This is a genomic window from Tepidicaulis marinus, assembly GCF_000739695.1.
In the GTDB taxonomy this organism is placed as follows: Bacteria; Pseudomonadota; Alphaproteobacteria; order Parvibaculales; family Parvibaculaceae; genus Tepidicaulis; species Tepidicaulis marinus.
This window is the reverse complement of the sequence record NZ_BBIO01000011.1, coordinates 1-53,825: the sequence shown is the minus strand read 5'-3', so window position 1 is coordinate 53,825 and position 53,825 is coordinate 1. Positions and strand designations below refer to the sequence as shown.

General features: G+C 61.4%; 60 protein-coding genes. 35 read left to right on the top strand and 25 right to left on the bottom strand.

Annotation, left to right across the window (positions count from 1 at the left end; genetic code table 11):
• Positions 1-128 precede the first annotated feature (128 nt).
• From M2A_RS10955 to bfr, 3 genes are all read left to right on the top strand, one after another.
• Complete coding sequence (locus M2A_RS10955) at positions 129-761, top strand: pyridoxamine 5'-phosphate oxidase family protein (protein WP_045447177.1); 633 nt, start codon at positions 129-131, stop codon at positions 759-761.
• Between the two features lie 120 nt (positions 762-881).
• Positions 882-1,082: a (2Fe-2S)-binding protein gene (locus tag M2A_RS10950; protein WP_045447175.1), complete on the top strand. Its 201-nt coding sequence runs from the start codon at positions 882-884 to the stop codon at positions 1,080-1,082.
• Positions 1,083-1,191: 109 nt separating this feature from the next.
• Entirely contained in the window at positions 1,192-1,668 is a 477-nt protein-coding gene (bfr, locus tag M2A_RS10945) for a bacterioferritin (protein ID WP_045447172.1), read from the top strand.
• 63 nt (positions 1,669-1,731) lie between these two features.
• On the opposite strand, the gene M2A_RS10940 is transcribed toward bfr, so the two are convergent.
• The 8 genes from M2A_RS10940 to M2A_RS10905 form a co-directional block, all read right to left on the bottom strand.
• Positions 1,732-2,160, bottom strand: a complete 429-nt coding sequence (locus M2A_RS10940; RefSeq protein ID WP_045447169.1) for a DoxX family protein — start codon at positions 2,158-2,160, stop codon at positions 1,732-1,734.
• A 93-nt stretch (positions 2,161-2,253) separates the two neighbouring features.
• Entirely contained in the window at positions 2,254-3,036 is a 783-nt protein-coding gene (locus M2A_RS10935; RefSeq protein ID WP_045447166.1) for an SDR family oxidoreductase, read from the bottom strand.
• A gap of 101 nt (positions 3,037-3,137) precedes the next feature.
• Positions 3,138-4,361, bottom strand: coding sequence for a hypothetical protein (locus tag M2A_RS10930; protein ID WP_052379407.1), 1,224 nt, complete (start codon positions 4,359-4,361; stop codon positions 3,138-3,140).
• A 121-nt stretch (positions 4,362-4,482) separates the two neighbouring features.
• The gene (locus M2A_RS10925; protein ID WP_244444432.1) at positions 4,483-5,343 is read right to left on the bottom strand and encodes an outer membrane lipoprotein-sorting protein; all 861 of its coding nucleotides are present in this window, start codon (positions 5,341-5,343) and stop codon (positions 4,483-4,485) included.
• 77 nt (positions 5,344-5,420) lie between these two features.
• Positions 5,421-7,763, bottom strand: a complete 2,343-nt coding sequence (locus M2A_RS10920; protein WP_045447164.1) for an efflux RND transporter permease subunit — start codon at positions 7,761-7,763, stop codon at positions 5,421-5,423.
• Between the two features lie 26 nt (positions 7,764-7,789).
• Complete coding sequence (locus tag M2A_RS10915; protein ID WP_158597191.1) at positions 7,790-8,443, bottom strand: TetR family transcriptional regulator C-terminal domain-containing protein; 654 nt, start codon at positions 8,441-8,443, stop codon at positions 7,790-7,792.
• 245 nt (positions 8,444-8,688) lie between these two features.
• Positions 8,689-9,534: a TauD/TfdA dioxygenase family protein gene (locus M2A_RS10910; RefSeq protein WP_045447162.1), complete on the bottom strand. Its 846-nt coding sequence runs from the start codon at positions 9,532-9,534 to the stop codon at positions 8,689-8,691.
• Positions 9,535-9,630: 96 nt separating this feature from the next.
• Entirely contained in the window at positions 9,631-10,242 is a 612-nt protein-coding gene (locus M2A_RS10905) for a glutathione S-transferase family protein (RefSeq protein ID WP_045447160.1), read from the bottom strand.
• A gap of 170 nt (positions 10,243-10,412) precedes the next feature.
• Here M2A_RS10905 and M2A_RS10900 point away from each other — a divergent pair, with 170 nt between their 5' ends.
• A complete protein-coding gene (locus M2A_RS10900) occupies positions 10,413-10,727 on the top strand; it encodes a hypothetical protein (RefSeq protein WP_045447158.1) in 315 nt (104 codons plus the stop codon).
• On the opposite strand, the gene M2A_RS10895 is transcribed toward M2A_RS10900, so the two are convergent.
• Positions 10,707-11,408: a nitroreductase gene (locus M2A_RS10895; RefSeq protein ID WP_045447156.1), complete on the bottom strand. Its 702-nt coding sequence runs from the start codon at positions 11,406-11,408 to the stop codon at positions 10,707-10,709. The two genes, M2A_RS10900 and M2A_RS10895, sit on opposite strands and share 21 nt — an antisense overlap.
• A gap of 79 nt (positions 11,409-11,487) precedes the next feature.
• On the bottom strand, positions 11,488-11,958 hold the full coding sequence (locus M2A_RS10890; protein WP_244444431.1) for a DoxX family protein: 471 nt from the start codon (positions 11,956-11,958) through the stop codon (positions 11,488-11,490).
• Positions 11,959-12,035: 77 nt separating this feature from the next.
• Here M2A_RS10890 and M2A_RS10885 point away from each other — a divergent pair, with 77 nt between their 5' ends.
• On the top strand, positions 12,036-12,704 hold the full coding sequence (locus M2A_RS10885; protein WP_045447154.1) for a TetR/AcrR family transcriptional regulator: 669 nt from the start codon (positions 12,036-12,038) through the stop codon (positions 12,702-12,704).
• 123 nt (positions 12,705-12,827) lie between these two features.
• Here M2A_RS10885 and M2A_RS10880 read toward each other — a convergent pair whose 3' ends face one another.
• Entirely contained in the window at positions 12,828-14,057 is a 1,230-nt protein-coding gene (locus M2A_RS10880; RefSeq protein ID WP_045447152.1) for an acyl-CoA dehydrogenase family protein, read from the bottom strand.
• Between the two features lie 284 nt (positions 14,058-14,341).
• Here M2A_RS10880 and M2A_RS17420 point away from each other — a divergent pair, with 284 nt between their 5' ends.
• Positions 14,342-15,922, top strand: a complete 1,581-nt coding sequence (locus M2A_RS17420; protein WP_197052911.1) for an MFS transporter — start codon at positions 14,342-14,344, stop codon at positions 15,920-15,922.
• A 24-nt stretch (positions 15,923-15,946) separates the two neighbouring features.
• On the opposite strand, the gene M2A_RS10870 is transcribed toward M2A_RS17420, so the two are convergent.
• The gene (locus M2A_RS10870; RefSeq protein ID WP_045447150.1) at positions 15,947-16,717 is read right to left on the bottom strand and encodes a CPBP family intramembrane glutamic endopeptidase; all 771 of its coding nucleotides are present in this window, start codon (positions 16,715-16,717) and stop codon (positions 15,947-15,949) included.
• A gap of 252 nt (positions 16,718-16,969) precedes the next feature.
• Between M2A_RS10870 and M2A_RS10865 the strand changes: the two genes are divergently transcribed.
• On the top strand, positions 16,970-17,332 hold the full coding sequence (locus tag M2A_RS10865; RefSeq protein ID WP_045447147.1) for a DUF4345 family protein: 363 nt from the start codon (positions 16,970-16,972) through the stop codon (positions 17,330-17,332).
• A gap of 16 nt (positions 17,333-17,348) precedes the next feature.
• Here the strand turns inward: M2A_RS10865 and M2A_RS10860 are convergent, their stop codons facing one another.
• Positions 17,349-18,371, bottom strand: coding sequence for an alpha/beta fold hydrolase (locus M2A_RS10860; RefSeq protein ID WP_052379404.1), 1,023 nt, complete (start codon positions 18,369-18,371; stop codon positions 17,349-17,351).
• Positions 18,372-18,652: 281 nt separating this feature from the next.
• Between M2A_RS10860 and ykgO the strand changes: the two genes are divergently transcribed.
• The 6 genes from ykgO (at position 18,653) to M2A_RS10830 (ending at position 23,171) form a co-directional block, all read left to right on the top strand.
• Entirely contained in the window at positions 18,653-18,778 is a 126-nt protein-coding gene (gene ykgO, locus M2A_RS10855; protein ID WP_045447145.1) for a type B 50S ribosomal protein L36, read from the top strand.
• 125 nt (positions 18,779-18,903) lie between these two features.
• On the top strand, positions 18,904-19,521 hold the full coding sequence (locus M2A_RS10850; protein ID WP_045447144.1) for an HAD family hydrolase: 618 nt from the start codon (positions 18,904-18,906) through the stop codon (positions 19,519-19,521).
• Entirely contained in the window at positions 19,518-20,171 is a 654-nt protein-coding gene (locus M2A_RS10845; RefSeq protein WP_045447142.1) for an HAD family hydrolase, read from the top strand. Before M2A_RS10850 ends, M2A_RS10845 begins: the two co-directional genes overlap by 4 nt.
• Before the next feature lie 69 nt (positions 20,172-20,240).
• On the top strand, positions 20,241-21,299 hold the full coding sequence (locus M2A_RS10840) for a saccharopine dehydrogenase family protein (protein WP_045447140.1): 1,059 nt from the start codon (positions 20,241-20,243) through the stop codon (positions 21,297-21,299).
• Between the two features lie 60 nt (positions 21,300-21,359).
• Complete coding sequence (locus tag M2A_RS10835; protein ID WP_052379403.1) at positions 21,360-22,085, top strand: tetratricopeptide repeat protein; 726 nt, start codon at positions 21,360-21,362, stop codon at positions 22,083-22,085.
• Positions 22,086-22,169: 84 nt separating this feature from the next.
• Positions 22,170-23,171 (top strand): alpha/beta fold hydrolase, encoded by a 1,002-nt coding sequence (locus tag M2A_RS10830; RefSeq protein ID WP_052379402.1) that lies wholly within the window; start codon positions 22,170-22,172, stop codon positions 23,169-23,171.
• A 38-nt stretch (positions 23,172-23,209) separates the two neighbouring features.
• On the opposite strand, the gene pyk is transcribed toward M2A_RS10830, so the two are convergent.
• The 3 genes from pyk to M2A_RS10815 are packed head-to-tail and all read right to left on the bottom strand — an operon-like array spanning position 23,210 to position 26,424.
• A complete protein-coding gene (pyk, locus tag M2A_RS10825; RefSeq protein WP_045447137.1) occupies positions 23,210-24,643 on the bottom strand; it encodes a pyruvate kinase in 1,434 nt (477 codons plus the stop codon).
• Between the two features lie 4 nt (positions 24,644-24,647).
• Entirely contained in the window at positions 24,648-25,118 is a 471-nt protein-coding gene (locus M2A_RS10820; RefSeq protein ID WP_081875565.1) for a DUF1036 domain-containing protein, read from the bottom strand.
• Between the two features lie 25 nt (positions 25,119-25,143).
• Positions 25,144-26,424, bottom strand: coding sequence for a glycerate kinase type-2 family protein (locus M2A_RS10815; protein ID WP_045447134.1), 1,281 nt, complete (start codon positions 26,422-26,424; stop codon positions 25,144-25,146).
• Between the two features lie 43 nt (positions 26,425-26,467).
• On the opposite strand from M2A_RS10815, the gene M2A_RS10810 reads away from it, so the two are divergent.
• From M2A_RS10810 to M2A_RS10790, 5 genes are all read left to right on the top strand, one after another.
• Entirely contained in the window at positions 26,468-27,334 is an 867-nt protein-coding gene (locus M2A_RS10810) for an N-formylglutamate amidohydrolase (RefSeq protein ID WP_081875564.1), read from the top strand.
• A 23-nt stretch (positions 27,335-27,357) separates the two neighbouring features.
• Positions 27,358-27,672: a DUF1244 domain-containing protein gene (locus M2A_RS10805; RefSeq protein ID WP_045447131.1), complete on the top strand. Its 315-nt coding sequence runs from the start codon at positions 27,358-27,360 to the stop codon at positions 27,670-27,672.
• 118 nt (positions 27,673-27,790) lie between these two features.
• Positions 27,791-28,057 carry a DUF2312 domain-containing protein gene (locus M2A_RS10800; protein WP_045447128.1) on the top strand — a complete coding sequence of 89 codons (267 nt, stop codon included), beginning with the start codon at positions 27,791-27,793 and terminating at the stop codon, positions 28,055-28,057.
• Between the two features lie 164 nt (positions 28,058-28,221).
• Entirely contained in the window at positions 28,222-29,979 is a 1,758-nt protein-coding gene (locus tag M2A_RS10795) for a bifunctional helix-turn-helix transcriptional regulator/alpha/beta hydrolase (protein WP_045447125.1), read from the top strand.
• Positions 29,980-30,097: 118 nt separating this feature from the next.
• Entirely contained in the window at positions 30,098-30,538 is a 441-nt protein-coding gene (locus tag M2A_RS10790; protein WP_156101736.1) for a hypothetical protein, read from the top strand.
• A gap of 106 nt (positions 30,539-30,644) precedes the next feature.
• On the opposite strand, the gene M2A_RS10785 is transcribed toward M2A_RS10790, so the two are convergent.
• Positions 30,645-32,135 (bottom strand): sigma-54-dependent transcriptional regulator, encoded by a 1,491-nt coding sequence (locus tag M2A_RS10785; protein WP_045447119.1) that lies wholly within the window; start codon positions 32,133-32,135, stop codon positions 30,645-30,647.
• A 425-nt stretch (positions 32,136-32,560) separates the two neighbouring features.
• Between M2A_RS10785 and M2A_RS10780 the strand changes: the two genes are divergently transcribed.
• From M2A_RS10780 to M2A_RS10735, 11 genes are all read left to right on the top strand, one after another.
• A complete protein-coding gene (locus M2A_RS10780) occupies positions 32,561-33,403 on the top strand; it encodes an OmpA family protein (protein WP_158597189.1) in 843 nt (280 codons plus the stop codon).
• A gap of 191 nt (positions 33,404-33,594) precedes the next feature.
• Complete coding sequence (locus M2A_RS10775; protein ID WP_045447113.1) at positions 33,595-35,433, top strand: M3 family oligoendopeptidase; 1,839 nt, start codon at positions 33,595-33,597, stop codon at positions 35,431-35,433.
• Positions 35,434-35,525: 92 nt separating this feature from the next.
• Positions 35,526-36,839 (top strand): ABC1 kinase family protein, encoded by a 1,314-nt coding sequence (locus tag M2A_RS10770; protein ID WP_045447325.1) that lies wholly within the window; start codon positions 35,526-35,528, stop codon positions 36,837-36,839.
• 64 nt (positions 36,840-36,903) lie between these two features.
• Entirely contained in the window at positions 36,904-37,341 is a 438-nt protein-coding gene (locus tag M2A_RS10765; protein ID WP_045447110.1) for a PaaI family thioesterase, read from the top strand.
• Entirely contained in the window at positions 37,341-38,333 is a 993-nt protein-coding gene (locus tag M2A_RS10760; RefSeq protein ID WP_081875562.1) for an alpha/beta fold hydrolase, read from the top strand. Before M2A_RS10765 ends, M2A_RS10760 begins: the two co-directional genes overlap by 1 nt.
• A 148-nt stretch (positions 38,334-38,481) precedes the next feature.
• Complete coding sequence (locus M2A_RS17790; protein WP_081875561.1) at positions 38,482-38,631, top strand: aa3-type cytochrome c oxidase subunit IV; 150 nt, start codon at positions 38,482-38,484, stop codon at positions 38,629-38,631.
• 162 nt (positions 38,632-38,793) lie between these two features.
• A complete protein-coding gene (locus tag M2A_RS10755; RefSeq protein ID WP_045447107.1) occupies positions 38,794-39,933 on the top strand; it encodes a Re/Si-specific NAD(P)(+) transhydrogenase subunit alpha in 1,140 nt (379 codons plus the stop codon).
• Positions 39,933-40,247: a proton-translocating transhydrogenase family protein gene (locus M2A_RS10750; protein ID WP_045447105.1), complete on the top strand. Its 315-nt coding sequence runs from the start codon at positions 39,933-39,935 to the stop codon at positions 40,245-40,247. Before M2A_RS10755 ends, M2A_RS10750 begins: the two co-directional genes overlap by 1 nt.
• Positions 40,248-40,259: 12 nt before the next feature.
• Positions 40,260-41,666, top strand: a complete 1,407-nt coding sequence (locus tag M2A_RS10745) for an NAD(P)(+) transhydrogenase (Re/Si-specific) subunit beta (protein ID WP_045447319.1) — start codon at positions 40,260-40,262, stop codon at positions 41,664-41,666.
• 100 nt (positions 41,667-41,766) lie between these two features.
• Positions 41,767-42,117, top strand: a complete 351-nt coding sequence (locus M2A_RS10740; RefSeq protein WP_045447102.1) for a DUF6614 family protein — start codon at positions 41,767-41,769, stop codon at positions 42,115-42,117.
• Positions 42,117-42,596 (top strand): GNAT family N-acetyltransferase, encoded by a 480-nt coding sequence (locus tag M2A_RS10735; RefSeq protein ID WP_045447098.1) that lies wholly within the window; start codon positions 42,117-42,119, stop codon positions 42,594-42,596. Before M2A_RS10740 ends, M2A_RS10735 begins: the two co-directional genes overlap by 1 nt.
• A 112-nt stretch (positions 42,597-42,708) precedes the next feature.
• Here M2A_RS10735 and rpsU read toward each other — a convergent pair whose 3' ends face one another.
• Positions 42,709-42,975, bottom strand: coding sequence for a 30S ribosomal protein S21 (gene rpsU, locus M2A_RS10730; protein WP_244444437.1), 267 nt, complete (start codon positions 42,973-42,975; stop codon positions 42,709-42,711).
• Positions 42,976-43,225: 250 nt separating this feature from the next.
• On the opposite strand from rpsU, the gene def reads away from it, so the two are divergent.
• Positions 43,226-43,783 (top strand): peptide deformylase, encoded by a 558-nt coding sequence (gene def / locus M2A_RS10725; RefSeq protein WP_045447096.1) that lies wholly within the window; start codon positions 43,226-43,228, stop codon positions 43,781-43,783.
• Positions 43,784-43,842: 59 nt separating this feature from the next.
• Positions 43,843-44,499 carry a COQ9 family protein gene (locus M2A_RS10720; protein ID WP_045447094.1) on the top strand — a complete coding sequence of 219 codons (657 nt, stop codon included), beginning with the start codon at positions 43,843-43,845 and terminating at the stop codon, positions 44,497-44,499.
• Positions 44,500-44,524: 25 nt separating this feature from the next.
• On the opposite strand, the gene M2A_RS10715 is transcribed toward M2A_RS10720, so the two are convergent.
• The 3 genes from M2A_RS10715 to purE form a co-directional block, all read right to left on the bottom strand.
• Positions 44,525-45,124 carry a PAS domain-containing protein gene (locus tag M2A_RS10715; RefSeq protein WP_197052910.1) on the bottom strand — a complete coding sequence of 200 codons (600 nt, stop codon included), beginning with the start codon at positions 45,122-45,124 and terminating at the stop codon, positions 44,525-44,527.
• Between the two features lie 133 nt (positions 45,125-45,257).
• Positions 45,258-46,358, bottom strand: coding sequence for a 5-(carboxyamino)imidazole ribonucleotide synthase (locus M2A_RS10710; RefSeq protein WP_045447088.1), 1,101 nt, complete (start codon positions 46,356-46,358; stop codon positions 45,258-45,260).
• Positions 46,359-46,376: 18 nt separating this feature from the next.
• Positions 46,377-46,880: a 5-(carboxyamino)imidazole ribonucleotide mutase gene (purE, locus tag M2A_RS10705; protein ID WP_045447314.1), complete on the bottom strand. Its 504-nt coding sequence runs from the start codon at positions 46,878-46,880 to the stop codon at positions 46,377-46,379.
• 254 nt (positions 46,881-47,134) lie between these two features.
• Between purE and M2A_RS10700 the strand changes: the two genes are divergently transcribed.
• Positions 47,135-47,878 carry a GGDEF domain-containing protein gene (locus M2A_RS10700; RefSeq protein WP_045447085.1) on the top strand — a complete coding sequence of 248 codons (744 nt, stop codon included), beginning with the start codon at positions 47,135-47,137 and terminating at the stop codon, positions 47,876-47,878.
• Positions 47,879-47,918: 40 nt separating this feature from the next.
• On the opposite strand, the gene M2A_RS10695 is transcribed toward M2A_RS10700, so the two are convergent.
• Positions 47,919-48,125, bottom strand: a complete 207-nt coding sequence (locus tag M2A_RS10695) for a YdcH family protein (protein ID WP_045447082.1) — start codon at positions 48,123-48,125, stop codon at positions 47,919-47,921.
• A gap of 268 nt (positions 48,126-48,393) precedes the next feature.
• Here M2A_RS10695 and M2A_RS10690 point away from each other — a divergent pair, with 268 nt between their 5' ends.
• On the top strand, positions 48,394-48,576 hold the full coding sequence (locus M2A_RS10690; RefSeq protein WP_045447079.1) for a YdcH family protein: 183 nt from the start codon (positions 48,394-48,396) through the stop codon (positions 48,574-48,576).
• A gap of 119 nt (positions 48,577-48,695) precedes the next feature.
• Here the strand turns inward: M2A_RS10690 and M2A_RS10685 are convergent, their stop codons facing one another.
• Positions 48,696-49,274, bottom strand: coding sequence for an NAD(P)H-dependent oxidoreductase (locus M2A_RS10685; protein WP_045447312.1), 579 nt, complete (start codon positions 49,272-49,274; stop codon positions 48,696-48,698).
• Positions 49,275-49,359: 85 nt separating this feature from the next.
• Complete coding sequence (locus tag M2A_RS10680; RefSeq protein WP_045447076.1) at positions 49,360-50,982, bottom strand: acyl-CoA synthetase; 1,623 nt, start codon at positions 50,980-50,982, stop codon at positions 49,360-49,362.
• A gap of 151 nt (positions 50,983-51,133) precedes the next feature.
• Between M2A_RS10680 and M2A_RS10675 the strand changes: the two genes are divergently transcribed.
• Entirely contained in the window at positions 51,134-51,409 is a 276-nt protein-coding gene (locus M2A_RS10675; protein WP_045447072.1) for a hypothetical protein, read from the top strand.
• 7 nt (positions 51,410-51,416) lie between these two features.
• Here the strand turns inward: M2A_RS10675 and M2A_RS10670 are convergent, their stop codons facing one another.
• On the bottom strand, positions 51,417-52,178 hold the full coding sequence (locus M2A_RS10670) for a sulfite exporter TauE/SafE family protein (RefSeq protein ID WP_045447069.1): 762 nt from the start codon (positions 52,176-52,178) through the stop codon (positions 51,417-51,419).
• 109 nt (positions 52,179-52,287) lie between these two features.
• Here M2A_RS10670 and M2A_RS10665 point away from each other — a divergent pair.
• Positions 52,288-53,825, top strand: a 1,538-nt coding sequence (locus M2A_RS10665; RefSeq protein WP_045447066.1) for an AMP-binding protein, incomplete at its 3' end; no start/stop codon positions are given.

Sequence of the window (53,825 nt, the reverse complement as noted above, 5' to 3'; positions counted from 1 at the left end):
CAAGCAAATGTGTTGGGGCGATTGGTTGGCAGGAACGGCCGGGCGAGCGGCTTTGGCTCCCGCTGCCAAACTTGCGGCAGCGGGGGCTTTCGCTTAAGACTTGAGAATAATTCTCAAGGGAGGCGGTAATGGCGAAGGCTGGGACGGATCATTTCATTCAGGACGAAGGCAAGCTGCGCGAGGTTTATGCCGAGCCTTCGCATGGCGCGGTGGCCAAAGAGCTTTCCCGCCTTGATCCGCATTGCAAACGCTTCATCGAGCTCTCGCCGTTCTTCTGTCTCGGCTCCTCGCGGGCCGATGGGCTCGGCGATGTCTCCCCGCGCGGCGGTGAGCCGGGCTTCGTGCATGTGCTCGATGACACGACGCTCGCCATTCCCGACCGGCCGGGAAATAACCGGCTCGATTCGCTGACCAATCTTTTGCACAACCCGGCGGTCGGGCTGCTCTTCTTCCTGCCCGGTGTGAATGAGATGCTGCGCATCAACGGTATGGCCAAGCTTTCCGTGGAGCCCGCGCTGATGCAGCGCTTTGAGATGAACGGCAAGCCGCCCCGCTCGGTCATGCTGGTGGAAGTGAAGGAAGCCTATCTGCACTGCGCCAAGGCGGTGGCCCGCTCCGAGCTTTGGAAGGCGGAAACGCAGATCGAGCGCTCGTCCTTCCCGACGGCGGGGGAAATTTTCCGCGATCAGATGAAGCTCGATGTGCCTGCCAAGGCCGTGGACGAGGCGCTGGACGAAAACACCCGCACCGAACTTTACTAACCGGGGCCGGGCAGAAGGGTTTTGCCGCTGCCTGCGACATTCTAGCATTTGACAATCATTCGCATTATCGCTACATATGTCTTGAGATTAGCTCGCAAGAGCAAGGGTCAGGAGAGATCCATGTATGTATGCAGCTGCAATGCCTTGACCGTCCGCCAGGTCAAATCGGTCGCCCCGGAAGCGGGAGGCTCGGTTTCCGCCGCCTACCGCGCGCTTGGCTGCCGGCCGCGCTGCGGCAAATGCATCTGCTTTGCCCGTGAAGTGCTGGATGAAGGCACGCCCCGCCCCGCCGCCTCGCTGATGCCCATGGCTGCGGATTGAGACTCTCCAAGAATCTCTGCAACTCATTCTTATTGTTGACCTTTTTCCGGGAAGCGCCGCCTTGCCCATGCTAGGGTGCCTGTCAGAATCGCAGTGACAGGAGGCCCCGATGAAAGGCGATGCGAAGGTCATCGAATATCTCAACCTTGCGCTCAAGCAGGAACTGACCGCCGTCAATCAGTACTTCCTCCATGCCCGGATGCTGCATGACTGGGGGCTCGATGAGCTTGGCGACAAGGTCTATGAAGAATCCATCGACGAGATGAAACATGCGGACAAGCTGATAAAGAGGATTCTTTTCCTTGAGGGCTTGCCCAATCTTCAGGATCTCGACCGGCTGATGATCGGCGAAAATGTCAAAGAGATCCTGGAATGCGACCTGAAAAGCGAGATGCGCGCCCATCCGCTCTATAAGGACGCGGCGACCTATTGCGAATCCGTGCGCGATTATGTGTCTCGGGAACTCTTTGTGGATCTGATCGATTCCGAAGAAGAGCATATCGACTGGCTGGAAACTCAGCTCAGCCTCTTGGAGAAGGTCGGCGAACAGAATTACCTGCAATCGCAGATGAAATCCGGCAGCTAGGTGTAAGACTTGCGCCGATAAGGATAAAGAAGCCGGGAAGCGTTGCCGCTTCCCGGTTTTTCTTTAGGCACCTTTCGTGCGTTCTCCCTCGCGCCCGGCCATCAGTACGGAGACGAGAATGAGCGCGCCGATCATGGAGATATGTTCCGTGGCGGTGTGAAAGCTCATTATTTTCTGCGGCCCATCCGGCATGGCCCAGAAATGGTGCACGAGCGGAATGGTCAGGAAGGTAAAGATGCCAAGCGCGCCGGCCCCGAGCCAGACATAGCGCCCCCAGATGATCAGCGCCGAGCCGGTGAGCTGCGTCAGCGCCGTTGCGGCGGCAACCGCCTCGCCATTGCTGAAGCCCAGTGCCTCGGCCTCTCGGGCAAAGCCGGAAAAATCGGCAAGAATGCTGAGGCCGCTGCCCCAGAACATGAAGGTGAGCACGATACGCCCGATGAGGTGAACGGCGCGTGCGCCGAGCAGTTTGTCGATCCAGACCGGTGTCATGATGGTATCCCCTAAAAAACCGGGGAAAGATTTCCCCGGCTTCCAGGTTTTGTCCAGCCTCTTTCGTGCGTTCGCGAAATTTCCCGGCGCAGCTTACGTGCGCTGAATGGAAACGCCGCCATCGGCCAGCATTGCCGTTCCCGTCACGAAGCTTGAAGCGGGGGAAAGAAGGAAGAGCGCGGCCTCGGCGATTTCTTCGGGCCGCGCGATGCGTTTGAGCCCGTGCAGGCCCCTCACGAAATTCATCGCCTCTTCCGTATCGTTCATTGCATGGGCCATGGGCGTGTCGGTGCCGCCGGGCAGCAGGGCGTTGACGCGCAGGCCCTGCGGTCCGTATTCGGCGGCGAGCGAGCGTGTCAGTCCGGCGATCCCCGCCTTGGCGGCGGCATAAGCGGCGGTGCCCGGCATGCCTGCGGTGTTGCCCACAAAGGACGAGGTAAAGAGCAGCGAGCCGCCCGTGTTACCGCCATCCTTGGCGCTTTCCAGCAAAGCGGGGATCTGGTGTTTGGCGGCCAGGAAAGCGCCCGTCAGATTGACGCCAAGTGCCTCGTTCCAATCGGTGAGCGCCAGATCGGTGACGGGGCCGAGCGTGCCGAGTGTGCCGGCATTGTTGAAGGCACCGTCCAGTCCGCCGAATTCCAGGCATGCAAAAGCAACGAGCTCTGCGGCGCAGGTCTCATCGCTTACGTCGCCGGGCAAATAGCGTGCTGTGCCGCCGCCCGCTTCAATTGCGCGGCTCAGTTCGGCAAGCGGTTCTTCCCGGCGGGAGGAGAGGACGAGCTGCGCGCCCGCGCGCGCGAAGCGCTTTGCCGCGGCCGCGCCGATGCCCGAGCTTGCGCCGGTGATGATGATGGTTTTGCCGGTGAGTGAATGCATGATCCATGAGTCCTTATCTTCTGCCGGGCGGCGGCCCGGCTTCTTGAAGGACTCATGACGGAGTGACGCGCATGCCTCACTCCGTATTTGGCGGGGTATTTTTAGAAATACCGCGCGATGCGCAGCTGGATGAGATCGTCGTCCTCGAAAGAATAGCCGGGATCCGAGCGGGGAATATTCTCGAAGAAACGCCCTTCCAGCGAGACGAAGTAGTCCGCGCCGAAACGCCGTTCCGCTTCGATGGAAAAGCCGAGTGCCTGGGTGTCGAGATCGACGGTCGTGCCGGCCAGAATGGCGGTGGAGGAGACGTCGTTCGCCGTCCAGCGGAAAGCAAGGAAGGCGTCATTGGCAAAATTGTTCTGCCGGTTCGCGCCCCGGTCATCCCAGACATATTCGGCGACAAGGCCGAGATCGGCGGGGCTGTCGAAAATGCCGTAGAGCGTATATTCGATGCCGCCCGTTGCCTGCAGGTTGCCTTCGTCCAGCTGTTCCTGCCAGAAGCCTTCGAACTTATAAAGCCAGGCGCCGGAGGTGGCCTGAATATCCGTGCTCACCCGGTCGAGCTGCGCATAGAAGGGAATGAGCACGGGCTCACCGCCGGCATTGAGGCCGGGCTGGAGGATAGGCGTGCGGTTCGTGCCGCGGAAATAGCTCACCCCCACATCCCAGATGTCGAATGTGTTGGAATAGCGCAGGGCAAAGTCGAGATGCTGGCGCTTGGCGCCGCTTTCATAGCGGGTCTGCGTTTCATCGACCGGAATGTCGAAGGCGGGCCGGCCCGACAGGCTCGGGAAGGTGCGCTCGCGGAAATAGGGAAGAAGATAGCCCGTCACCGTGCCGAAATCCCAGAAGGAGGACACCATGATCATGGGCTGGCCGAGTTTCTCTTCCCCGTCGATGCTTTCAACGAGATCGGTCTGGTTGATGATGTCGACGAGATGCACCGCTTCCGTCACACCCCAAAAAACTTTGTCGATGCCGGCGCGGAATTCCCAATTGTCCACGACGCGCGCATATTTCGCCTCGCGCAGATCGACATGGGTGCGGTTGCCGTCGCGCCGGTCCCAGCGGGCGAAAGGTTTGACGACGACCCATTGATTGGAATTGTCCCAGAAGCTCTCGAACGTCACCTCGGCGGCGACGGAGGCGTTGACGCGGCGCTGCTCGTTGCCGCTCGGGCTTTGCGGGAAAAGCTGGAATTCAGGCTCGATGTAACCGGTTACTTCCAGATCGGCTGCGTGAGCCGCACTGGCAAGCAGGGCTGCAAGTGAAAAGGCGGCGAGCGAAGCGCGGGCCGTTTTTTTGGCGACAGTACCGATTGCCATTCTATCCCCCGAGAACCAGATGCGGTCTTGCGGCGCTTTCTTCCCGCATGATGCTCACATGCGGCGGGCGCCGGCCTGCCGCGCGTTTCTATCACGGCAGGCCTCACACTCCGTTAACGCCTTAACGGGCGCGTTTGAGCGCGTTGGTGTTGAAATCGTCTTCCGTCAGGCCCGTGTTGAAGGCGTAATCTTCCCAGGTCAGGCGGGTGGATTTACCCGTCACATGGTTTTCCATGTAAAGGTCGTGGGCGCGCCAGTATTTGTCCTGATAGAGCTTGTATTCCGTCAGGGTCAGCGTTTTCAGCAGCTTGTCTTTGCGGTCGTAGAACTCGATCTTGCGCGGCTGATAATCCTGCGTGTCTGTCCACACAACCTGGCGCGTATAGCCGGAATGCTCGTAAAGCGGATAACGCTCGGTCACATGGCAGGTGCGCTCTGCCACGGGGTCCGGGCAGGCTTCGTCGCGCAGCCACTTGTAGCTGTATTTGCCCACTTCCTGGGAAGAGAAATCCTCGAACGCGAATTCGGAACCCATGAAAGGGCCGGACTTATTGACCGAGGAGATGCGCTTGACGCGTTTCACGGCCGGCAGATACATCCACTGATCGTCCGGGTCGAGAATTTTCGAATAGGTCAGAAGCGCGGTGCCGTCCACGTCGCGCGGACGGTCGAAGACGTTCAAGGTCCAGTCGCCTTCATTTTCCTCTTCGTTTTCCAGCGTCATGGAGCGCAGCTCCCGCTCGCTGGTTTCCCCATAGGCGTTTTCCAGGATCATTTTCATGGAGGCTTGGGTGTCGCCGAACCCCTGATTGCGCCGGTCCGTTTCCTCCGCGATCGCCAGACCCTTGGCAACCGGGTCTTCGGGCAGCGCGGGCGCATCGGCGGCAAAGGCGGCGCTGATCCCGGCGGGCAGGGCCAGCATCAGGGCGGCGATCATGATGCCCTGTTTGATCTGGCAATGGGTGGCTTGCCGAATGGTCATTAAATCCTCCTTGTTCGGTTTTCCGTTCCCGAAAAATGCGAAACGGTTATACCTGTTTGTCAGCATCTTTGCCTCCCTCATTCTGCCGGCGCCGAGGACGCAGCCTCGAGCTTGGGATTGGCCGCCTTCTTGCGCCGGTCGAGCGCGATCAGAAGAGAAGGCAGCAGCAGGAAGTCGATAATGAGCGCGCAGGCGACGGTCAGCGCAACCATGAGACCCAGCATCGCATTCACCTTGAAGGGCGAGAGCGCGAGGATCGCAAAGCCGATCACCAGCACGAAGGTCGAGACCCAAAGCGCGGTGCCCACCGTGGAGAAGGCATAGCGCACGCTGTCTTCGGCGTCCTTGCCGTGCTCGAAACGGGCGCGGCGGTACTTGGACAGGAAGTGCACCGTCGCATCCACGATGAGCCCGAGCGCCGTTGCGATGACGAAGGTGGACCAGAAGCCGACTTCCGCCGTGAAGAGCGCCAGGATGCCGAAGGCGACGATGGGCGGGGTCAGGTTCGGGATCAGACTGATCAGGCCGAGTTTCAGGTTGCGCAGGGCAAGCATCAGACAGCCGGAAATCAGAATGAGCGCGATGGCCGTGCCGCTGGTCATGGCGTCGAAATTGTTGCGCCCGATAAAGGCGAACATCACGGCCTGACCTGCCGGGTAAGAATACATGTGCTCCGGCGCGTTCTCCCGCAGCCATGTATCGGCCCGGTTGATCAGGTCCTGCATTTCCACGGTGGAAATGTCGGTCAGCGTCAGCGTCAGCTTGGTGGCGGATTTGTCCACATTGATCTGGTCGTTGAGATCGAGCCCGTAGGGCAGGGACATTTCATAAAGCAGCAGGAACTGGGCGGCCATTTCCCGCTCGTCCGGCACCCGGTAATAGCTTTCCTTATCTCCATGCATGCTCTTGTTGATGCGCTTCATCACGTCGGAGAAGGTGGAGACATGCACGACTTCGGGCTGCTGGCGGAACCAGTCGGCGAATTCTTCGAGCTTGGCGACATATTCCGGATTGGAAACGCCGCCCGGTTCGCCCGCCGAAAGCGAATAGCTGATCTGGTAGATGCCCGTCAGGTGCTCGGCGGCCCAGTCCGAGGCGACGCGGAATTCCATCCGGTCGTCGAAATAGGTCACGAAACGGTCGTTGAAGACGAAACGCGGCAAGAGCGTTGCAAAGGCGATGATGACGATGGTCATGATTACGAGCAGCTTACGCCAATTGCCGATCACGGTTTCCGCAAAACGCTCCATGAACTCGCTTTGCCGCACGATGGCGCCTTTGGCGTTGACCGGCAGGATGGCGATAAGCGCGGGCAGGAAGCTGATGGACAGCACCCAGGCGATCAGCGCCCCGGCGGCTGCCGTGTTGCCGAGATCGCGGAAGGGCGGGGCATCGGAGAAATTCAGCGAAGCAAAGCCGATGGCGGTGGTCACGGAGGTCAGGAAGACCGGGCCCCAGTTGACACGCAGGCTTTCCACGATGGCTTCATGCTTGGTGCGGCCTTTGCGCATTTCCACCAGCATCGTTACGAGCACATGGATGGAATCGGCCACCGCGATAGTCAAAATGATTGTCGGCGCGCCGGCGGAGGGCGGGGTCAGCTTGACGCCGAGCCAGCCCATGACAAGGCCCATCGCCCCGAAGGCGGAGAGCGTGACGACGAGAATGGTCGCCAGCGTGCCGGAGAAGGAACGGGTGAGCAGGAAGACCGTCAGCGCCAGCACGATATACATGGCCGGGGTCAGGATTTTCAGATCGTTCTGAGCCGCTTCCGAGAAGGAGTTGGACAGCGCGACGGAGCCCGTCAGCTCGAAGCGGATGTCGGGATGTTTTTCCCGCATGTCGGCCAGAAGGGTGCGCGCATATTCCATGACCTTGGACGTGGCGACCTGATCGTCCCGCGGCATGCGCAGCGTGGCGACGACGGCGCTTGTCGTTTCATCTTCCGAGATCAGGCGCTTGGCGATGACAGGCTCGCCAAGGGCGATGTCGCCGACTTCATTGGCGTCTTCTTTATCGAGCGCTTCAGGATCGGGCACGAGATCGCGCACGGTCAGATCGTCGTTTTCAGCCGTCGTGTGCTGATAGTTCGTCAGGCTGTCGACGCGGATCGAATAAGGCGTCTGCCAGGCGCGCTCGGTAATTTCCTTGATGATGGCAAGGCGCTCGGGCGTCGTCATCGTGCCTTCGTTGGGGCGCATGACCCAGAGCAGCGTGTCCGGGCTCGTATAGGTGCGCTCCAGCCGTTCGAAGGCTTGCAGGTTGGGGTTCTGTTCGGTGAAGAAATAGCGGTAGTCGTTGGAGAATTCGATAAAACGCCCGCCGCTTGCCAGGAACATCACCCCGGCAATCGATGCCAGAACGATGATCCAGCGCAGTTTGACGACTGCCTTGGCGTAAGCCACAACCCAGTTGTTCATGTTGCCTCACTTGGCTTGCGGTGCCTTTAAGGGCGCAAGCTGTCCAGATAATCGAAAAATGCAGAAGTTGCGGTGTGTCCCACGCCTTCGTCCTGCGTGGCCTTGATCATGCTCGCCACGCCCTGATGGCTGGCGATGATCAAGGTGGCGACACTTTCCGCGTCAATGCCTTTGCGCACCGTGCCGTTGCGCTCGCCCCTTTTGAGCGCATCGACCAGCGCGTCGCGCCAGGCTTCGAAAAGGTTCTTGAAATAATTCTGAAAGTCCTCGTCGATGCCCGCCATTTCCTGTGTCAGGTTCTGAAAAGGGCAGCCGAGACGGGGATCGTGACCGACATCGCCAAAGGCATAATGCCCGATGATGGTCCGGATCGAGGTGAGGGGGTCCGCCGTCTCGGCCAGGGGGTCTATCCAAAGCTCCTTGATATGCGCGCCCATGAACTCCGCCGTGGCGGCCAGCCCCAGCGCGTGCTTGTCGGCAAAATGGTGGTAGAGGGAGCCTTTCGTGCAGCCGGCTTTTTTGATGATGTCGTTCAGGCTCGCGGCGCGGAAGCCGTGCATGTAAATCTCTTCAAAGGCCGATTCCACCAGCGCCTGACGGGTCCGGTCGCCGCGTATTTGACGGCCATCCTTGTCAGGATTGAGGGGAAACGAGGCGTTTGAGGGAATTTTTTCCTGCATATCCGTCATCAAAGTTAAACAAACCGACCAGTTGGTATGGTTTATGTAGGGGGCTGTGCAAGCTGCGTCAAGCCGCCGCATCAACTTTTGTTGAGGGCGAGCCTGCCGCGGGCGCGTATCCCGGGCATGTCCGCTCTGTTGCAAATTGTTTCAGCAGCATAAGCCCCGGCAATAACCCCGGGGATAAATTGGCCGCTAAGTGAAGGCGGTGATGCAGGTACAGGCAGGCAAGCGGGTGCCGCGTCTCAGCGCGGCAGATCGCCGTTCACCGTCACGCGGCGCATATGGCGGCGGTGGCCGTGATAATCGTTGAGCGCGAAATGCTGGACGCAGCGATTGTCCCAGAAGGCGAGCGAGCCTTTCTGCCAGCGGAAGCGGCAGGTGAATTCCTCCCGCGTTGCATGGGCATAGAGAAATTCGAGCAGCGGTTTGCTTTCCGCCCGCGTCATGCCCGAAAAGCGCTCGGTGAAGGCGGGGTTTACGTAAAGCGCCTTGCGGCCCGTCTCCGGATGCGTGCGCACCACAGGGTGCTCGTAAGCGGGGACATCTTCTTCGGCGTTTTTCACATCCATGGCGCTGCGCTTTTGAGCTGAATTGCCCGCGCGGCCATATTCGGCCTTGGCAGTGTGCAGCGCCGTCAGCCCGTCCAGGAGTTTTTTCATGCCGTCCGAGAGCGTCTCATAGGCGCGGTACTGGCTCGCAAAAAGCGTGTCGCCGCCATAAGGGGGAATGTCGATCCCGTAGAGAATGGAGCCGAGGGCAGGTTCTTTCTGAAACGACATGTCTGAATGCCAGCCGCCGCCGAAATTCAATTTGTCTTCCGGCTCCTTGATGATCTCCATGATCTCCGGATGGCCGTCCATGCCTTTCACGTAAGGATGAATGTTGAGCGAGCCGAAGCGGCGGCCGAATTCCTTGTGCTTTTCCGGCGTCAAATTCTGATCGCGGAAAAAGATCACTTGATGATCGAGAAAAGCCTGATGGATGTCGTCGAAGGTTTCATTGTCGAGATCGGCGCCAAGATCCGCGCCGAAAATCTCCGCGCCGAGCGCGCCTGAAACCGGTTTGACGTCGATGGTCTTGTAGCTCATGTCATCTCTCCCTTGGCGGCCTTCTTTTGGCGGGAAGTTTGGCACGGCTGCCTGCCCGCCGCCAAGGGTGAGACGCAAGGCCCGGTTCGGGCGCTTTTATTGGCCAGTCGCTTTTTTAAAGGCGGGGCGCTCGGCCAGGCGGTTGAAATAGGCCAGCACATTGGGCATGGCGTCGGTCAGAAGGCCGAAGAGCTTGGCGAGCAGCAGGTCGTAGCCCAGCATGATGTCGGCGGCGGAGAATTTCTCGCCCGCGATATAGCTGCGCCCTTCCAGTTCCTTGTCGAGCAGCTTCAGAATTTTGATCGCCATTTCCTTGCCTTCTTCGGCAACGGCTGAAATGCGTTTTTCCTCCGGGCGGATGAAGGCGTGCTGGGCGATATTGCCGAGCGGAGGCATCAAGGTCGCCTCGGCGAAATGGAACCAGTGCAGATAGCGCCCGCGCTCGGGTGTGCCCGGCGCCGGCTGCAAGTCTTTGTCGCCGGTCTTTTCCAGAAGATATTGCACGATGGCGCCGGACTCGTTGATGACGAGGCCGTCTTCTTCCATGGACGGCACTTTGCCGAGCGGATTGATCTTCAGATAATTTTCCGACTGAAGGACTTTGGGGTCGAATTCCAGCGCGACTTTTTCATAGTCGAGGCCAAGCTCCTCGCACAGCCAGACAATGCGCACCGAGCGCGTATTGGGGGCGTGATAGACTTTCAGCATTGAAGGTTCCCTGCTTTTATTGCTTCTGGGGGGAGCCTAACGGATTTCAGCGGCGTTTTGCATTAACCATGTTTGCGGAAATAGTCGTGCCCCTGTGCCAGAACGGGGCTGCATTTTGGCCCGTCTGTCCCTATATTGAACACATGTCCCGCCTTGTTCATGAGGACGCTATGTGTAAGCCGCTTTTTACCGCTCTTTGCCTTCTCCTTGCCGGTGCCGTTTCTCCGGCGCTTGCAGATTCCTGGCCACTTGCCGGTGACGGCGCGGCGGGGAGTGTGCAACCGCGCACGCAGGCGGCGGATGCCGGTCTCGTGCTGAACGGCAAGATCGATCTGACGGGCTTTCAGGGCGGTGTAGAGCGGCCCGCTTCAGTCTATATCGATAACGGGACGCGCTTCATCTTCGTGCGCCGCGACGGCTTTCATGCCGCCCGCCGGGCCGCCGGGTTCGCCGCAGCCGGTATTTCAACCGGCTTTCGCCGCTGAGCTTTCGGCGTCTTCAAATCCGTGAAATGTAGCGAAGGCCTCCACCGGCTCGCGCTCTGAAATCAGCGCGTTCACGGGCGCGTCCGGGTCGGCATAGCCGAGCGAGAGGCCGCAAATGATGTATTCGCTTTCCGGGATGCCGAGCAGCGGGCGCGTCGCTTTCCAGAACATGTTCCAGGCGCCTTGCGCGCAGGTGGCCAGTCCCTTCTCCGTGGCGGCCAGCATCAGGTTCTGCATGAACATGCCGATATCGAGCCAGCTGCGCGCATCGAGCTCCTTGTCGATGGTGAAGATGAGCCCGACCGGCGCATCGAAGAACTTGTAGTTGCGGCCCCATTGCTCCCAGGCCCGTTCTTTGTCGCCTTTCGGAATACCGATCAGCCCGTACATATCCTTGCCGAGTTTGCGCATGCGCCCGAGATATGGCTCGACGCGTTTGTTCGAGTGCTCGAATTCCTGCGCCGTGTCGCCGGGATTCTCCTCGCGGTAAGCAAGGACGCCTTCCACCAGCCGCTCGCGCGCTGCGCCCGTTACGACATGTACTTTCCAGGGCTGCACATTGGTGCCGGAGGGGGCGAGCGCGGCCAGCTCCAGAAGTTCCTTCACCGTTTCAAAGGGAACGGGATCGGGTTTGAACGCGCGGATGGATTTGCGCTCTTTGATCGCGTCCTGAAGCTGCATGGGTAAACTCCCGCCATTGCGTCAATATCTGTTGGCGGGAGTGTTAACATGGAACGCTTGGAGCGCAAGAGGCGGGGCTTCAGGCGGCTTGTGGCGCGCGCTTGCCGATAAGGCCGCCTGCGTAAAGTGCCCACCAGATGATGAGCGGCTGAAAGAAAAGCCGTGCCCAATAATAAAGATTGGCTTCGGGAAGACCGGCGACGGAGAGACCGTTCATGGCGTTGTGCACATTCGCCGGAAAAACCGCCACCGCATAAAGCGCGAGCATCATCGCCGCCAGCTCCTTCAGGCGCGGCGTGAGAAGGCCGATCGCGCCTGCAATCTCGCAAAGCCCGGTGAAGAAAATCACTTCGCCGTGGAAGGGAATGTAAGGCGGCATCATCGGCAAATAGCGCTCGGGGGTGAGAAGGTGGTCGGTGCCGACAAAGAAAAAGCCGGTACTCATCCCGATCCGCATGGCAAGGCGCGTGTCTTTGAGCGATGGCACGCCGAGGCGCCCGAGAAGCGCGGCAAGGGCCGCGACGGCAAGCATCATGAATACGAACAGCATGGGTATCTCCTTATCTTGACGGTGTTAAGATAAGGAGAATCTTGACGCCGTCAAGATCAGGTGCCAATTTCTTTCTCATGCCGGAAAAACCTCAAGCGAAACGGAAACTCAAAGCCCCGAAAACCGCCAAGCAGCGTGCCTATCACCACGGGGATCTGAAAGCTGCCCTTGTCGAGGCGGGCGCGCGCATCGTCGAGCGGGACGGGGTGATGGCGCTCAGCCTGCGCGGGGTGGCGCGGGAGGCGGGGGTCTCGCAAACCGCGCCCTATCATCATTTCGCCGATAAAGAAGCGCTTCTGGCGGAGATTGCCGCGACCGGTTTCCGGGATCTTTCTGCGGAAATGGCGCGGCGGGGGAGCGGCATCGCGGGCGCCTCCCCCCGGCTCGGCGCGCTCGGCACCGCCTATGTGGTCTTTGCCACGGAAAATCCCGGCCGCTTCCGGCTGATGTTCGGCCCGCTGATCGGGGAGAAGGCAGCCTATCCCACGCTGCTCGAGGCTTCCTTGAGTTCCTACCAAATGATCCGGGAGGCGGTGGCGGCTTATCTTGAAGAGATAGGCCCTGAAGAAGCCGGGGGTGATGCGGAAAACCCGGAAGCGGCAACCATGGCCGCCTGGTCGCTTGTCCACGGGCTTGCCACGCTGATCAATGACCGCGGCTTCGATAGCGAGGCGATGGGCGCGCCCGATATCGAAACGCTGAGCGCGCTTGTCACGTCATACCTGCGCAACGGGCTTGGGCGGTGAGGGTTCCCCCTCACCCTCCCATCGCTGGGCGCGATGGGCGTCCTTCTCCCCCAAGGGGGCGAGGGAAACAAAAGAAAGCCCTCTCCCCGGAGGGGAGAGGGTTGGGTGAGGGGGTAAGCGAAACTAAAGCCCCAGGACCGCCTTCGACATGATGCCGCGCTGAATTTCGTTCGAGCCGGCATAGATGGAGCCGGCGCGGTCGTTCAGATATTTGCTCATCACCGTGAGGCTGTGCTCGGGCCCGGCAATGTCCTTTTGCGCGGGCGCTTTGTAGCCCGGCACCGGGCCGCCCGGCCGGGTGGCATGGGGCTGGAAGGGGGCGATGTAATACTGCGCCGCCTCGATGGCAAGCTCGGTCAGCCGCTGGCTCATTTCCGTGCCGCGGGTTTTGAGCATGGAAGAGGCAGAGCCCGGCGCGCCGCCTTGCGAGAGCGTGGAAAGTACCCGGTGCTCGGTGAACTCGATGGCGGTCAGTTCTACTTCGGCTTCGGCAAGTTTGCCGGCAAAGGCAGCATCGTCCAAAAGCCGCGCGCCGTCGCCGGAGCGTTCTTCGGCGGCCATGGCGCGGATTTTCTTCAGCCGTTCATGCAGGCCCGGCGCATAGGCATTGCCGCGCTCGAATTCGAGCAGATATTTGGCGACCGTCCAGCCTTTGCCGATCTCGCCCACCACATTCTTTTTCGGCACGCGCACATCGGTGAAGAAGATCTGGTTCTGAATATGCTCGCCCGTCAGCATGATGATGGGATCGACACGGATGCCGGGCGTGTCCATGTCGATCAGCAAGAAGGTAATGCCTTCCTGCGGCTTGCCGGAATTGTCGGTCCGCACCAGGCAGAAGACGCGGTTGGCGTGCTGGGCATGGGTGGTCCAGATTTTCGTGCCGTTGCAGATGAAATCGTCTCCGTCTTCGACGGCGCTCATTTGCAGCGAGGCAAGGTCGGAGCCGGAGCCGGGCTCGGAATAGCCCTGACACCAGAAATCCTCGCCGGAAAGAATGCGCGGCAGGTAATAGTCCTGCTGTTCTTTCGTGCCGTGGCCGATCAGCACCGGCCCGCACATGCCCACCCCCATGGGCGAGATGGAGGGCGTGCCGGCGCGCGCGCATTCGCTCTGGAAAATATAGCGCTGCACGATGTCCCAGCCGGTGCCGCCATGTTCTTCCGGCCAGCCGGGCGCGATCCAGCCCTTGGCGTGAAGAATGCGGTGCCAGGCCATGGAGCTTTCATAATCGGAATAGACGCTGGTCATGCGCGCGCCCGCTTCGGCAAGCTCGGGGGTGAGCTTTTCATCCAGAAAGGCGCGCACTTCCTCGCGGAAGGCCTCGTGTTTCGGGCTCAGTTTCAGGTCCATCGCGCGTCCTCCCTTTCCGGTCTTTTCATGCCGGTCCATTGCTCGCCCAGACCCCGGCCTTGTCGCCAGCCACGGCGAACGGTAGCCGCTCTTTAGGGCGCGTCAATGGCGCTGCCCCCGGCCCATTGTGCCGCTGCGTCAAAATTGTCCTTCGCGAGCATGTGAAACCTGAAAAACAGGACGGGGAATCTCCGGTAATTTGACCGGCGGGCATTGGCGCGGGGGCCTGAATGGCGTAAATGAGGGGCGCGCGAGGTGCGCCTGCCGCCGGACCGGGAATGCTCATGTCTGCTCCAGAAGATCAAAAAGAAAAACAGCTTCCGGAAACAGACAGGGAGAACCTGCCGGGCCTGCGCGCGACAACACCGGCCGAACGCCAGCGCGCCTTCCGCATTCTCTTTGCCTGTCTGCTCGGCCTCGGCATGGGGCAGAACCTTTTCTTCGCCATCCTGCCGCCCATCGCCCGCGACCTTGGCATGAGCGAGGTGGACACGAGCCTGATCTTTTCGCTCTCCGCTTTTCTCTGGGTGCTCTCCAGCACGTTCTGGGGCCGGCGCTCGGATGTGATCGGGCGCAAGCCCGTCATCATGATCGGGCTGACGGGCTTTGCCGTCTCGACCACGGGCTTTGCGCTGGTCGTTCTTGCAGGCCTGTCGAACTGGATCTCCCTTGCCCTTGTCTTTCCGATGCTGATGTTCGTGCGGGCGATTTTCGGCACATTCGGGTCGGGCGCGCAGCCTTCCGCGCAGGCCTATGTGGCCGACCGCACCTCGCGCTCCGAACGCGCCTCGGCGGTTGCCTCGCTCGGGGCAGCCTTCGGCATCGGTCTTGTCGTCGGGCCGGGCTTTGCCGCGGCGCTCGCCAATATCCATATTCTCGCGCCGTTTTTCGCGGTTGCCGCCATTGCCTTTGTCAGCGCCATCGCGATCTGGATTTTCCTGCCCGAGCGCACGCCGCCAAAGCGCAAGAAGCGGCGCTGGGACAAGAGCCTGAAAATTTCCATGCAGGACCCGCGCGTGCTCTCCGCCATCGTCATGGCAATCGCGCTTGCCTTTTCCATGACCTCGCTCGTCCAGCATGTGGCAAGCGACCTGGCCGCGATGATCGGTCTGGCAAGCCCGCGCGCCGTGCGCTGGACGGGCATCTTGCTCATGGCGGCGGTGGGGGCGGCGGCGGCGGCGCCGATCTGGGTCATTCTGCCGCTGAGCAAATTGCCGCGGCCCGCGCGCGATGAAAACGAAAAGCCGAAACTGGCGCTGACCGACCGGCGCGTCATTCCGATCCTCATCATGGGGGTGGTGCTTGCCTTCAGCCAGACCATCGCCATGCAGACCGTCGCCTTTTATTTCATCGATAAGCTGCATCTCGACAGCAAGGAAGCGGCGCAGATGGTGGGCGTCGCGCTGATGGCCATGGCCATGGCGACGCTTTTCGCGCAGATCGGGCTCATTCAGCGCTTCAATCTGTCGGTGCAGTTTCTCCTGCGCTGGGGCGCGGGCATCACCGCCATTGCTTTTGTTCTGATGGGCTTCGGGGACAGTTACGGGCTGCTCGTCGCCGCTTTTGCGCTGTCAGGCCTCGGCTTCGGTTTCCTGCGCCCAGGGCTGCAGGCGAAAGGCTCGCTTATGGTCTCACCAAACGAGCAAGGCGCAATTGCCGGGATCATCGGCTCGACGGCGGCGACCGGTCATATCATTAACCCGATCATCGGTATGCCGCTTTATCAGTGGATGCCCGAAGCGCCGTACTTCCTCGGCGCGGGCCTGATGCTTTGCTTCCTCGCCTATGTGGCGTTTCATCCTTCCGTGCGCGATATGTCGGACAGTATCGAGGAAGATGAAGACCCGGACATTCACGTCCACTGACATGTCCCCTGGCACGTCCACTGATCAAAGCGCGCTCGCGGTGGCCACGGTCACGATGAAATTGTTCGTCATGTGAAAGAAAATGGCGGGCAGGAGCGATCCGGATTTCTGATAGAGCATGGCGCAGATGAAGCCAAGCGTGCCGATTTGCGCGAGCGCGAGGGCCGTCGCTGCCCCGTCGCCCACCATGTAATTGGTGTGAACGGCGGCAAAAAAGGCGCTGGTGAGAAAGGCCGCGGCAAAGACACCGATCTTCGTGCGCAGCCAGGCGAACAAGACGCCGCGGAAATAAATTTCTTCCGCAATGGGCGCAAGCAGGCCGAGCACCAGGAGCGTCAGCAGAATATTACCATCGCCGAGCACCTGCCGGTTCTGCTCTTCGATGAGCTCCACGCCTTCGGCATTCAGCCAGAGATTGAGCCCGGCAAAGACGAGGATGAAACCGGTCCAGAGCGCCAGCGTGATCAGCGCCCAGCGCGGCCGGGTTTTGCAGAGCCCCGCGCGGGCAAGCGGGATGCGCCGCCCGAGCAAAATCGCGCCCCAGGTGACAAGCGTGATGATGTAAAGAACAGCGGCAATGAGATGGGGCAAGAGCGCGCGGTCGAGCGCGCTTAGGAAATCGAGCGGGAAGAAGCGCCAGATGGCGGCGGCGAGGACCGTCATGGCGAAAGCCACAAACGGAATGATCAGGATATCGCGCCCTTCGATGGCCGGACGCAGCTCAGGCGCTGGCGCATTTTGGGCCGGATCTGCCGCCGGGCCCCCATCTTCCGGGGCCCTTGTAAGGGGGTCCATGAACTTAATTCCGTTTTCTTACGTATCTTTCTAAAGCCGGCTCGTTGAACCGGGCCGCATGTCCCCAGCGATCCAACCTCGCGGCTCTATAGTGGGGGCTTGGGCTAAGGGCGCCAAGGCACGGGGCCGGTATAAAGACATGCGCCGGGCCGGTTCTTGTCCGGTGATGCGGGAAGGCCACGCTGTACCGGCCCGGTTTCCCGAAGCGGGACGGTTTATCGGCGCTAAAGCGCCGGAAAAAGGAGAGGAATAATGTTCTATCTGGGACTGCTTGGCGCGCTTTCGGGCCTCGGCCTTGGCGCGCTTGGGCTGCTGCGCCCGCATGCGGCCTTGAGGCTTGTGGGGCTTGGCCTGCGCGAGGGGGCGCCGCACGGCATTTCGGAAGTGCGCGCGACCTATGGCGGGCTTTTTGTCGGTATGGAAGCGGCCATTTTATTGGGTGGCGAGCCGATGCTTTATCTCGTCGGCGCGGCGGCTTGGTTCGGCGCGGCCATCGCGCGCACCGCTTCCATGATCGCTGACAGGATCGTCAACGGGCCCAATCTTATGGGCACGGGCACGGAGCTGATCATCGGCGCGCTGCATCTGGCGCCGCTGTTTCTTTTGAAGGCGTGAGGAGCGCGCGGGGGCGTTATTCTGCCGCCGCGCAAAGATTGCCAGTCTTGGGATCGCCAGGCTCAGCCTTTGCGCCGAGCGCGCCTTCCGCCTCCCACGAGCTCATCAGCGCATGAACGGCGCTTGAAAAGGCGATGGGCTGGTCCAGCATGATGTGATGCTGGGCATGGGGAATGGTGAAGATCGGCGCATCGGGCCGGGTCTTGCGCATGAAGGCGATGGTCTCCGGATCATAATCCTTGCTCTGCGCGCCGTAGATACCGGCGACCTTGCAGGGCATGGTGCGGAACATCTCGGCATGATCCGGGCCCATATGCAGGCCCTCATAAGCGAAGGGATCGAATTTCCAGGTCCAGCCGCTCGCCGCTTCCGGGCCGCGGCCCCGGTCTTCGCCCTCTTTCACTTCGATGAGCGAATGGCCGCCGATATAATCAAGGATATAGCGGTTCACGCAGTCCTGCAGCGGGGCGAGACGGAAGCGGGCCGCCGCCGTTTCGAAATCCGGATAGATGCGCGTTGCCCGGCGCGGGGGATCGTTCTTAAACCATTCCATGGCGTTTTCGGGCGGGCAGACGCGGAAGTCGCACAGCATCACGCCGCCGAGCCGGTCGCCATAAAGGCCGCCGGTGATCAGCGTGACGAAACCGCCGAAGGAATGGCCGACAATGACCGGCTTTTCGCCGAGCCCGCCTTCGAAGGCGACGGCGGCGATCGCATGGGCATAGGTCTCGCGGGTATATTCGGTGCGCCAGCCGCTATCGCCCATGCCCGGCAGGTCCATGGAGGCGACATTATAATCGTCCGTGAGCTGGGGGGCGATGAAGTCGAACCAGCGCGCATGGGCGCCGTTGCCATGAACGAAGACGAGGCCCGGCCGGTCCGCGCGCTTTGCCTTCCAGAACCGGTAGTGGATTTTCGTGCCTTCCGAGGTTACGAACCGGGTTTCGCCTTCTTCGGCCAGCGCCTTGCGGAACCAGTCCGGGCGGTGGTGAATGAGGTCTTCTTCCGGAAAAAGGGCGATTTCTGGCTGGTTACTCATGATAATTCCGTAAAAATGGCGCCTGCGTCATCTTTTGCGCCATGGTCTAGCGCGGCTGGCCGGGCTTTGCAAAGCCAAGATCGGGCCGGATCGGGGCCCGGCCTGCATATAAGGGCAGGCATGGCTGCAAAAAAGCCCAGAAAAGGCGCGCTTTGCCCGGTTGACAGGGGGGCATTCTCCCCTTAGGTTCCGCGCCCAGTTTCCAATTTCCGCCGGTCGCCGGGTGCGGGCGCTTTTCAGCCTGTCCCAATGCCCAGCGAACCATCCCAGAGGACGGGCCCATGAAAGTCAGAAATTCGCTTAAGTCGCTGCGCAGCCGCCATCGGGACAACCGTATCGTGCGCCGCAAAGGCCGTCTTTATGTGATCAACAAGACGAACCGCCGCTTCAAGGCCCGCCAGGGCTGAGGCATGGCAGGCGCTCCGGCGCTGCGATAGAATTTGAAAAGGCCGTGCCTTCGGGTGCGGCCTTTTCGTTTGGCATAATGACTTTCGCGATTCGGCCAAAATCAGAGTAAGGCGGGGAGGAGAGCTTGAACGGCATTACCCATGTGGTGTTCGATATCGGCAATGTGCTGGTGGAATGGAACCCGCGCCATCTTTACCGCAAGCATTTCGAGCGCGAGGCGGAGATGGAAGCCTTCCTTTCCAACGTGTGCACCATGGACTGGCATATCGCCCATGATGCCGGGGTCTCGTTCGAGGATAATGCCGAGAAGCTGAAAGCCCGCCACCCGGATCATCATGCGCTCATCGATATCTGGGGCGCGCGCTATCTGGAAATGTCGCCGGGCGCGGTGCCGGGCATGGAAGCGCTTGTCGGGACGCTGAAGGAAAAAGGCCTCGCGCTGCACGGCCTCACCAATATGCCCGCCAGCATCTATCCCAAGCTGCACGCGCGTTACCCGGCCATGCAGGCGCTGGAGGTGACGGTCGTCTCGGGCGAGGAAAAGACGCTGAAACCCGATCCCCGGCTTTATGAGATTCTCATCGCCCGCGCGGGACTGCCCGTTCGAGCCACGCTTTATATCGATGATTCAGCGCCGAATGTGCGCACCGCCGAAAAGCTGGGCATGTACGGGCACCATTTCCAGAATGCAGGCGGACTTGCCCGCGAACTTACTCAGCTTGGGCTTTTGGAGGCCTCATGAGTGAAAGGCGCCCGAAGGCCGTTATCTTCGATATGGGCAATGTGCTGATCGGCTGGGATGCGCGCGCCCGCTACCGTGCGCATTTTGAAAATGAAGCGGCGCTCGATGCGTTTTTCCGCACGCTCTTCCGCGAGATTTACGATGCCGTTCACGACGATGAGCGGGAGATGGGCGCCTGTCTTGCGCCGCTGAAAGAAAAGCATCCCCATGCGCGCCACCTCATTGAGATTTATGAAAAAGACTGGGGCTCGTTTCTCACCGGGCTGATCGAGGAAAGTGTCGGACTTGTCCATGCGCTGCATGGGGCGGGCATCAAGCTTTACGGGCTGACGAACTGGCCGCATCAGGTCTGGCCGCCGCATCGCGCCGTGCCGGACACGAGAGATCATTATGCTTTCCTGGATCTCTTCGAGGATGTGCTGGTCTCGGGTCAAGAGCGCCTGCGCAAGCCCGATCCGGAAATTTACCGGCTGGCGCTTTCCCGTTTTCAGCTTTCGCCGGGCGAGGCGCTTTTCGTGGACGATCTGGCTGAAAACATCGCCGCAGCCAAGGCGCTGGGCATGCATGGGCATGTTTTCGAGACCCCTGCAGGGCTGCACGCCGCGCTTTGCGCGCATGGGCTCTTGCCAGATAAGGGGCGGGCGGGATAGGAACCCAGCAGCTAAATTTTCGCTGCGCCGCGTTCACTGACACATGCGCGCAGCCTGGAGGAGAACAATATGCCTGATCGTATCCTGATTTACGGAGCGACCGGCTATACCGGTAAACTCGTTGCCCGCAAGGCCAAGCAGCAGGGGCTGCGGCCCATTCTGGGCGGGCGCAACCCCGCCAAGCTGAAAAGCGTGGCCGGGCAAATGGCTTTCGAACATCGCACCGTGGACCTGAATGACCGGGCGGGCCTTGAGAAGGTTCTGAAGGAAGTCGATGTCGTTCTGCACATTGCCGGGCCGTTCTCCCAGACCTCCCGGCAGATGGTCGATGCCTGTATCGCAACGGGCACGCATTATCTCGACATTACCGGCGAGATCGATGTTTTCGAGGCGTGCGCGGCGCGCGATGCGGAAGCCAAAAAGGCCGGCGTCATGCTGATGCCGGGCGTCGGCTTCGACGTGGTGCCTTCCGACTGTCTTGCCGCGCATATGAAGCGGCGCATGCCCGATGCCAGTGAGCTGACGCTTGCGATTTCCGGCCTCGGTTCCATGTCGCGCGGCACGGCGAAAACGGGGGTGGAGAGCATCCGCTTTGGTACGCGCATCCGGCGGGATGGGAAAATTCTTTCTTCCAAAGCCCCGCTCGTGCGCGAGATCGATTTCGGCCAGGGCGTGAAGAAAAGCGTTGCCGTGGGCTGGGGCGATGTCTCGACCGCTTACCATTCGACGGGCATTCCCAATATCACGGTCTATTTCGAGGCAACGGCGCAGCTTGAACAGGCGGCGAATATCGGCCCCTTCCTGCGCTGGGTGCTGAGTACCGGGCCTGCCCAGCGGATGCTGAAGAAAAAGATCGATCAGCAGCCGGAAGGTCCGGACGATGCCCAGCGCGCGGAGGGGTATTCCATCCTGCTCGGCGAGGCCGTGAACGAGGCGGGGGACCGTGTGGTTTCGCGCCTGCGCACGCCGGAGGGCTATTCGCTGACCGCGCTCACCTCGCTGGAGATCGTGCGCCGGGTTATGCAGGGCAATGCGGTGCCGGGCTATCAGACGCCTTCAAGTGTTTTCGGACCCGATTTCATCACGGAATTCCCCGGCTGCGAGCTGGAAGACCTGAATTCGGCCTGATGTGATCACCGGCTTGTGATGGGGAAGGGCAGGCGTTTTGACGTTCTTTTTGCCCTCCCCATGGCCAAGCGGGATTTCCCGCACTATCGTTACGGCATGAAGCCCCCTGTTCTCACTGCCCTTTTGGGCGGCCTTTTTATTGCGGTATCGGCAAGCGCTGCCCAGGCGGAACCGGGGCAGGGGCTGAAGGAGCGCTTTGGGCTGACGCCGGATGCGCGCCCGGATGCGCTCGAGCCTAAAACTGAGGCGGGTGAAGAAGCTGCCCCTTCCCGGGATACTCTTTCGGCGGATGAGTTTGCCTCGCGCGAGGCTTTTCTCGATTCTCTTTTCGACCGGCTCAAAGAAGCCGAGAACCCGGAGCAAGCTAAGATCGTGGAAGCGGCGATCTGGAAGCTCTGGACGAATTCGGGCAGCGCCAGCATCGATTATCTGATGGACCGGGGGCTCGGCGCCATGGCGGCGGGCGAGCAGGGCGAGGCGCTGATTTATTTCACGCAGGTGACGACGCTGGCGCCGGGCTATGCGGAAGGCTGGTCGAAGCGCGCCACGCTTTACTATCTGATGGAAGATTATCAGCGCGCGCTCAAAGATATCGAGCAGACGCTGCGCCTCGAACCCCGCCATTTCGGCGCGCTGGGGGGCCTCGCGCTTTTGCTCAATGAGCTGGGCGACAAGGAAGGCGCGCTTTCCGCTTATCGCAAGGTGCTGAAGGTTTATCCTCATCTGCCCGGCGCGCAGGAAGCGGCCGAGCAGCTTTCCGAGGAAGTGGAAGGCCAGGGTATTTAAGCGCTGCGCCGCCGCCCTATACTCTCAACGCAATGATGATCGGTCGTTTCTGCCGTTTGGGCAGACTGAGCACAGGGGTTTGATGTGTCGTTTCTCGTTTGGGTTGCCGGCGTGCTTGGCGCGCTTCTGATTGCCGCTTTTGCCTATTCCGCTTTCATGAACGGGCAGGCGGCGGACAAATTCCCCCCGCTCGGCAAATTCGTCGAGGTGAAGGGCGCGCGGCTTCATTATGTGGAAGCGGTGCCGGAAGGCGGCGGCAAGGGCGTGCCCATCGTGCTCATTCACGGGGCAAGCGGGAACCTGCGCGATTTTCTGGTTTCTATCTTTCCCGGCCTTGCCAAGGAGCACCGGGTGCTTGCTTTCGACAGGCCCGGCCATGGCTGGAGCGAGCGGCCCGATATCGAGGATATTCACGACCCGGCCCGCCAGGCGGAGCTGATCCGCGATGCGCTTCTTAAACTCGGCATCGAAAAGGCCGTGGTGCTCGGCCATTCTTGGGGCGGGGCGGTGGCGGCGGCCTATGCGCTGGAATTTCCGGAGAACCTTGCCGGGGTCCTTGTGATGTCCGGGGCGACGCATCCTTGGGAGGGCGGCGTTGCCTGGTATCATTCGGTGGTGCGCACGCCCCTCATCGGCGGGCTTTTTGCGCGCACACTCGCGGTGCCGGGCGGACGGTTTCTCTCCCAAGCCGGGATCGCGGGAAATTTTGCGCCCGATCCTGCGCCCGAAGGGTTCGGTGCGGATATCGGCCTGCCGCTGCTTTTCCGCCCGGCCAATTTCAAGGCGAATAGCGAGGATACGGGCAATCTCAAATCTCATCTTGCCCGCCAGTCGAAACGCTACGGCGAGATTGCCGTTCCCACCATCATTCTGACCGGCAACAGGGACCGCACGGTGCGCGCCAAAATCCATTCCTATGTGCTGCATGAGCAGATCGAGGGATCGGAACTGATCAAGCTGAAAGGCACGGGCCATATGCCCCATCATGTGCATGGGGGCGTGGTGCGCGAGGCGCTCTCGCGCCTGGCAACGGGCGGGCCTCTGCGCCCCGGTCTCCATGAGATCGAGGCGCCTGAAGCTCACTAAAAGGTCCGGGCGCGGCTAAAGAAAAGAGGCGGCGGGGCTCAGCCCACCATGCCGCCTTTCTCGCCGACAAAAGCAACGCGCAGCATATTCGTTGCGCCGGGCGTGCCGAGCGGGACGCCGGCGGTAATGATGATGCGCTGGCCGCGCTGGGCAAAGCCTTCCCGGAAGGCGATGCGGCAGGCGCGGTCGACCACGTCGTCAAGGTCCTGTGCGTCTTCGGTGAGAACGCAGTGCAGCCCCCAGACAAGCGCGAGGCGCCGTGCGGTCTCGGTGATCGGCGTCAGCGCGATGATGGGAAATTGCGGGCGCTCGCGCGCGGCGCGGATGCCGGTCGAGCCCGAATTCGTCCAGCAGACGATGGCGGCGGCATTGAGCGTATCGGCAACGGTGTGGGCGGCGGCGGAAATCGCATCGGCGCTCGTTGCTTCAGGCTCCGTGCGCTGGCCGTATATGATGGAGGAATAGTTGGGATCGTCCTCCACTTCGACGGCGATGCGGTTCATCATTTCCACCGCTTCGATGGGATAATCGCCAGCCGCCGATTCCGCCGAAAGCATGATCGCGTCCGCCCCTTCAAAGACGGCGGTCGCCACGTCCGAGACTTCCGCGCGCGTCGGCATGGGTGAGGAGATCATCGATTCCAGCATTTGCGTTGCCACGACCACGGGTTTGCCGGCTTTGCGGGCAAGGCGCGTGATGCGCTTTTGCCAGCCGGGCACTTGCTCGATCGGCAGTTCGACGCCAAGGTCCCCGCGCGCCACCATCAGCCCGTCGGCCAGATCGAGAATGCCGTCAAGCTCGGTCAGCGCGTTGGGCTTTTCGATTTTCGCGATAATGGCCGCGCGCCCGCGCGCAAGTTTGCGCGCTTCGGCGACATCGTCCGGGCGCTGAATGAAGGACAGCGCCAGCCAGTCGATGCCGAGCGAGAGCGCGGCTTCAAGGTCCGCGCGGTCTTTGTCCGAAAGCGCAGAAAGGCCGAGCGTCGCATCGGGCAGGTTGACGCCCTTGCGGTCCGAGAGCACGCCGCCTTGCAAGACTTTCGTGATGGCGTAATCGGCCTCGGCTTCCTTCACTTCAAGGCGGATGCGCCCGTCATCGAGCAGCAGATTGCGCCCCGGCGCAATGGCGGCGAAAATCTCCGGATGCGGCAGGTTCACCCGCGTGACATCGCCCGGCGCGGGGTCGAGGTCGAGGCGGAAACTTGCCCCTTCCTTCAGCTCCACCGGGCCGTTTGCGAATTTTCCGACGCGCAGTTTGGGGCCTTGCAGGTCCACCAGAATGCCGATGGGCCGGCCGACTTCCGCTTCCACCTGGCGCAGATAGCCATGCATCTTTTTCAGCCCTTCATGATCCAGATGGCTCATGTTGAGGCGGAAGGCATCGGCGCCGGCATCGTGCAGCGCGCGGATGCGCTCGGGCGTGTTCGTTGCCGGGCCAAGGGTCGCAAGGATCTTTACGTTACGGCGGCGCATGTTTTTACCTGTCTTTCGGTTCCGGCATATTGCCCGGGCTGCGGGCGGAGAAAGGAATGTCGAGGCGCCAGTCTAGCGCGGTGCCGGTATCAACTTCATGAAAACCGGCGCGCGCATAGCCGCGCCCGGTGCAGTCCGACCTGCCTTTGATGGTGAAGGCGGTGGGCGAAATGCACAAGGGGGCAGACCCGCCCCAGACCCGGCCTTCGCGCGTATCGACGGCATGAAGATAATAGAACCGGGCGGTGAGCTTGCCTGCGAGCAGCTTTGTACAGCTTTCGGGCGCCAGCTGCCACCAGCCTTCCGACACCCAGTCCTGCCCGTCATGATAGCCGAGCGCTGCGGAAAGCGGCACGGCAAGGCGGTTGCAAACGCTGAGATCGGCGCGTGCCAGAGGCGTAGCGGAAAATGTGATGACGAGCGCGCCCGCAAGAGACGCTGCGATAGAGGAGAATCTTGCGGACGGGGAAAACATCGGGGAACTCTGAATTAGGCGCGACTCAGGGGCTTGGAAGGACGAGAATAGCGCGGAAATCGTTCACATTCGTAAAAGTGGGGCCGGGGGTGAGAAGCGCCTCCGCGGCGCGCAGAAAATCGCCCGAGGCATGGCGGGAGAGCGCTTCTTCCCCGCTCAGGCCGCTTGCCGCGCCGCGTGCAAGCGTTTCAGGTGTGATGAGCGCGCCGGCCGGATCGTCTTTTTCGCCGCTGCCGCCATCATTGCCGTCCGTGTCCCCGGCAAGGGCAAAGATGCCGGGCGCGCCTTCAAGGGCAAGGGCGAGCACCAGGGCATATTCCTGATTGGGCCCGCCATTGCCGGGCACGGCGTCTTTTGCCATCGTTACCGTCACTTCGCCGCCGGAGAGAAAAAGCTGCGGCGGCCCTTTATGGGCAAGCGCAAGCTTTGCATGGGCGCGGGCAAGATCGCGCGCTTCCCCTTCCAGCGCATCGCCCAGCAATGTGACGCCGAGCCCTGCCGCCCGGGCTTCCTCCGCAGCTGCCGCCAGCGCGTCTTTTGGGGCGGCGACAATCTCATAGCGCTTGTTTTTGAAGGCAGGGTCGCCCGCACGCGGGGCCTCCGGCGCCGCCTCCAGCGCTTTTTGAAGGGCGGGCGTGAGAAGGCCCCGCGACTTTAAAACGGCAAGGGCATCCTCACGTGTGCCTTTGGCCGGTGCCATGGGGCCGGAGGCGATGGCGGCCGGATCGTCCCCTGCCACATCGGAAATGGCGAGGGTGAGGGCGGGGGCGTTGATCGCGGCGGCAAGGCGCCCGCCTTTTACTTTCGAAAATTGCGCGCGCACTTTGTTTATGTCCTGAATGGGCGCGCCGGAGCGCAGGAGCGCGCGGGTCAGCGCCCGCTTTTCTTCAAAGGAAACGCCGCCAATGGGCGCGGTCATCAGCGCCGAGCCCCCGCCGGAAAGCAGCACGAGTACGAAATCCTCCGGCCCCGCCTCGCGGGCAAGGGCAAGCAGTTCCTGCGTGGCGGCAAGGCCGGCAGCATCGGGCACGGGGTGGGCAGCTTCCACCGTGCGGATGCGGGCCGTGGGAAGCGCGTGTCCATAGCGGGTGATGACGAGGCCGCTTAAGGAGGGGTGGTCCGCGTAAGCCTTTTCCACGGTGAGTGCCATGGCGGAGGCGGCTTTGCCGGCACCCAGAACGATCAACTTTTTGTTGGGGGCCAAGGCGGGAAGATGCGGCGGCAGGCAGGTTTCGGGCTGCACACGGGCAATGGCGCGCGCGAAAAGGCGCGGTAAAAAAACAGCCGGGTCTTCCAGAAAAGCCATTGGCCCCGTTCTCCTTGGCGCGCGGCATGATTATATTGCGGCCATGCTGACCGAAACCCCGCCTTCTCCTATCCTGAAATCCGCCTCTTTGAAACCGGGCCGCGATGGTGCGGTTGATGGTGCGGTTGAAGTCATCGAAGGCGCGGCCCGTACCGGGCTGCTTTTGCTCTGCGATCACGCCTCCAACGCCTTGCCGGAAGGATATGGCACGCTGGGGCTTGCGGAAGAAGAATTTTCCCGCCACATCGCCTATGACATCGGCGCGGCGGAAGTGACGCGGCGCCTTGCGGAGATGATGGAAGCTCCGGCGCTGCTCGGGCGCTATTCGCGTCTCCTCATCGATCTGAATAGGGGCGAGGACGATCCGACCCTTGTCATGAAGCTGTCGGATGGTGCGATCGTGCCGGCGAACCGGCTCGTCGATCCTTACCGGGACGCAGAAGAATTTCAAAACCGCCTGACGCGTTTTCATCAGCCCTATCACCGCGCCGTTGCAGGCGCGCTTGAGCATTTAAGCGCGCGCGGCCATGTGCCGGTGATCATTTCCATTCACAGTTTTACCCCGGCCTGGCGCGGGGTACAGCGGCCCTGGCATACGGGAGTGCTCTGGGACCGCGATCACCGTGTGCCCGACGCGCTGTTTGAAGGCTTTGCGCGGGAAGGAGGTTTGACCGTCGGCGACAATCTTCCCTATATCGGCTATCTGAAAGGCGATACGCTTTACCGGCACGGCACGGTGAACGGCTATGCCCATGCGCTGATCGAAATCCGCCAGGATTTGATCGCCGCGCGCGAGGGACAGGCGGAATGGGCCGCGCGCCTTGCCCGTCTGCTGACCCCTATTTTGGAACGCGGCGATATTGCCCGCGTTCAGCATTTCGGCTCGCGCAGCCATGAGGCGCGCGGGTGAGGATTATTTGAAAGGAGCCGCTCATGACGAAGGACATCGACAAGCAGACGGAAACGGAATTGCAGGCCGCCGCCTTCCGCCGGCTTCTGGCGCATCTGGATGAACGCAAGGACGTGCAGAATATCGATCTGATGATCCATGGCGGCTTCTGCCGCAACTGCCTGGCCGATTGGTACAAGGAAGCGGCGGAAGAAAAAGGCATCGCGCTCGACAAGATGGAAGCGCGCGAGATCGTCTACGGCATGCCTTTTGCCGAATGGAAAGAAAAATATCAGGCCAAAGCCAGCCCGGAGCAGATCGCCGCTTTCGAGGCAGCGCAGAAAAAACACGGGCAATAGCAGGGCTTAGTCGGCATCTGCATTTTGCGTTTGGGCGGCGCTTGCGGGCGGAGGGCGGCGGCGCTATGTTGCCGCTCCTTAAATTTCAGTACCAGTTTGACGAGCGGAGACTTTCCTCATGGCGGACGGAAACGCGCCTGCGGGCGCAACGACCATCGCCCAAGATCAATTGCGGGCCTATATCGAACGGATCGAACGCCTTGAAGAAGAAAAGGCGGCAATTGCCGCCGATATCAAGGAAGTCTACGCGGAAGCCAAAGGAAACGGCTTCGACACCAAAGTCATGCGCAAGGTGATTTCGCTGCGCAAGAAAGATCAGGCCGAGCGCCAGGAAGAAGAAGCGGTGCTGGAACTTTATCTGCACGCGCTGGGCATGCTGGGCTAAGCGAAGCGCTGAAGCCGTCGCGCTATCTTATCTAAAAGGCCGTTCCGAAGGGGATGGCCTTTTGTTTTGGTGCGGGGTGGCAGGGCGTTTTCTTTCTGCGTAGTCTTGGCCTTGTAGTGGCCGCCATTTTTCAGGCGGTGCATCTGGGGGCGTAAGATCAGAGGATGAGCAGCGTACCGTTTCACGGGCCGGCGGACATAACCGGACAGGCGCAGGAGGCGCGCGCGCCTTATGCGCTTCTCTCCGACGTGATCGCCAGTCTTTATGCCTATGCCGCCGATCCGGAAAACTGGGAAGATCTCTTGCGTTTCACCGAGCTTGTGGACCGCAAGGAAGAGAGCCTGTCCAAAGACCTTCTCGCCGAAATTTCCCGTCATCTGGAAGAAGCCGCGCGCCTTGCCGAAGAACGAATGGCGCAAAGCGAAGCGTCCGGCACGCAGCGGCCGCCTGCGGCTTTTCTGGCGCTCGATGGGCGCGGGCGTCTTCTAAATTTCAACGAGGCGATGGCCGCGCAGCTTTCCCCCCTTACCGGCGGGTTTGAAGAAGGGGCGGCGTTGTCCTGGAACGCGCGCGAAGACCGCAAGGCATTTGAGGAAGCTCTCAAGGCCGTGCGGGAGGGAGCGGGCGCCCGGCTGGTGCGGCTCAATATGCATGCGCCTGGGGCCATGCCGGTCTTCGGGTTCCTGCTGGAAGGCGCGCGCTTGCCTGGAATGGGCCTGGCGCTGCCGCAGCAGGTGAACAAGGAAGCGGCGGCGGTTTTTCTTATGCCCGCCCGCCCGCTCAGTTTCGATGAAGAGGTGCTTTCGGCCTCCCTTCTCGGTCTGTCACCGGCGGAGGCGCGGCTTGTCGGCGGGCTGACGCGCGGCCTTGCGCTGAAGGAAGCGGCCCGCGCCCTCGGCATTTCGCCCAATACCGCGCGCAATCAGCTGGCAAGCGTCTTTGAAAAATTCGGTCTCAACCGGCAGGGCGATCTCATCCGCCATGTGGCCGAGCTCATGGTGCTGGGCGCGCATCTTTCGGGCGCGCGGCAAGCCCCGCCGGAAAGCGATGCGCGGCTTTATGTCGAGCTGCCGGACGGGCGCCGGCTTGCTTACCGGGAATATGGCGCGCGGGAGGGAAAGCCTGTCCTTAATCTTGTGCCCGCCATTACGGGCAGCTTTTTACCCCGCCGCAAATCAGAAGCGCTGCAGCGCAGCGGCATCAGGCTGATCCGCGTGGAGCGGCCGGGGACGGGCGGCTCCACCTTCGATCCGCATATGACGATCCAGAGCTTTGCGAAAGACTTGCGCTCTTTCATGGATGCGCTGGGGCTGGAGCGCGCTGTGCTTTACGGCTCGGCTTCGGCGGCGCCTTTCGTGCTTGCCGCGGCAAGCGAGCTGGGCGCGCGGGTGGAGCGGGCCGGGCTCACGGCGCCGCGCATCGATGTGCATCTTGAAAAAGATTACCGCAACAATCCCGCGCTTTCTTTTTACGGCAGTCTCATCCGCAATGGCTGGCTGCGGCGGGGCGCGCTGCAGCTTCTGCGGCAAAAGCTGTCGCGTAAAGTCTTGAGCGGCATGATGCAGCGCTTCTTTCAAGGCGCGCCGGCCGATGCCGCGCTTTTGAAAGCCGACCCGGCTTTGCGGGAAGAACTTCTCGATGCGCTTTACGATTCCCTCAGCCTGCAGGTGGAAGGGGTGATCCGGGAAAGCGAGCTTGCCTCGGGCGGCTATCAGCTCGATCCGACCCAGATCCGCTGCCCGCTTCATGTCTGGCTGGGGGGCGAGGATACGCAGGTGCCGCTGGAGGAAGCGCGGGAGGGTATTGCCCGCTTTTCGCCCGCGAGCCTGCGCGTCTTTGAAGGCGAGGGGCATCTCATCAGCGCCGCTCGCCTTGCCGGGATATTGGACGAGCTTGTCCACGCGCCTTCAAAGGCAGGCTAGCCGGTTTTTCTGCGGGCCTTTGGTATATCTGTACCATTCCGCCTCTATCCCCCTCCCGGCACTCTCCCTTTCAGACAGTCACCTGCCCGCGCTGCGGGCGGCAGGGAAGGGGATGGATATGGTTCGCGTAACAACTCAATCGGCAGGGCGCCCGGCGAAAGTGGCGGCAAGCCTTCTTGCCTCGGCCTTCTTGCTCGCCGCCTGCCAGACCACGGGGCAGCAGCAGTCTTTGCAGGTTCAGCAGCCGGGCGATGCCAGCATGAGCTGCGCTGAGCTTGCCGGTGAAATCGGCGCCATGGATCAGGTGATCGGCGAGGCGAACGCTGCCGAAACCGAAGGCCAGCTTACCGGCGCAGGGATTGCCGTGGCCGAGCAGGCAGCGATTTATGGCGGCGCGGGGGCAGCGCTCGGCCGGGCCTTGCCGGCGGCGTCCGTTCTCAGCGGGTTCCTCGGCTCGACCCAGCAGGCCGCCCAGCAAAGCGCCAAGGAGCGGGCTCAGGCGGCGCAGCTGCGCCGGACCTCGCTGATGGGCATTTATCAGGGCCGCGGCTGTTCTTGAGTTCGCTTTACTGGCGGTCGACGTCCCCAGCGAAGGCCGGCAGTAAAAGAAGGGGCGCCGCATGCGGCGCCCCTTCAAGTTCCCCCGGTTCGGATAGTCCGTGAGACTATTCGCCCCTCACATCAAGGCCGAGATCGCGGACCTTGCGGTAAAGCGTCGAGCGGCCGATGCCGAGCCGCCGGGCGACCTCGGACATGTGGCCTTTATATTTGTCGATGGCGAGGCGGATGAGATCGGCCTCCACATCCTCCAGACGGCGCATGTTGCCTTGTTCATCGGTAACGGAAACGCCGCCGGAAATGTTGGACATGGCAAAGTCGGTCAGCGTCTGGCGGAAGCCGCCGCCCGTTGCCGCGCCCTGCATGACGGGCATGGGCGCTTCGGCGGGTGCGGGCGGGGTCGCATCGAACCCGTCGAGCTGCGAGGCGATTTGCGGGAAATCGGCAATCGTCAGTTCGGCCCCGTCCGCCAGCACGATGGCGCGGAAGATGGTGTTTTCCAGTTGGCGCACATTGCCCGGCCAGTCATAGGCATGGAGCATCTGCATTGCGTCCGGCGTGACGGCGGAAACGTTCTTGCCTTCTTCGGCGGCCAGGCGGCTGACGAAGTGGGAGACAAGCTCGCCCAGATCCTCGCGCCGCTCGCGCAAGGGCGGAATGTTGATCGGGAAAACGTTGAGCCGGTAGTAAAGGTCTTCGCGGAAATGGCCTTGCTTGACCATTTCGATCATGTCGCGGTTCGTCGCCGAGATGAGGCGGATATCCACCTTTACCGGCTTCTTCGCCCCGACGGGATCGACCTCGCCTTCCTGGATGGCGCGCAGCAATTTTACCTGCATGTCGAGAGGCAGCTCGCCGATTTCGTCGAGAAAGAGCGTGCCGCCATTCGCCTCGACGAATTTACCGGCGTGCTTTTCGCTGGCCCCCGTAAAGGCGCCTTTCTCATGGCCGAAGAGAATGCTCTCGATCAGGTTTTCCGGAATCGCGCCGCAGTTCACGGTCACGAAGGGCCGGCCCGCGCGGTCGCTCTCGCCCTGGATGGCGCGGGCGAAGACTTCCTTACCCACGCCGCTTTCCCCTTCGATGAGAACGGGGATGTTGGACTGGGCGGCCCGGCGGCCGAGCTTCAGCGCATTGCCCATGGAAGGCGCGCCGGCAATGATGTCGTCGAAGGTGAGCTGGCCTTGCGCTTTTTTCTGCAGCCGGTTGATCTCGCCGGTGAGCGCGGTGACTTTCAGGGCGTTGCGGATGGAGACATGCAGGCGCTCCGGGCTGACGGGTTTGACCACGAAGTCGTCGGCGCCGGCACGCATGGCTTTGACCACCGTCTCGATGCCGCCATGGGCGGTGAGCACGATGACGGGCAGCGCCGGGTGCTGCGGGCGCAAGGCTTCGAGCACTTCCATCCCGTCCATGCCGGGCATGACGAGGTCTAGGATCATCATGGAGATGTCCTTGGCGTGAATGCCGCCCATGATCTCCATGGCCTCGGTGCCGCTTTCGGCCGTCAGCGTCCGGTAGCCGTCGCGTTTCACCACTTCTTCGAGAATCCGCCGCTGCGCCGGATCGTCATCGACGACGAGAATCGTCTGAGCCATGCCTATGTCCCCAACAGAACGTGTTTGCGCCCGCTTTTGCCGCCCGCCTCGCTCGAATGCCGCGAGACCGGGGCGGGCAGGCGCGCCGCATCAATTTCCGGGGCATGGTGGCGGGCAAGTGGTAAAGGCCGGTTTAAGGCGGGGTGAGTTTTGTGCCGGGAAGGCACGATAAGGAAACTTATCGTTAATTCGCGCGTTACCATGACAATGCGCAGAAAAGCTAGAGATTTGCCGAAAATACGGGTGTTGCGGTCAAGTGACTCTTGTAGCTGAAAAGAGACTAAAATCCTCGATATGGCTTGAAGACCGCGGGTCTTCCGTGCCATCCATAATATTCAAGCAAACCGGTTGACTGCGAACCGGTGGGGTCCGGGCCACCCGTCTCTTAATTACGGGGGGTAGATCAAAAAATGACGGAGATTGGGATGAACATTCTATCCCGGCTAATTGCGGTAACTGCGTTCCTGGGGCTGGCTGCGTGCGGCACCTGGACTGCGGAATCGTATTTGGACGACGAGATTTCGGGCAATGATTTCAATGCCTGCCTCGCGCGCGAATACCAAGACCGTGCAACGTCGGAAGCTTATGTGGACTGCAACTGGGTCGATACTGCCAAGATCGTCGCAAAGGGCCGCGCTGCCCAGGCCGGCGAAACGGTACTTCCCTACGATCCGGCTAACCATGCCGTTCTGCCGAGCGACCTCGGCGAACTGCAGGATGCCCGTGCCCGCCTGATGGCTGCACTGGACAATGGCGGCCGCGAAGGCGACCAGGCTTGCGCTTGCGCCAAAGCTCAGCGTCACTATGACGGCTGGGTCGAACAGGCCAGCGACAACGACCTGGGTGAAGGTGGCGCATGGTTCGGCGGCCCCGGCGGCCCCGTTCAGCCGGAGCGTGTGGAAGCTGAAAAAGCAGCTTTCTACGAAGCTCTGACCGAATGTGAAGCTGCCCCGGTTGGCCCGTGGACGATTTACTTCGGCTTCGACAAGTCGAACCTCACGGCCGAAGCTCAGGCTGTTGTGGAAGAAATCGCCAATGTTGCCGGCAGCAAGACGCTGAACGTTTCGGGTTACACCGATACGTCCGGTTCGTCCGCTTACAACCAGGCTCTGGGTCAGCGCCGTGCTGACGCCGTTGCCGGTGCTCTGAGCGCCCGCGGCGCTTCGGTCGGCACGACCGGCACCTACGGTGAATCGAACCTGGCTGTGCAGACCGGCGACGGTGTGCGCGAACCGCTCAACCGCCGCGCGGTTGTGACGGCCGAGTAAGCCAGCGCCTTTAAGGCATCGCCTTAAAGACGAAGAGATCAGCCCCGGCGGCAACGCCGGGGCTTTTCTTTTTCAGCACTTTGTGTTCTGCGGGCAGGGCCGGTTCTGCTCTTTTGACCGCCCGCCCCATTGATCGCGGCCCCCGAGGCCGATATTGAAGGGATCGGAACATCCCCGGCGAAGGAGCTTTCATGAAAAGGCGCGATCCAGTGACCAGCCCATGCTTGGACAAAGCTGAAAGCGGCGCAAAAGCGCTGGGCGAGCTGCCGCGATGGGATCTCTCCGTCTTCTATAAAGGCCCGGACGATGCGCGGATCGCCGACGACCGCAAGGCAGCGCTGGACGAGGCCGCGCGCTTTGCCGAACGTTATGAGACGAAGCTTGCCGCGCTTGCCGAGGCGGGGGACGCGCTGGCGCTTGCCGAGGCGATCGAGGCTTATGACGGCTTGCAAGACAAGGCCGGGCGGCTCGGCTCCTATGCCTCGCTGCTTTATGCCGAAGATTCGACCATTCCCGCCCATGCCAAGCTCTATGCCGATATTCAGGGCTGGAGTGCGGACATGGCCGCAAAGCTCCTCTTCTTCACGCTGGAGCTGAATGCCATTGAGGAAGAAAAGCTGGCGGCGCTCTGCGCGCGCGAGCCGCGCCTTGCCCGCTACCGCCCCTTCCTGCGTGATTTGGCGCTGGAACGTCCTTACGAGCTTGCCGCGGATATGGAGCGGCTTTTGACCGAGAAATCGGTGACGGGGCGGGCCGCCTGGAACCGGCTTTTCGATGAAAGCATGGCACGGCTGCGCGTCGAGCTCGACGGCGAAAAAGTCTCGCTCAACGAGGCACTGGACAAGCTTTCCGAACCCGATGAAAAACTGCGCGAGAAGGCGGGTAAGGCGATTGCCGCGAGTTTCGCCGAGGAAGTGCCGCTTTATACGCTGATCACCAATACGCTTGCCAAGGACAAGGAGATCGAGGACCGCTGGCGCGGTTTTGAAGATGTCGCCATGTCCCGCCATGTCGCGAACCGGGTGGAAGCGCCGGTGGTCGATGCGCTGCAAAGCGCGGTGCAGGCTTCTTATCCTGATATTTCACACCGCTATTACGCGCTCAAAGCCAAATGGATGGGCAAGGAGCGGCTGAATTTCTGGGACCGCAATGCCCCGCTGCCCGAAGACGACAATAAGCTCGTCTCCTGGGAGGAGGCACGTGAGACGGTACTGAGCGCTTATGCCGGGTTCGACCCGGAAATGGCGCGTCTTGCGGGTGATTTTTTCGAGCGGCAATGGATCCATGCGCCCGCCCGCCGGGGCAAGGCGCCGGGCGCTTTTTCCCATCCCACGGTGCCGAGCGCGCATCCTTTCGTGCTTTTGAACTATATGGGCCGCCCGCGCGATGTGATGACGCTCGCCCATGAGCTCGGCCACGGGGTGCATCAGGTGCTTGCCGCGGATCAAGGCCCGCTTCTTTCCGACACGCCGCTCACCTTGGCCGAAACGGCAAGCGTTTTCGGCGAGATGCTGACGTTCCGCAGGCTCCTGGCCAATGCTAAGGACGCGTCCCAGCGCCGGGTGCTGCTTGCCTCCAAGATCGAAGACATGATCAACACGGCGATCCGGCAGATCGCGTTTTACACGTTCGAGCGGCGGGTGCATGAGGCGCGCCGCGCCGGTGAGCTGACATCGGAGGATCTGGGTAAAATCTGGATGGAGATACAGGGGGAAAGCCTGGGGCCGGCCATTCATCTCGATACGGAGTATCAAAACTTTTGGTGCTATATCCCGCATTTCATCCATGCGCCTTTCTATGTTTACGCCTATGCCTTCGGGGAATGTCTCGTCAATTCGCTCTATGCCGCTTACGAGGCGACGCCGGACGGCTTTGCGCAGAAATATTTCGATGTGCTGCGCGCGGGCGGCACGCTGCGCCATAAGGAGTTGCTGGCGCCCTTCGGGCTCGATGCGAGCGATCCGGCTTTCTGGGATCAGGGCCTATCGGTCATTCGCGGTCTCATCGACGAATTGGAGGCCGATCTTTGAGCGAGGAAAAACCGCCGCAGGGCAAAGACAAGCCCCCTCGCGATAAGGCTGGGCCTGCCCGCGATAAAGAAAGCAACCGGCTTTCCGGGCGCATGTCCCGTTATGCCCGGGTGGGCGCGGGCGTCGGCGGTTTTGCGGCGAAATATGCCGGCCAGCGGTTTTTCGGGTTCGATGTCGACAGCGACAAGAATGCGCGCGAGCTTGCCGCGGCGCTGGGCGGGCTGAAGGGCCCGATCATGAAAGTCGCTCAGATGATGGCGACGATCCCCGAAGCGCTGCCCGCCGAATATGCCGAGGAACTGGCGCAGCTCCAATCCGCCGCCCCGCCCATGGGCTGGCTCTTCGTCAAACGGCGCATGATGGCCGAGCTCGGACCAGGCTGGCAGAAGAGATTTGCCGAATTCGAAAAGGAAGCGGCCGCCGCCGCCTCGCTCGGCCAGGTGCACAAAGCCCGCTCGCTGGAAGGCACGGCCCTTGCCTGCAAGCTGCAATATCCGGATATGCAATCGGCGGTGAATGCGGACCTCAAGCAGCTCGATTTCATCTTCTCGCTTTACCGCCGTCTCGATCCGGCAATCGATCCGCGCGAGATTGCCGAGGAGATCGGTGAGCGCCTGCGCGAAGAGTTGGATTACGATCTCGAAGCAAGGCACATCGCGCTATACCGCGACATGCTCTCGGACGAGCCGCGCATCGAAGTGCCGGATGTCTTGCCCGAGCTTTCCACCAAGCGGCTCCTCACGATGAGCTGGCTCGAGGGCAAGCCGCTTCTCTCCTTCAAGGAGGACACGCTGGAGCGGCGCAACGCCATTGCCTCGGCCATGTTCGTTGCCTGGTGGCATCCCTTCAGCCGCTACGGCGTCATTCACGGGGACCCGCATCTTGGCAATTACACGGTGCGGGAGGATTGCGGGATAAATCTTCTCGATTTCGGCTGTATCCGGAAATTTCCGCCTTCTTTCGTGGAAGGGGTGATCGAGCTTTACCGGGCGCTGGAGACGAACGATACGGACCGCGCGGTCGCCGCTTATGAGCGCTGGGGCTTTAAAAACCTCTCGCGCAAGCTCGTCGATATTCTCAATCTCTGGGCGGGTTTCATCTATGGCCCGCTTCTCGATGACCGCGTGCGCACCATCGCCGATGGGGTGACGCCGGGGGAATATGGCCGGGCCCAGGCTTTTGCCGTGCATAAGGCGCTCAAAGAGCACGGGCCGGTGACACCGCCGCGCGAGTTCGTTTTCATGGACCGGGCGGCGATCGGGCTGGGCGGGGTTTTTCTGCATCTGGGCGCCGAGCTTAATTTCTATAAGCTTTTCAATGAGGCGATCGACGCTTTCGACGTCACCCAACTTGAAAAGCGCCAGGGCCGCGCGCTAAAGAAGGCGGGTCTTACATCCGCTGCCTGAGGGTGCCCGCTATGCGAGCGGGCCGGCCCAATGAGGCGGGGCGATAAAGGGGTGCGTATCGCTCATGACCGACGATCTTCTGGAAGAAAACGCCGTTCCCATTCCCGAAGGCTACCAGTCCATGAATTGGACCCGCGGTTTCGGGCGTCAGATCGGGCCGCTTTATGAGCGCATCGAAGAGGACGGCAGCTACCGGCGCGCCTTTCTGGTGCAGGATCATCACACCAACGGCATGGGCAATTGTCATGGCGGCATGCTTATGGCCTTTGCCGATGTCGCTTTCGGTCACGCGGTAACCATGGCCTATCACCGCTACTGGGTGACGGTGCGGCTTTTGACGGATTTCATCTCGGCGGCCAAGGTCGGCGACTGGGTGGAAGGCACGGGCATCGCCACGGGCGATGAAGATGATTTCATCACGGTAAAAGGCCGGATATGGTGCGGGGACCGCACCATCATGACGGGAACGGGCGTCTTCAAGGCGCTTGGGGAGCGCCCATAATGAATGACACCGACAAACATGCCAAAAGCCCGCTGGTGGCCGAGCAGGAAGCCGAACAGCGTCAATTCGAGCTGGCGCCGGGCGATTCCATCGGCCCGACCGTGGTCGCGCCGCCCGAATGGTTCAAGCGCGCCATTGAGACGCCGGTGGAAAGCCGCAAGGTGGATGTGGAGGGCACGCCCATCCATTACCTGCATTGGGGCGATCCCGATAAGCCGGGCCTGCTGCTCGTCCATGGCAACGGGGCGCATGCCTATTGGTGGTCCTTCATCGCGCCGTTTCTGGCCAAGGAATATTCCGTCGCCGCCATGGACCTTTCGGGCATGGGCGATAGCGGCTTCCGCTCCCATTATTCGATGGAAAGCTATGCCGAAGAGCTGATGGCGGTGTGCGAGGATGCCGGGTTTTTCGACAATGAAGAGCCGCCCATCATCGTCGGCCATTCCTTCGGCGGCTTCGTGACGATCCTTGCCGGGGCGCTTTACGGCGAGCGGCTGGCGGGCACGGTCATCGTGGACAGCCCCGTCAATCCGCCGGACCGGCCGGGCGGGCCGCCCAACCGGACGATTCGCCCGCACCGGGTCTATCCGACGCTGGAAGAGGCGATGGGGCGCTTCCGCCTTGCCCCGCCGCAGCCTTGCGAGAATTTCTACATCACCGAATATGTCGCCCGTCATTCCCTGAAAAAAGTGGAAGGGGGCTGGACCTGGAAATTCGACCCGCGCATCTGGCGGCGTTTTTCCATCGGCGATCCGGCCGAGCGGCTGCGGGCCACGAAGTGCCGCATCGCGGTGATGCGCGGGGAATATTCCGTGCTGCTGCCCGAAGAGATCGGGGATTACATGTTCTCGCTTCTCGGCCGCGCCGCCCCGGTGATCGAGATCCCCCAGGCCCGCCACCATGTGCTGCTCGACCAGCCGCTGGCCTTCGTAGCCGCGCTCCGGGCGCTGCTGGCGGACTGGAATCACTCCCACCCGCACCGCAAATCCTGAATTCGGGCTTTTATTCCGTGCCCGGCGTGCCTCTTAGGGGGCTTGTGCGCCTGTGCGCGGGCTTTGCGCAGAGGCGATGCTTGCCGCCGGGGGGGCGTCTGGTATAGTCCGGCGCACATGTGAATTGCGTGAGCATTAGAGGCACAAAATGACCCAAGAAAACGCGCAGGCGGGCTGGAGCAAGGAAATGGCTGCCGAGGAACATATGCGGACCTATGACGGGTTCGTGAAGGGGACGAAATACGGCACGATTGCCCTGACCGTCCTTCTGATCCTGATGGCGATCACGCTTCTCTAGTTTTTCCGTTCAGCTCGCTCTTGTCATCCGGCGTTTCGAGCCTATTTGAGGCTCCGGATTGTTTAAGAATAATTCCAATTAGCAAGTGGTGCGGACCGCTGCTTGTCAGTCAAATGCGCGGGCGTCAGACCCCGCGCGAAAAGAGGGCTAGGCGAACCACTCATGAAACTCGCAATACCCAAAGAAACCCAAGAAGGGGAAACGCGCGTTGCCGCTTCTCCCGATTCGGTGAAGAAACTCGTGTCCCTCGGTCTCGACGTGGTGGTGGAGACCGGCGCGGGCGCCCATGCCAATTTTTCCGACGAGGCCTATAAAGAGGCCGGCGCGGCGATTGCCGCCTCGGCGGGCGATGCGCTGAAAGAGGCGGACATCGTCTTCAAGGTGCGCGGTCCCAGCGACAGCGAACTCGGCCAGATGAAGAAAGGCGCCATGGTGGCGGCGATCCTGAACCCTTACGGGAACCGGGACCGGGTGAAAGCCTATGCCGATGCCGGGATCAACGCTTTTGCCATGGAATTCATGCCGCGCATCACGCGCGCGCAGTCTATGGACGTGCTCTCCTCGCAGTCGAACCTTGCCGGCTATAAAGCCGTGATCGATGCGGCCGCCACATACGGGCGGGCGCTGCCGATGATGATGACGGCGGCGGGCACCATCGCCCCGGCGCGCGTTTTCGTTTTCGGGGCCGGTGTTGCGGGCCTGCAGGCCATTGCCACGGCCAAACGCATGGGCGCCATCGTCACGGCGACGGATGTGCGCGCCGCGGTGGCCGAACAGGTGAAAAGCCTTGGCGCCGACTTCATCATGGTCGAGGCCGATGAAGGCGATAGCGGGGAAACCTCCGGCGGCTATGCCAAGGAAATGAGCGAAGACTATAAGCGCCGTCAGGCCGCGCTCATTGCCGAGCATATCAAGAAGCAGGACATCGTCATTACCACTGCGCTCATACCGGGGCGTCCCGCGCCGGTGCTCGTAACCGAGGAAATGGTGCAGTCCATGAAACCGGGCTCCGTCATCGTCGATCTGGCGGTGGAGCAGGGCGGCAACTGCCCGCTTTCCGAAGCCGGCAAAGTCGTCGAGAAGCACGGTGTGACGCTTGTCGGCCATACCAATGTTGCCGGGCGTCTGCCCGCCGACGCGTCCTCGCTTTACGCGCGCAACCTGGTCAATTTCCTCACCCCCCTTATCGACAAGGAGAGCGGACAGCTCGCCATCGATTGGGAAGATGAAATCATTACCGGAACGCTGCTGACCAAAGACGGCGCAGTAGTGCATTCGGCACTCCAAGAAGGAGGCGCATGATGGAAGCGGCATTCGTAGATCCGTTTGTATTCCGCCTGGCGATTTTCGTGCTTGCGATCTTTGTGGGCTATTACGTGGTGTGGAGCGTGACGCCTGCGTTGCACACGCCGCTCATGTCCGTTACCAACGCCATTTCTTCCGTGATCATCGTCGGCGCGCTGATTTCCGTCGGCGTACAGCTCGGCGAGGCCGAGGGCGGTATTTTCGCCAAGGGCCTCGGCTTCGTGGCGACGGCGCTTGCAGCGGTGAACATTTTTGGCGGCTTTCTTGTCACGCAGCGCATGCTTGCGATGTACAAGAAAAAAGACCGGTAAGGGGGCAGCATGTTGTCAGCAAACGTAACGGCGCTGCTTTACCTCGTATCGGGCGTCCTTTTCATTCTCGCATTGCGCGGGCTTTCCTCGCCGGAGACCTCCCGGCAGGGCAACACCTATGGCATGATCGGTATGACGATCGCCATTCTCACCACGCTGGTGAGTCTGGAAGCGAACAATGCGCTCACCTGGGGTCTCATTATCGTGGCGCTGGTGGTCGGCGGCGGTGTCGGCGCGGTCATCGCCCGGCGCATCGCCATGACGCAGATGCCCCAGCTTGTGGCTGCGTTCCACTCGCTTGTGGGTCTTGCCGCCGTGCTCGTCGCCTGGGGCGCTTTTTATTCGCCCGAGGCTTTCGGCATCGGCTCCTTCCTGCATATCAAGGTGGCGAGCCTCGTTGAAATGTCGCTCGGCGTTGCCATCGGCGCGATCACCTTTTCCGGGTCGGTCATCGCCTTTGCCAAGCTCAACGGCAATATGTCCGGCGCGCCGATCATCCTTCCGGGCCGTCATGTAATCAATGCGCTCATGGCGCTGGCTATTGTCGGCGGCATTGTTTTCCTCTGCCTCGATCCGGCCAATCAGAGCGTCGAGCTTTTCCTGGCGATCACCATTCTCTCCTTCATTATCGGCTTCCTGATCATCATTCCGATCGGCGGGGCGGATATGCCGGTGGTGGTGTCCATGCTCAACTCCTATTCGGGCTGGGCAGCGGCTGGCATCGGCTTCACGCTGGGCAACCTTGCGCTCATCATCACGGGCGCGCTGGTGGGCTCTTCGGGCGCCATTCTCTCTTACATCATGTGTAAGGGCATGAACCGCTCCTTCATCAGCGTGATCCTGGGCGGCTTCGGCGCAGATACATCGGCGGCAGGCGCCGGCCATGTCGAAACCCGTCCGGTCAAGCAGGGCTCGGCGGATGATGCGGCCTTCATCATGAAGAATGCCGGTTCCGTCATCATCGTGCCGGGTTACGGCATGGCGGTGGCGCAGGCCCAGCATGCGCTCAAAGAAATGGCCGACGTGCTGAAGGAAGAAGGCGTGAAAGTGTCTTACGCCATTCACCCGGTGGCCGGCCGTATGCCGGGGCATATGAACGTGCTCCTGGCCGAAGCCAATGTGCCTTATGACGAAGTGTTCGAGCTGGAAGACATCAACAACCAGTTCTCCCAGGCGGATGTCGCCTTCGTCATCGGCGCCAATGACGTAACCAACCCGTCGGCTAAAACCGACCCGGCCAGCCCGATCTTCGGCATGCCGGTGCTCGATGTTGAAAAGGCCAAGACGGTGCTCTTCGTCAAGCGCGGCATGGGCTCGGGCTATGCCGGTGTGGAGAACGAGCTGTTCTTCCGCGACAACACCATGATGCTCTTTGCCGATGCGAAGAAGATGGTGGAAGAGATCGTGAAGTCTCTTTAAGGCGGATCGGTTCTATCGGGATAAGAGGGGCGGCGCTTGCGCCGCCCTTTTTCTTTGGCCATCTTTCTTTAGCCTGTCAGGCCATAAGAGGGATGAGGCGATGGATATTTATCACGGCTGGTGCAACCTGAAGGCGGGGGTGAGCGATACCGCCTTTGCCGAGGCCTTCGCCAATTACATGGGTGATCTGAAAGCGCGCGGGAAAGTCGAAAGCTATAGGCTCACCCGCCGCAAGCTCGGGCTCGGCCCGGCGCATCTGGGCGAATTTCATTTCATGATCGAGGTGAAGGATCTGGCTCAGCTCGATGAGGCGTTCAAGCTCGTCTCGGCGCGGGGCGAGCCCATCGAGACCGCTCATCACGGCGTTAATTCCCTGGTCCAGGATGTGACCTTCGCGCTTTACCGGGATTTCCCCGACCCCCAGCGCATTCGCGGCGAGGAGAAGTTCTAGTGACTGTTCAGGTGCGCGTCGCGGGGCCGGAGGACCGGCCCGTTCTTTTGCGTTTCATGGCGGCGCTGCAGGAATATGAGCGCGCACTGGAGGCAAACCGAACGCCCGGCCCGGAAATGGCGAAGCCGCATCTCAGCCATCTGGAAGAGGAAGCCGCCGCCCATCAGGGCGTCATGCTGATCGCGGAAGAAGAGGGAAAGCCCCTCGGCTTCATCGCCGCCATGGTGGACACCGATCCCGGCTTCTTCGTTGCCGAGAAGGAGCGGCGCTTCGGCTATATCGCCGATATTTATGTGGAAGAAGCCGCGCGCGGCACCGGCGCCGGCCAGGCGCTTATGGCGGCTGCCGAGGCTCATTTCAAAGCGCTGGGGCTCACCCAGGTCCGGCTTTTCGCCGTTGCGGGTAATAAGAGCGCCCAGCGTTTTTATGAGAAATCCGGCTACGGGCTCTACGAGGTCTCGCTGCGCAAGTATCTTTGATCGGCGAGGGGCTGGCGCGCTCTCAAACGCAAAAAGCCCCCGTAAGGGGGCTTTGGGATGCGGGGGAGAGCTTTGTGCCGTCCCCGCCACTCGGCCTTTTGGCCTTGAAGGCTTAGCGGCCGCGCTTGTTGCCGGGCAGCAGGCCTTCGCGCTGAGCGCGTTTACGGGCCAGTTTGCGCGCACGGCGGATCGCTTCGGCTTTTTCGCGGGCTTTCTTCTCGGAAGGCTTCTCGAAATGGCCACGCAGCTTCATTTCACGGAAGATACCTTCCCGCTGCATTTTTTTCTTCAGCGCCTTGAGCGCCTGATCGACATTGTTGTCGCGAACGAGTACCTGCACGAGGAATCCCTGCCTTTCGGTCAAATTTCCTGATTTCAGTTCTTGTGGCCATCCATTGGCCAAAAGAAATGCCGGGGCCACATCAAGGGCCCCGCTGAGGCCGGTTAACTAGCAAAAGATTCGAGGCTTGTCTAGCCTTTCGAGGCGCAATCGCGCCTGGCGGTGGACCTGCCCTCGGGCCGGCGCCCCAGCCGGGCAGGGCAAAGGGGGCAGGATGCGGCGATCGGCCCCTCGCAAACCCGGTTTTCGGGCTTTGACGGGCCGGGAGGCGGCCCCCATATTAACCGCCATGACGATCCGTAAAATCGCCCGCATGGGCCATCCGATCCTGAAATTGCCTGCCGAGCCGGTGAAAGACCCCGGCGCGCCGGAAATCCGCGCGCTGGTGGAAGATATGATCGAGACCATGATCGATGCCAATGGGGCAGGGCTTGCCGCGCCGCAGGTCCATGAGGGCCTTCGGGTGGTGATTTTCCAGGCGCCGGGCGCGCGGGCCGAAGGCGGCCTCGATGAGGAGGAGGCCTTCGACCATACGGCGCCGCTCACCGTGCTCATTAACCCGGAAATCGAGCCGCAAAGCGATGAGATGGAAGAGGGCTGGGAAGGGTGCCTTTCCGTGCCGGGCCTGCGCGGGCTGGTGCCGCGCTACACCGATATCGTCTATAAGGGTGTGGGGCTCGATGGCAAGCCGGTCGAGCGGCGCGCCAAGGGCTTTCACGCCCGCGTCGTGCAGCATGAATGCGATCACCTGGACGGGATTCTCTATCCCCAGCGGATGACCGACCTGGGCAAACTGATTTTCGAAAGCGAGGTGCGCCACTGGCTCGCCTCCGGGCGCAAGCCTTAAAGAAGGGCGCTCTTAGAAGTGAAACCGATGGGAGCCAAACCCCGATGGGAGCCAAACCAATGGCAGCGAAATTGACCGAAGAGCAGAAGAAAGACGCGGTTCTGGATGCCGCGCTTCCGGACGTGGCTTTCGACGGCTGGACGTTGCAGGGGCTCATCCGGGCAGGTGAGGAAGCCGGGCTCGAGCAAGGCGAGGTGCGGCTGCTTTTCCCGGACGGGGTGCGGGACGCGATCGCCCATTTCTTCGCCCGCGGCGACAAGGCGATGCTGGAGCGGCTGGCAAAGGACGATCTTGCCTCGATGAAAATCCGTGAGCGGATCACCCATGCGGTGCGGGTGCGCCTTGAGGTGGATGCCGAACACCGCGAGGCGGTGCGCCGGGCGGCTGCCGCGCTTTCCCTCTCGCCCACGCATTTTACCGGCGCGCAGGCGCTTTACCGGACGGTGGATGCGATTTGGCTTGCGGCGGGCGACACGGCGACGGATTTCAATTTCTACACCAAGCGCGCGCTGCTCTCAGGCGTTTTCGTTTCGACGCTCTTCGTCTGGTTTGGGGATACGTCGGAAGATTTCGCCGAGACGTATGCATTTCTCGACCGGCGCATCGCCGATGTGATGCAGATCGAGAAGGGCAAGGCGAAGCTTGCCAAGGCCCTGTCGAAATTTCCCGATCCCGTCTCTTTTCTGGGACGGCTGCGCTATCCGGGTCCGCGCTAAAAGAGAGCAGGCTCTTTAAGGGCGCTCAGCCCTTTTCCGGCACGCCCCGGCCGATATCGATCCAGACGGTTTTGTCGATATCGCTGCCGACCGTCGTGCGCATGCGCTCGCTTTCATATTCCTTTGCCGCTTCCATATGATGGATGGAAAGCACGCGCTGCAGGAAGCCTTGGCTTGGCTCCTCCTGCCCGCTTTCTTTCCTGGGCCCGACCATGGGCAGGAAGAGGCTTTGCACCATGGCCTTGCGGCCGGAGGCGTAGGTGTTTTCATAGCGCACGAAGGCGCCTGCCGGGGTTTCGATGATCCCGGTGAAAAGGTCGGTGACGAAGGTGTGCCGCGCCGGATCGGTGAGATCGATCAGGTTCCCGCCCGTCGGGTCATGGCCCATGCGTTCCGCGATGGCGGTGCCGGCGAGGCGGTAAATCAGCTCGTCCGGCTTGCGCCGTTCGAAAACGGAAATGTCGGGCAGGAGCCGTGTGATGCGCATCGGGTCGAAATCGGCCACATCCGGCAGCACTTTCCCATAACGGATGGCGCACCAATAGACCCAAAGATCGAGAAAGGATTTGGGGGTGTCGGCCGGGAGAAGCGCTTGCAGTTCCTTGCGGATATCTGCGTCGCTCATTTGGGTGGGGTCTAAATCCATACGTCTCGCGGTGGTTTGTGGTTCGGTCCCCCTCCCGCCCGGCGTGTTGATGCGGGCGGATTAACCAAAAGTCGATGCGGCGGATCGCCGCGTGTTCCGATTACGGAGAAGTTTAGCGGGTAAGCGCGCGGATACGGTTAACGTGACCCATTTTGCGGCCCGGCCGTGCTTGCTTTTTGCCGTAAAGGTGAACATGGCATTTCGCATCTTGTGCAAATGCCTGCCAATTATGGGCATCTTCGCCGATCAGGTTGAGCATTTGCGCGTCGGCATGGCGGGCCGGATCGCCGAGCGGCCAGCCGGCAATGGCGCGGATATGCTGCTCGAACTGCGACACTGCGCAGCCATCCTGGGTCCAATGACCGGAATTGTGCACGCGGGGTGCAATCTCGTTCACCACCAGCGCGCCTTCTGTTTCAAGATGAAACATCTCCACGCCCATCACGCCAATATAGGAAAGCGCGCCTATCAGTTTGCGGGCGATTTCCATGGCCTCTGCCGCGGTTGCCTCGCTGATCGAGGCGGGCACGGTCGTGGTGTGAAGAATGTGATTCTTGTGGACGTTCTCGCCGGGATCGTAAGCGGCGATCTTGCCGTCCGTGCCGCGCGCCACGATAACGGAAATCTCGCGGGTAAAGGGGACGAAGCCTTCCAGGATGGCGGGCTGCCTGCCGATTTCTTCGAAGGCTGCGGCCAGATCGGTGTCCGCCTCGATTTTCACCTGGCCCTTGCCGTCATAGCCGAAGCGGCGGGTCTTCAGGATCGACGGGCGGCCGATCGTTGCCACGGCTTGTTTCAAATCCTCGAGGCTTGAAACGGCGGCGAAGGGCGCGGTGGCGATACCTGCCTCGCGCAGAAAGGTTTTCTCCCGCAGCCGGTCCTGCGCCGTGGCGAGCGCCAAGGGGCCTGGGCGCACGGGCACATGGGCTTCCAGAAGGGCGGCGGCCTTTTCCGGTACATTCTCGAATTCATAGGTGACGACATCGACGCTTTCGGCAAAGCGGGTGAGGGCGCTCTCGTCCTCATAGGCCGCGCAGGTGGTGCTGGCGGCAACCTCGCCTGCGGGCGGGTTTTCTTCCGGGCAATAGATATGGCAGTTGAAGCCCAGTTCTGCGGCGGCAACGGCGAGCATCCGGCCAAGCTGGCCGCCGCCCAGAATGCCGATACGGGCGCCGGGGGCAAGCGGTGTGGAAGAAGGCGGCGTGTTCGTCATGGGTGTGCAGACTGTCTTTTACTGGCTGTCTTCTGGCGTTTCGGCCACGGCTTCGCTCTGCGCCTTGCGCCAAGCGTCGAGGCGGGCGGCCAGCGCCTCGTCCTGCAGGGCCAGAATGGCGCTTGCCAGCAGCCCTGCGTTTTTCGCACCCGCATCGCCGATGGCGAGCGTGCCGACGGGAATACCGCCGGGCATCTGCACGATGGAAAGAAGACTGTCCTGGCCTGAAAGCGCGCGGCTTTTCACCGGCACACCGAGAACGGGCAGCGGCGTCATGGAGGCGGTCATGCCCGGCAGATGGGCGGCGCCGCCGGCGCCTGCAATGATTACTTGCAGGCCGCGGGATTTGGCGCTCTGGGCGTAATCGTAAAGGCGCTGCGGGGTGCGATGGGCGGAGATGATGCGCGCCTCGTAAGCAACACCGAGGGCATCCAGAATGTCGGCGGCGTGTTTCATGGTCGGCCAGTCGGACTGGCTGCCCATGATGATACCCACTTTGGCTGTCTCGCTCGAGGTGGTCATGCCTTCCTCCGGCCGGTCGTGAAAAGACGGGTTTGCCATCTTCGCTCAATTGGCGGCGCCTTGGTGTGAGGGCGCCGGAAAGCGGCGGATTATAGGCAGAAGGGGCTTTAAGGCAAGGATTGCGGCGCCGGGCGCGGGAATAGCCCTCATCGGGGCAGGGGGGCCTGGCGGAGCTGGCCCAGGCGCCCAAACGCACCAAATTTCCTTGGCGCGGTGCGTTTGACTGCGTATTTTGATGCGATGGGGCGCTTTGCATGAAAGTTGGCGATAGTAAATCCAGATCGGCCGCAGGCAGCGCTGCCTCGCGGGCCTATGGGGGCACGGCGAAAACCGGAACGGCAGGGGCGGCGCAAGGCGCTGCCGACGCCGCGGGCGGGCGCGTTGTCACCGATACGGCCTCGATCATGGGCGTGCCGGAAACCGAGCTTACGCCGGCGGTGCGCAGCGCCTTGATGACGCTGATGGGCGAGGTGGCGGAACTGCGCCGCGAGCTTGACGGCGTCAAAACCCGCCTGCGCGAAGCCGAGCAGCTTGCCGATCACGATCCGCTGGTGCCGCTTCTCAACCGCCGCGCCTTCGTGCGCGAGTTGGCGCGCGTGCTTTCCTATGGCCAGCGCCACGGGGAACCGGCGGGGCTCGTCTATATCGATCTCGACCGTTTCAAGAGCCTCAACGACGCCCATGGCCATGCGGCAGGGGACGAGGCGCTGCGCCATATTGCGCATCTCATCCTTTCCCAGGTGCGCGAATCCGATCTGGTCGGGCGGCTGGGCGGAGATGAGTTCGGGATTATCATGATGCGGGCCGATGAAGCGGCGGCGCGGCACAAGGCGCAGCAGATTGTCGAGCAGATTACCCGCAACCCCGTGAAGCTGAACGGGGTGGCGATCGATCTGGGCGCATCGGCCGGGGCCGTGGGGCTGACCGGCTCGGAAGATCCGGAAGAAGCGCTCAAGCAGGCCGATCTTGCCATGTATGAAATCAAGAAAAGCGGCTAGCGGGCGGCCTCTCAAGCAGTCCTGTGCCAGATAGCAGGCATCAGGCGATGATGTCGGGGAAAAGCTCGTCTTCGATCCGCAAAATCTTGTCGCGCAATTCGAGCTTCTTTTTTTTCAGCCGTTTGATTTGCAGGTGGTCGGGATAAGTCAGCGCTTCGAGCGCTGTGATCGCGGTATCCAGATCCCTGTGCTCCTCCTTCAGCCCGATGAGCTGATGGCGCATTTCCTGCTCGTCGATGTCGTCCATGAAAGGGCCGCATCCCTTCGTTCGATTCGGGTTCCGCCTTGGCGCGGGCGTTAGAGTGCCGCGCCGGCGCCTTTAAGTCCATGCTCTTTGCGCGTGCCCCGGCGCACGTTCCGGTCTTGTGCGCGCAAAAGCGAAACCTGCTTTTTGTGCTGCGGTCACGGCGCCGGCACCCTTGCGTTTTTACCGCAGAAATCCTTGAAATTCGACAAGCCGATAAAAAAGAGTCACACTTTTCCGGTTACCCCACACACCGAAAAGGAGGGTATGTATGGCTCTGGAATCGCATGTTGCCGAACTAACGCGTCGGCATGAGGAATTGGAGAAACGAATCGAACGTGAACTCCTCAGTCCCGGTAGCGATGACCTCCATATTACAGAGCTCAAGCGACGAAAATTGAGGCTCAAGGACGAGATTGAAAAGCTGACCTTGGCCTCGCAAGAAGCGGCCTGAGGCCCCTTTTAAGGGAGGCCGCGCACGGTCTTCCAAATTGCCTGATAGACAGGCAAGACGAGTTGGAAACGCCGGAACAGGAGTTCCGGCGTTTGGTTATTCAGGGTCCCGTTTTGTGTTTAGGCCGCGTTTTTGCCGCGCTCTTCCATTTGCTTCAGCCAGCCTTGCCGCTTGGCCGCGCTCACCCCTTCCACATTGCCGAAGATCGAGGAACGGATCGGGCCGATGCCGACGAATTTGAGAATGTTGCGCTTGAACATTTTCAGCGCATGCGCGCCGAAATACCACTTATAGACAAAGCCGGGCATGCCCATCGTCACGATGACGCGGGCGGATTTGCCTTTCAAAAGCCGTGTATAGGTGCCCTTGGCCAAGTCGCCGCTCATGGCGAAACCGGGCTGGAGAATGCGCTCGAGAAAACCTTTGAAAATGGCGGGCAGGGTGCCGAGCCAGAGCGGAAAGATGAAAACCAGATGCTCCGCCGCGCCGACCGCGTCCTGGGCGGCCTGAAGATCGGGCTCCAAGGGTTGCGGCGCCGAAAACCCCTCATGCAGCACCGGGTCGAAGGCCATGCGCGAGGTCACGAACAAGGCCGCCTCGTGGCCTGCGGCCTCCGCGCCTTTCAGATAGGCTTTTCCCAGCGCCTCGCAAAACGTGTCCTTGCGGGCATGGCCGACAATGATGGCGATCTTCGTCATGGCATTTCTCCGTATGGGGCTGCCCAGAAGATCCGTCAACGTGCGGCGGCGCGCATTGATGCGGCGCAAATCCCGCGCGGCCCCGTTAGTCCGTCATGTCGCGCAGTTTGAATTTCTGCACCTTGCCGGTGGAAGTTTTTGGAAGCTCGGTGAAGACCACTTTGGTCGGGCATTTGAAATGCGCGAGGTTTTCGCGGCAATAGGCGATGATGTCCGCCTCGCTGAGGCTCTTGCCTTTTTTCAGCGTGATGAAGGCGCATGGCGTCTCGCCCCATTTTTCATGCGGCGCGGCAACGACGGCGGCTTCCAGAATGTCCGGGTGTTTATAGAGCGTGTCTTCCACCTCGATGGAGGAAATGTTTTCCCCGCCCGAAATGATGATGTCCTTCGAGCGGTCCTTGAGCTGGACATAGCCGTCGGGATGCCAGACGCCGAGATCGCCGGAATGGAACCAGCCCCCGGCAAAGGCCTCGCTCGTTGCTTTCGGGTTTTTCAAATAGCCCTTCATGACGACATTGCCGCGGAACATCACCTCGCCCATGCTTTCCCCGTCCTGAGGCACGGGCTCCATGGTTTCCGGATCGATGACGGCAAGATCTTCGAGCACCGGATAATTGACGCCCTGGCGTGCCTTGACGCCCGCCCGCTCGGCGGAGGGAAGCGCATCCCATTCATCGTGCCAGGCATTGACGACGGCAGGCCCGTAGGTTTCGGTCAATCCGTAAACGTGAATGACGTTGAAGCCTTCTTCCTCAAGGCTGCGGATCGTCGCGGCGGGCGGGGGCGCTGCGGCGGCGAAGAAATTGACCGTGTGGGGCAGGGGTTTCTTTTCCTCCGCGCCCGCATTGATGATGAAGCCCATGACGGTGGGCGCGCCGCCCATATGCGTTACGCCGTGTTCGGCAATGGCGCTATAGATATTGGCGGCAGTGACTTTGCGCAGGCACACATGGGTGCCTGCGACAACGCTCATCGACCAGGTGAAGATCCAGCCATTGCAATGGAACATCGGCACCGTCCAGAGATAGACGGAGTTTTTCGTCATCTCCGCGGTGACGATATTGCCGACGGCCAAAAGATAAGCGCCGCGGTGGTGATAGACGACGCCTTTCGGATTGCCGGTGGTGCCCGAGGTATAATTCAGCGTAATCGCGTCCCATTCATCGCCAGGCAATGCCCACTCGAAAGCCGCATCGCCTTTCGCGATGAAATCTTCATACTCCACCTCGCCGATACGCTCTCCCTCGCCCTCATATTCCGGGTCGTCGATGTCGATGACGAGGGGCTTCACCTTGGCAAGGGCCAGCGCTTCGCGGGCAACGTTCGAAAACTCCCGGTCGACGAACACGACCTTCGCTTCCCCGTGATCCAGGATGAAGGCAATGGCGGCGGCATCGAGGCGGATATTGACAGTGTTGAGCACGGCGCCCAGCATCGGAACACCGTAATGCAGTTCCAGCATGGCCGGGATATTCGGCGCGAGCACGGCGACGGTATCGCCCTTGCGGATGTCCTTGGCGTTCAGCGCCGAGGCAAGCTGGCAGCAGCGTTTATAGAAGGCGCCGTAATTGCGGGTGAGCGCGCCGTGGATGACCGCCGGTTTTTCCGGATAGACCTTGGCGGCGCGTTTCAAAAAGCTCAAGGGAGAGAGCGGCTGATGGTTGGCTGCGTTCTTGTCCAGGTCGCTCTGATATGGATTGGCGCTCATTTTTCTCCCCTTGAGGTGTTTTCCGCCGTTGATTTGGCGGCATTTTCCCCAAGGTAGCCGGGGCTTTTGCCTGCCACAAGCGCCAGAACGAATCCTTAACCCGCCGGCGCGAGAATGGTCCGGTTGGGTGAGCGGTCACAGGAGACATGCCATGACCCGTTTTCTTGCGTCGGACACCAATCCGGAAGGCTTCCGGATGGAAGATATTTTGACGGCGCTGCGCACCGATCTGATCAAGCGCTGCGAGCGCATTGCCGAGGATCACCGGCCCGAAGCCCACCATGTGCTGGAGAACAATATCCGCATTCTGGGGCTTTTGACCGAGGCCATTCAATTGGCCGAGGAATCGACGCGCCATTTGCAAAAATCCTTCGGCCCCTCCAAGGTTTCCGAAGGCGGCGCGCCGCGCATCGGCAAGGAAGACTGACTGGCAATCAGGCGCCGAGCCAGGGCGCAAGCCCATCCCAGACGAGTTTCAGCCCCACGCAAAAGAGCGCGGCATAGGCGATCCGGTAAAAAGGTTTTTCCGGAATGACATGCAGCGCCTTGATGCCGAGCCCCATGCCGATGGGCGCCAGCGGCAGCAGCACGAGCGAGGTCATCAGGTTCTCGCTTTGAAACTGCCCGAGCAGCGCATAAGGCGGCACCTTGATCAGATTGACCAGGGTGAAGAACATCACCGATGTGCCGACATAGACGACCTTGTCGAGCTTCTGGGGCAGCATGTAAATCTGAAAAGGCGGCCCGCCCGCATGGGCAACGAAGCTGGTAAAGCCGCCGACCCCGCCCCAGAAAACCCCCTTCGGTGCATTGATGCCTTTGGGCGCAGCCTCGGCGCGCCGCCCGATCCAATGATCGAGCGCGAAAGCAACGGCGATCGTGCCGATGAGAAGGCGCACGAAACTGTCGGTGACAAGCGAAGCGGTGAGGGCGCCGATCAGAATGCCGGTGGCCGCGCCCGGCACGAGCAGCAGGAGATTGCGCTTGTGAAAGCTTTTGCGGTAGGCCCAGACGCCGATCATATCCATGGCGATGAGGATGGGCAGCAGAATGCCCGCCGCTTGCAAAGGCGAGACGGTGAGCGCCATCATCGGCACGCCCAGAATGCCGAGCCCGCCTGCAAAGCCGCCCTTGGAAAGCCCGACCAGAAGAACGGCGGGTATGGCTGCGGCATAGAACCAGAAATCTGTAATCATGGGCAGGTCCGGTTGAGGTCTTGCCAGGACGGGGCGGGCTTGAAAGAGTGTCTTTCAAAAGGAGGCCCGGCCTCCTTAACATAAAAAGACGAAAAACGGGGAGAGGGCCATGGCCCATTACGCTGACGTTTATGAAAGCTGGGCGCGCGCGCCGGAAGCCTTCTGGGAAGAAGCGGCCAAAGCCATCGATTGGGAGGCGCCCTGGGAGAAGGTACTCAACTGGCAGGGCGCGGGTGCGACCTGGTTTAAAGGCGCGCGCTGCAACACTGCCTATAATTGCCTCGACCGCCATGTGGAAGCAGGGCGCGGCGAGGCAGTGGCTCTGATCTATGACAGCCCCGTCACTGGCAAGAAAAAGCAGTTCACTTATGCGCAGCTAACGGAAAAGGTCGCCCGCTTTGCCGCTGTCCTCCAGCGCCACGGCGTGAAGAAAGGCGAGCGCGTCATCATCTATATGCCGATGGTGCCGCAGGCCGTTGTCGCGATGCTCGCCTGCGCGCGGATCGGAGCCATTCATTCGGTCGTCTTCGGCGGTTTCGCGGCAAAGGAACTTGCGACGCGCATCGACGATGCCCGCCCGAAGCTGATCGTTTCCGCCTCTTGCGGCATCGAGCCGGGGCGGACGGTTTCCTATAAGCCGCTTCTCGATGAAGCGATCGCGCTTTCCGCTCACAAGCCGGACGGTTGCATCATTTTCCAGCGCGAGCGGGAGAAGGCAGAGCTTATCCCCGGGCGCGATCATGACTGGAAAGAAGAAATGGACCGGGCGGAAGAAGCGGGTGAATTGGCCGCGCCTGTGCCCGTCCTCTCCGAAGACCCGCTTTACATTCTTTATACGTCCGGCACGACCGGCCAGCCCAAAGGCGTGGTGCGCGACAATGGCGGGCATATGGTGGCGCTGCAATGGAGCATGGCGAATATCTATGCCATGCAGCCGGGGGATGTGTTCTGGGCAGCCTCGGATGTGGGCTGGGTCGTTGGCCATTCCTATATCGTTTACGGGCCGCTGCTTCAGGGCTGTACGAGCGTTCTTTATGAAGGCAAGCCCGTGGGCACCCCCGATGCGGGCGCATTCTGGCGGGTGATTGAGGAGTATAAAGTCAAAGCGCTGTTCACGGCGCCGACCGCCTTCCGCGCCATCAAGAAAGAAGATCCCGATGCCAAACTCATGGCCGGATACGATCTTTCTTCGCTCAAAACGCTTTTCCTCGCCGGCGAGCGGGCGGACCCCGACACACTTTCCTGGGCGGAAAAAGCACTCGGCGTGCCCGTCATCGATCATTGGTGGCAGACGGAAACGGGCTGGGCGATTGCGGCGAACCCCGCCGGTATCGAGCTCTTGCCGGTCAAGCATGGCTCGCCTGCCCTTGCCATGCCGGGCTATGACGTGCGGGTGCTGGGCCCGGACGGTAAGGACGTTGCGCCGGGGGAAAACGGCGCCATCGTCGTCAAGCTGCCTCTGCCGCCCGGCTGTCTGCCGACGCTCTGGAACGACGAGGCGCGTTTCAGGTCGGCCTATCTCGAAGATTTTCCCGGCTATTACAAGACCGCCGATGCGGGCTTTAAGGATGAAGACGGCTATCTTTACATTATGGCGCGTACGGACGATATCATTAACGTCGCAGGCCACCGTCTTTCCACCGGCGG

What these genes read in the sequence shown, in the direction of transcription:
- M2A_RS10685 (WP_045447312.1), bottom strand. Translation starts at nt 49,274, where the DNA reads ATGACGAAGATCGCCATCATTGTCGGCCATGCCCGCAAGGACACGTTT.
- ykgO (WP_045447145.1), top strand. Translation starts at nt 18,653, where the DNA reads ATGAAAGTCAGAAATTCGCTTAAGTCGCTGCGCAGCCGCCATCGGGAC.
- M2A_RS10755 (WP_045447107.1), top strand. Translation starts at nt 38,794, where the DNA reads ATGAAACTCGCAATACCCAAAGAAACCCAAGAAGGGGAAACGCGCGTT.
- M2A_RS10800 (WP_045447128.1), top strand. Translation starts at nt 27,791, where the DNA reads ATGGCGGACGGAAACGCGCCTGCGGGCGCAACGACCATCGCCCAAGAT.
- M2A_RS10710 (WP_045447088.1), bottom strand. Translation starts at nt 46,358, where the DNA reads ATGACGAACACGCCGCCTTCTTCCACACCGCTTGCCCCCGGCGCCCGT.
- M2A_RS10870 (WP_045447150.1), bottom strand. Translation starts at nt 16,717, where the DNA reads ATGGACCCCCTTACAAGGGCCCCGGAAGATGGGGGCCCGGCGGCAGAT.
- M2A_RS10740 (WP_045447102.1), top strand. Translation starts at nt 41,767, where the DNA reads ATGGATATTTATCACGGCTGGTGCAACCTGAAGGCGGGGGTGAGCGAT.
- M2A_RS10690 (WP_045447079.1), top strand. Translation starts at nt 48,394, where the DNA reads ATGGCTCTGGAATCGCATGTTGCCGAACTAACGCGTCGGCATGAGGAA.
- M2A_RS17790 (WP_081875561.1), top strand. Translation starts at nt 38,482, where the DNA reads ATGACCCAAGAAAACGCGCAGGCGGGCTGGAGCAAGGAAATGGCTGCC.
- M2A_RS10810 (WP_081875564.1), top strand. Translation starts at nt 26,468, where the DNA reads ATGCTGACCGAAACCCCGCCTTCTCCTATCCTGAAATCCGCCTCTTTG.
- M2A_RS10835 (WP_052379403.1), top strand. Translation starts at nt 21,360, where the DNA reads ATGGCCAAGCGGGATTTCCCGCACTATCGTTACGGCATGAAGCCCCCT.
- M2A_RS10930 (WP_052379407.1), bottom strand. Translation starts at nt 4,361, where the DNA reads ATGGCAATCGGTACTGTCGCCAAAAAAACGGCCCGCGCTTCGCTCGCC.
- M2A_RS17420 (WP_197052911.1), top strand. Translation starts at nt 14,342, where the DNA reads ATGTCTGCTCCAGAAGATCAAAAAGAAAAACAGCTTCCGGAAACAGAC.
- M2A_RS10820 (WP_081875565.1), bottom strand. Translation starts at nt 25,118, where the DNA reads ATGTTTTCCCCGTCCGCAAGATTCTCCTCTATCGCAGCGTCTCTTGCG.
- M2A_RS10765 (WP_045447110.1), top strand. Translation starts at nt 36,904, where the DNA reads ATGACCGACGATCTTCTGGAAGAAAACGCCGTTCCCATTCCCGAAGGC.
- def (WP_045447096.1), top strand. Translation starts at nt 43,226, where the DNA reads ATGACGATCCGTAAAATCGCCCGCATGGGCCATCCGATCCTGAAATTG.
- M2A_RS10670 (WP_045447069.1), bottom strand. Translation starts at nt 52,178, where the DNA reads ATGATTACAGATTTCTGGTTCTATGCCGCAGCCATACCCGCCGTTCTT.
- M2A_RS10785 (WP_045447119.1), bottom strand. Translation starts at nt 32,135, where the DNA reads ATGGCTCAGACGATTCTCGTCGTCGATGACGATCCGGCGCAGCGGCGG.
- purE (WP_045447314.1), bottom strand. Translation starts at nt 46,880, where the DNA reads ATGACCACCTCGAGCGAGACAGCCAAAGTGGGTATCATCATGGGCAGC.
- M2A_RS10895 (WP_045447156.1), bottom strand. Translation starts at nt 11,408, where the DNA reads ATGCAGCTTCAGGACGCGATCAAAGAGCGCAAATCCATCCGCGCGTTC.
- M2A_RS10760 (WP_081875562.1), top strand. Translation starts at nt 37,341, where the DNA reads ATGAATGACACCGACAAACATGCCAAAAGCCCGCTGGTGGCCGAGCAG.
- M2A_RS10925 (WP_244444432.1), bottom strand. Translation starts at nt 5,343, where the DNA reads ATGACCATTCGGCAAGCCACCCATTGCCAGATCAAACAGGGCATCATG.
- M2A_RS10700 (WP_045447085.1), top strand. Translation starts at nt 47,135, where the DNA reads ATGAAAGTTGGCGATAGTAAATCCAGATCGGCCGCAGGCAGCGCTGCC.
- M2A_RS10880 (WP_045447152.1), bottom strand. Translation starts at nt 14,057, where the DNA reads ATGGACCTGAAACTGAGCCCGAAACACGAGGCCTTCCGCGAGGAAGTG.
- M2A_RS10865 (WP_045447147.1), top strand. Translation starts at nt 16,970, where the DNA reads ATGTTCTATCTGGGACTGCTTGGCGCGCTTTCGGGCCTCGGCCTTGGC.
- M2A_RS10680 (WP_045447076.1), bottom strand. Translation starts at nt 50,982, where the DNA reads ATGAGCGCCAATCCATATCAGAGCGACCTGGACAAGAACGCAGCCAAC.
- M2A_RS10860 (WP_052379404.1), bottom strand. Translation starts at nt 18,371, where the DNA reads ATGAGTAACCAGCCAGAAATCGCCCTTTTTCCGGAAGAAGACCTCATT.
- M2A_RS10675 (WP_045447072.1), top strand. Translation starts at nt 51,134, where the DNA reads ATGACCCGTTTTCTTGCGTCGGACACCAATCCGGAAGGCTTCCGGATG.
- M2A_RS10795 (WP_045447125.1), top strand. Translation starts at nt 28,222, where the DNA reads ATGAGCAGCGTACCGTTTCACGGGCCGGCGGACATAACCGGACAGGCG.
- M2A_RS10840 (WP_045447140.1), top strand. Translation starts at nt 20,241, where the DNA reads ATGCCTGATCGTATCCTGATTTACGGAGCGACCGGCTATACCGGTAAA.
- M2A_RS10940 (WP_045447169.1), bottom strand. Translation starts at nt 2,160, where the DNA reads ATGACACCGGTCTGGATCGACAAACTGCTCGGCGCACGCGCCGTTCAC.
- M2A_RS10815 (WP_045447134.1), bottom strand. Translation starts at nt 26,424, where the DNA reads ATGGCTTTTCTGGAAGACCCGGCTGTTTTTTTACCGCGCCTTTTCGCG.
- M2A_RS10950 (WP_045447175.1), top strand. Translation starts at nt 882, where the DNA reads ATGTATGTATGCAGCTGCAATGCCTTGACCGTCCGCCAGGTCAAATCG.
- M2A_RS10955 (WP_045447177.1), top strand. Translation starts at nt 129, where the DNA reads ATGGCGAAGGCTGGGACGGATCATTTCATTCAGGACGAAGGCAAGCTG.
- M2A_RS10900 (WP_045447158.1), top strand. Translation starts at nt 10,413, where the DNA reads ATGTGTAAGCCGCTTTTTACCGCTCTTTGCCTTCTCCTTGCCGGTGCC.
- M2A_RS10775 (WP_045447113.1), top strand. Translation starts at nt 33,595, where the DNA reads ATGAAAAGGCGCGATCCAGTGACCAGCCCATGCTTGGACAAAGCTGAA.
- M2A_RS10770 (WP_045447325.1), top strand. Translation starts at nt 35,526, where the DNA reads ATGTCCCGTTATGCCCGGGTGGGCGCGGGCGTCGGCGGTTTTGCGGCG.
- M2A_RS10720 (WP_045447094.1), top strand. Translation starts at nt 43,843, where the DNA reads ATGGCAGCGAAATTGACCGAAGAGCAGAAGAAAGACGCGGTTCTGGAT.
- bfr (WP_045447172.1), top strand. Translation starts at nt 1,192, where the DNA reads ATGAAAGGCGATGCGAAGGTCATCGAATATCTCAACCTTGCGCTCAAG.
- M2A_RS10885 (WP_045447154.1), top strand. Translation starts at nt 12,036, where the DNA reads ATGCCGGAAAAACCTCAAGCGAAACGGAAACTCAAAGCCCCGAAAACC.
- M2A_RS10890 (WP_244444431.1), bottom strand. Translation starts at nt 11,958, where the DNA reads ATGCTGTTCGTATTCATGATGCTTGCCGTCGCGGCCCTTGCCGCGCTT.
- pyk (WP_045447137.1), bottom strand. Translation starts at nt 24,643, where the DNA reads ATGCGCCGCCGTAACGTAAAGATCCTTGCGACCCTTGGCCCGGCAACG.
- M2A_RS10790 (WP_156101736.1), top strand. Translation starts at nt 30,098, where the DNA reads ATGGTTCGCGTAACAACTCAATCGGCAGGGCGCCCGGCGAAAGTGGCG.
- M2A_RS10910 (WP_045447162.1), bottom strand. Translation starts at nt 9,534, where the DNA reads ATGAGCTACAAGACCATCGACGTCAAACCGGTTTCAGGCGCGCTCGGC.
- M2A_RS10905 (WP_045447160.1), bottom strand. Translation starts at nt 10,242, where the DNA reads ATGCTGAAAGTCTATCACGCCCCCAATACGCGCTCGGTGCGCATTGTC.
- M2A_RS10805 (WP_045447131.1), top strand. Translation starts at nt 27,358, where the DNA reads ATGACGAAGGACATCGACAAGCAGACGGAAACGGAATTGCAGGCCGCC.
- M2A_RS10845 (WP_045447142.1), top strand. Translation starts at nt 19,518, where the DNA reads ATGAGTGAAAGGCGCCCGAAGGCCGTTATCTTCGATATGGGCAATGTG.
- M2A_RS10920 (WP_045447164.1), bottom strand. Translation starts at nt 7,763, where the DNA reads ATGAACAACTGGGTTGTGGCTTACGCCAAGGCAGTCGTCAAACTGCGC.
- M2A_RS10715 (WP_197052910.1), bottom strand. Translation starts at nt 45,124, where the DNA reads ATGAGCGACGCAGATATCCGCAAGGAACTGCAAGCGCTTCTCCCGGCC.
- M2A_RS10915 (WP_158597191.1), bottom strand. Translation starts at nt 8,443, where the DNA reads ATGCAGGAAAAAATTCCCTCAAACGCCTCGTTTCCCCTCAATCCTGAC.
- M2A_RS10780 (WP_158597189.1), top strand. Translation starts at nt 32,561, where the DNA reads ATGAACATTCTATCCCGGCTAATTGCGGTAACTGCGTTCCTGGGGCTG.
- M2A_RS10695 (WP_045447082.1), bottom strand. Translation starts at nt 48,125, where the DNA reads ATGGACGACATCGACGAGCAGGAAATGCGCCATCAGCTCATCGGGCTG.
- M2A_RS10750 (WP_045447105.1), top strand. Translation starts at nt 39,933, where the DNA reads ATGGAAGCGGCATTCGTAGATCCGTTTGTATTCCGCCTGGCGATTTTC.
- M2A_RS10935 (WP_045447166.1), bottom strand. Translation starts at nt 3,036, where the DNA reads ATGCATTCACTCACCGGCAAAACCATCATCATCACCGGCGCAAGCTCG.